Source organism: Cupriavidus sp. FW216-B1, assembly GCF_058789195.1.
The window spans coordinates 184,377-237,936 of record NZ_JBYTEL010000001.1 but is presented as its reverse complement, the minus strand read 5'-3'; the positions used below and the strand labels follow the sequence as shown (position 1 = coordinate 237,936).

47 protein-coding genes and 1 pseudogene (1 of these 48 running past the window's edge) are annotated in these 53,560 nt (G+C 62.3%); 23 read left to right on the top strand and 25 right to left on the bottom strand.

Annotated elements, in window-relative coordinates:
• Nucleotides 1-251: 251 nt before the first annotated feature.
• The 6 genes from AC3WXD_RS00940 to AC3WXD_RS00915 all read left to right on the top strand — a co-directional run bounded on the left by AC3WXD_RS00940 (nucleotide 252) and on the right by AC3WXD_RS00915 (nucleotide 6,967).
• Nucleotides 252-1,514 (top strand): MFS transporter, encoded by a 1,263-nt coding sequence (locus AC3WXD_RS00940; protein WP_020201524.1) that lies wholly within the window; start codon nucleotides 252-254, stop codon nucleotides 1,512-1,514.
• A gap of 49 nt (nucleotides 1,515-1,563) precedes the next feature.
• A complete protein-coding gene (locus tag AC3WXD_RS00935) occupies nucleotides 1,564-2,775 on the top strand; it encodes an alpha-hydroxy acid oxidase (protein WP_059413974.1) in 1,212 nt (403 codons plus the stop codon).
• A 78-nt stretch (nucleotides 2,776-2,853) separates the two neighbouring features.
• A complete protein-coding gene (locus tag AC3WXD_RS00930; protein WP_020201526.1) occupies nucleotides 2,854-3,678 on the top strand; it encodes a phytanoyl-CoA dioxygenase family protein in 825 nt (274 codons plus the stop codon).
• A 47-nt stretch (nucleotides 3,679-3,725) separates the two neighbouring features.
• The gene (locus tag AC3WXD_RS00925) at nucleotides 3,726-4,823 is read left to right on the top strand and encodes a Zn-dependent alcohol dehydrogenase (protein ID WP_231586588.1); all 1,098 of its coding nucleotides are present in this window, start codon (nucleotides 3,726-3,728) and stop codon (nucleotides 4,821-4,823) included.
• Nucleotides 4,820-5,845 (top strand): alpha/beta fold hydrolase, encoded by a 1,026-nt coding sequence (locus tag AC3WXD_RS00920; protein ID WP_492322818.1) that lies wholly within the window; start codon nucleotides 4,820-4,822, stop codon nucleotides 5,843-5,845. The genes AC3WXD_RS00925 and AC3WXD_RS00920 overlap by 4 nt, the downstream gene beginning before the upstream one ends.
• Nucleotides 5,846-5,944: 99 nt before the next feature.
• Nucleotides 5,945-6,967: a GntR family transcriptional regulator gene (locus tag AC3WXD_RS00915; RefSeq protein ID WP_082079922.1), complete on the top strand. Its 1,023-nt coding sequence runs from the start codon at nucleotides 5,945-5,947 to the stop codon at nucleotides 6,965-6,967.
• Nucleotides 6,968-7,019: 52 nt separating this feature from the next.
• Here AC3WXD_RS00915 and AC3WXD_RS00910 read toward each other — a convergent pair whose 3' ends face one another.
• The gene (locus AC3WXD_RS00910; RefSeq protein ID WP_492322817.1) at nucleotides 7,020-8,069 is read right to left on the bottom strand and encodes a porin; all 1,050 of its coding nucleotides are present in this window, start codon (nucleotides 8,067-8,069) and stop codon (nucleotides 7,020-7,022) included.
• A gap of 773 nt (nucleotides 8,070-8,842) precedes the next feature.
• On the opposite strand from AC3WXD_RS00910, the gene AC3WXD_RS00905 reads away from it, so the two are divergent.
• Genes AC3WXD_RS00905 through AC3WXD_RS00885 form a run of 5 tightly spaced genes read left to right on the top strand, consistent with a single transcriptional unit; the run spans nucleotide 8,843 to nucleotide 15,195 of the window.
• On the top strand, nucleotides 8,843-10,048 hold the full coding sequence (locus AC3WXD_RS00905) for a C45 family autoproteolytic acyltransferase/hydrolase (RefSeq protein WP_492322816.1): 1,206 nt from the start codon (nucleotides 8,843-8,845) through the stop codon (nucleotides 10,046-10,048).
• Nucleotides 10,049-10,064: 16 nt separating this feature from the next.
• Complete coding sequence (locus tag AC3WXD_RS00900) at nucleotides 10,065-11,666, top strand: ABC transporter substrate-binding protein (protein ID WP_231586587.1); 1,602 nt, start codon at nucleotides 10,065-10,067, stop codon at nucleotides 11,664-11,666.
• Nucleotides 11,667-11,720: 54 nt separating this feature from the next.
• Nucleotides 11,721-12,677: an ABC transporter permease gene (locus AC3WXD_RS00895; protein ID WP_059413967.1), complete on the top strand. Its 957-nt coding sequence runs from the start codon at nucleotides 11,721-11,723 to the stop codon at nucleotides 12,675-12,677.
• Nucleotides 12,674-13,486, top strand: coding sequence for an ABC transporter permease (locus AC3WXD_RS00890; protein WP_020201534.1), 813 nt, complete (start codon nucleotides 12,674-12,676; stop codon nucleotides 13,484-13,486). The genes AC3WXD_RS00895 and AC3WXD_RS00890 overlap by 4 nt, the downstream gene beginning before the upstream one ends.
• Before the next feature lie 20 nt (nucleotides 13,487-13,506).
• Complete coding sequence (locus tag AC3WXD_RS00885; RefSeq protein WP_492322815.1) at nucleotides 13,507-15,195, top strand: dipeptide ABC transporter ATP-binding protein; 1,689 nt, start codon at nucleotides 13,507-13,509, stop codon at nucleotides 15,193-15,195.
• Nucleotides 15,196-15,280: 85 nt separating this feature from the next.
• On the opposite strand, the gene AC3WXD_RS00880 is transcribed toward AC3WXD_RS00885, so the two are convergent.
• Together AC3WXD_RS00880 and AC3WXD_RS00875 are read right to left on the bottom strand one after the other, a co-directional pair.
• The gene (locus AC3WXD_RS00880; protein ID WP_020201536.1) at nucleotides 15,281-15,856 is read right to left on the bottom strand and encodes a nitrogen fixation protein NifQ; all 576 of its coding nucleotides are present in this window, start codon (nucleotides 15,854-15,856) and stop codon (nucleotides 15,281-15,283) included.
• Nucleotides 15,857-15,976: 120 nt separating this feature from the next.
• Nucleotides 15,977-16,870 (bottom strand): LysR family transcriptional regulator, encoded by an 894-nt coding sequence (locus AC3WXD_RS00875; RefSeq protein ID WP_492322814.1) that lies wholly within the window; start codon nucleotides 16,868-16,870, stop codon nucleotides 15,977-15,979.
• Nucleotides 16,871-16,972: 102 nt separating this feature from the next.
• On the opposite strand from AC3WXD_RS00875, the gene AC3WXD_RS00870 reads away from it, so the two are divergent.
• Nucleotides 16,973-17,779, top strand: a complete 807-nt coding sequence (locus AC3WXD_RS00870; RefSeq protein ID WP_492322813.1) for an NAD(P)H-dependent oxidoreductase — start codon at nucleotides 16,973-16,975, stop codon at nucleotides 17,777-17,779.
• On the opposite strand, the gene AC3WXD_RS00865 is transcribed toward AC3WXD_RS00870, so the two are convergent.
• The 5 genes from AC3WXD_RS00865 to AC3WXD_RS00845 form a co-directional block, all read right to left on the bottom strand.
• Complete coding sequence (locus AC3WXD_RS00865; protein ID WP_492322812.1) at nucleotides 17,776-18,630, bottom strand: EAL domain-containing protein; 855 nt, start codon at nucleotides 18,628-18,630, stop codon at nucleotides 17,776-17,778. The genes AC3WXD_RS00870 and AC3WXD_RS00865 overlap by 4 nt on opposite strands.
• Before the next feature lie 557 nt (nucleotides 18,631-19,187).
• The gene (locus tag AC3WXD_RS00860) at nucleotides 19,188-20,303 is read right to left on the bottom strand and encodes a hypothetical protein (protein ID WP_020201540.1); all 1,116 of its coding nucleotides are present in this window, start codon (nucleotides 20,301-20,303) and stop codon (nucleotides 19,188-19,190) included.
• Between the two features lie 182 nt (nucleotides 20,304-20,485).
• Nucleotides 20,486-22,189, bottom strand: a complete 1,704-nt coding sequence (locus AC3WXD_RS00855; RefSeq protein ID WP_492322811.1) for a hypothetical protein — start codon at nucleotides 22,187-22,189, stop codon at nucleotides 20,486-20,488.
• A gap of 370 nt (nucleotides 22,190-22,559) precedes the next feature.
• Entirely contained in the window at nucleotides 22,560-23,351 is a 792-nt protein-coding gene (locus tag AC3WXD_RS00850) for an XpsR family transcriptional regulator (RefSeq protein WP_231401565.1), read from the bottom strand.
• A gap of 686 nt (nucleotides 23,352-24,037) precedes the next feature.
• Nucleotides 24,038-24,238 carry a hypothetical protein gene (locus AC3WXD_RS00845; protein ID WP_492322810.1) on the bottom strand — a complete coding sequence of 67 codons (201 nt, stop codon included), beginning with the start codon at nucleotides 24,236-24,238 and terminating at the stop codon, nucleotides 24,038-24,040.
• A gap of 505 nt (nucleotides 24,239-24,743) precedes the next feature.
• On the opposite strand from AC3WXD_RS00845, the gene AC3WXD_RS00840 reads away from it, so the two are divergent.
• From AC3WXD_RS00840 to AC3WXD_RS00815, 6 genes are read left to right on the top strand one after another with little or no spacing between them, the layout of a single operon-like run.
• Entirely contained in the window at nucleotides 24,744-26,132 is a 1,389-nt protein-coding gene (locus AC3WXD_RS00840; protein ID WP_029043292.1) for an undecaprenyl-phosphate glucose phosphotransferase, read from the top strand.
• Nucleotides 26,122-26,595, top strand: a complete 474-nt coding sequence (locus AC3WXD_RS00835) for a VanZ family protein (RefSeq protein ID WP_492322809.1) — start codon at nucleotides 26,122-26,124, stop codon at nucleotides 26,593-26,595. Before AC3WXD_RS00840 ends, AC3WXD_RS00835 begins: the two co-directional genes overlap by 11 nt.
• A complete protein-coding gene (locus AC3WXD_RS00830) occupies nucleotides 26,573-28,006 on the top strand; it encodes a UDP-glucose dehydrogenase family protein (RefSeq protein ID WP_492322808.1) in 1,434 nt (477 codons plus the stop codon). The genes AC3WXD_RS00835 and AC3WXD_RS00830 overlap by 23 nt, the downstream gene beginning before the upstream one ends.
• A gap of 4 nt (nucleotides 28,007-28,010) precedes the next feature.
• Nucleotides 28,011-29,264: a glycosyltransferase WbuB gene (locus tag AC3WXD_RS00825; protein WP_492322807.1), complete on the top strand. Its 1,254-nt coding sequence runs from the start codon at nucleotides 28,011-28,013 to the stop codon at nucleotides 29,262-29,264.
• A gap of 46 nt (nucleotides 29,265-29,310) precedes the next feature.
• Entirely contained in the window at nucleotides 29,311-29,868 is a 558-nt protein-coding gene (locus AC3WXD_RS00820; protein WP_059413950.1) for an LbetaH domain-containing protein, read from the top strand.
• A complete protein-coding gene (locus AC3WXD_RS00815) occupies nucleotides 29,858-30,712 on the top strand; it encodes a glycosyltransferase family 2 protein (RefSeq protein WP_492322806.1) in 855 nt (284 codons plus the stop codon). The genes AC3WXD_RS00820 and AC3WXD_RS00815 overlap by 11 nt, the downstream gene beginning before the upstream one ends.
• A gap of 1,411 nt (nucleotides 30,713-32,123) precedes the next feature.
• On the opposite strand, the gene AC3WXD_RS00810 is transcribed toward AC3WXD_RS00815, so the two are convergent.
• The 13 genes from AC3WXD_RS00810 to AC3WXD_RS00750 form a co-directional block, all read right to left on the bottom strand.
• A complete protein-coding gene (locus AC3WXD_RS00810) occupies nucleotides 32,124-32,582 on the bottom strand; it encodes a DapH/DapD/GlmU-related protein (protein WP_231586605.1) in 459 nt (152 codons plus the stop codon).
• A gap of 86 nt (nucleotides 32,583-32,668) precedes the next feature.
• The gene (locus AC3WXD_RS00805) at nucleotides 32,669-33,802 is read right to left on the bottom strand and encodes a glycosyltransferase (RefSeq protein ID WP_082079914.1); all 1,134 of its coding nucleotides are present in this window, start codon (nucleotides 33,800-33,802) and stop codon (nucleotides 32,669-32,671) included.
• 74 nt (nucleotides 33,803-33,876) lie between these two features.
• A complete protein-coding gene (locus AC3WXD_RS00800) occupies nucleotides 33,877-34,749 on the bottom strand; it encodes a glycosyltransferase family 2 protein (RefSeq protein WP_492322805.1) in 873 nt (290 codons plus the stop codon).
• Nucleotides 34,742-35,620, bottom strand: coding sequence for a glycosyltransferase (locus tag AC3WXD_RS00795; protein ID WP_492322804.1), 879 nt, complete (start codon nucleotides 35,618-35,620; stop codon nucleotides 34,742-34,744). The genes AC3WXD_RS00800 and AC3WXD_RS00795 overlap by 8 nt, the downstream gene beginning before the upstream one ends.
• Nucleotides 35,617-37,038 (bottom strand): hypothetical protein, encoded by a 1,422-nt coding sequence (locus tag AC3WXD_RS00790; protein ID WP_492322803.1) that lies wholly within the window; start codon nucleotides 37,036-37,038, stop codon nucleotides 35,617-35,619. Before AC3WXD_RS00790 ends, AC3WXD_RS00795 begins: the two co-directional genes overlap by 4 nt.
• A gap of 1 nt (nucleotide 37,039) precedes the next feature.
• Nucleotides 37,040-38,323 (bottom strand): oligosaccharide flippase family protein, encoded by a 1,284-nt coding sequence (locus tag AC3WXD_RS00785; protein ID WP_492322802.1) that lies wholly within the window; start codon nucleotides 38,321-38,323, stop codon nucleotides 37,040-37,042.
• Between the two features lie 43 nt (nucleotides 38,324-38,366).
• Nucleotides 38,367-39,332, bottom strand: coding sequence for a GDP-L-fucose synthase (gene fcl / locus AC3WXD_RS00780; RefSeq protein WP_492322801.1), 966 nt, complete (start codon nucleotides 39,330-39,332; stop codon nucleotides 38,367-38,369).
• A gap of 5 nt (nucleotides 39,333-39,337) precedes the next feature.
• A complete protein-coding gene (gmd, locus tag AC3WXD_RS00775) occupies nucleotides 39,338-40,468 on the bottom strand; it encodes a GDP-mannose 4,6-dehydratase (protein ID WP_059413943.1) in 1,131 nt (376 codons plus the stop codon).
• 31 nt (nucleotides 40,469-40,499) lie between these two features.
• Nucleotides 40,500-41,954 (bottom strand): mannose-1-phosphate guanylyltransferase/mannose-6-phosphate isomerase, encoded by a 1,455-nt coding sequence (locus AC3WXD_RS00770; RefSeq protein WP_492322800.1) that lies wholly within the window; start codon nucleotides 41,952-41,954, stop codon nucleotides 40,500-40,502.
• 340 nt (nucleotides 41,955-42,294) lie between these two features.
• Nucleotides 42,295-44,553, bottom strand: coding sequence for a polysaccharide biosynthesis tyrosine autokinase (locus AC3WXD_RS00765; protein WP_082079904.1), 2,259 nt, complete (start codon nucleotides 44,551-44,553; stop codon nucleotides 42,295-42,297).
• A 20-nt stretch (nucleotides 44,554-44,573) separates the two neighbouring features.
• Nucleotides 44,574-45,011 (bottom strand): low molecular weight protein-tyrosine-phosphatase, encoded by a 438-nt coding sequence (locus AC3WXD_RS00760; RefSeq protein WP_059413941.1) that lies wholly within the window; start codon nucleotides 45,009-45,011, stop codon nucleotides 44,574-44,576.
• Nucleotides 45,008-46,147, bottom strand: a complete 1,140-nt coding sequence (locus tag AC3WXD_RS00755; protein WP_059414205.1) for a polysaccharide biosynthesis/export family protein — start codon at nucleotides 46,145-46,147, stop codon at nucleotides 45,008-45,010. Before AC3WXD_RS00755 ends, AC3WXD_RS00760 begins: the two co-directional genes overlap by 4 nt.
• Nucleotides 46,148-46,787: 640 nt before the next feature.
• A complete protein-coding gene (locus AC3WXD_RS00750; protein WP_059413939.1) occupies nucleotides 46,788-47,081 on the bottom strand; it encodes a hypothetical protein in 294 nt (97 codons plus the stop codon).
• Between the two features lie 824 nt (nucleotides 47,082-47,905).
• Here AC3WXD_RS00750 and AC3WXD_RS00745 point away from each other — a divergent pair.
• Both AC3WXD_RS00745 and AC3WXD_RS00740 read left to right on the top strand, forming a co-directional pair.
• Nucleotides 47,906-48,247 (top strand): hypothetical protein, encoded by a 342-nt coding sequence (locus AC3WXD_RS00745; RefSeq protein ID WP_020201554.1) that lies wholly within the window; start codon nucleotides 47,906-47,908, stop codon nucleotides 48,245-48,247.
• A gap of 243 nt (nucleotides 48,248-48,490) precedes the next feature.
• Nucleotides 48,491-48,976, top strand: coding sequence for a hypothetical protein (locus tag AC3WXD_RS00740; RefSeq protein WP_454733006.1), 486 nt, complete (start codon nucleotides 48,491-48,493; stop codon nucleotides 48,974-48,976).
• Between the two features lie 69 nt (nucleotides 48,977-49,045).
• On the opposite strand, the gene AC3WXD_RS00735 is transcribed toward AC3WXD_RS00740, so the two are convergent.
• The gene (locus AC3WXD_RS00735; RefSeq protein WP_020201556.1) at nucleotides 49,046-49,393 is read right to left on the bottom strand and encodes a winged helix-turn-helix domain-containing protein; all 348 of its coding nucleotides are present in this window, start codon (nucleotides 49,391-49,393) and stop codon (nucleotides 49,046-49,048) included.
• 122 nt (nucleotides 49,394-49,515) lie between these two features.
• Here AC3WXD_RS00735 and AC3WXD_RS00730 point away from each other — a divergent pair, with 122 nt between their 5' ends.
• Nucleotides 49,516-50,046 carry a hypothetical protein gene (locus tag AC3WXD_RS00730; RefSeq protein WP_454733005.1) on the top strand — a complete coding sequence of 177 codons (531 nt, stop codon included), beginning with the start codon at nucleotides 49,516-49,518 and terminating at the stop codon, nucleotides 50,044-50,046.
• A gap of 41 nt (nucleotides 50,047-50,087) precedes the next feature.
• On the opposite strand, the gene AC3WXD_RS00725 is transcribed toward AC3WXD_RS00730, so the two are convergent.
• On the bottom strand, nucleotides 50,088-50,915 hold the full coding sequence (locus AC3WXD_RS00725; protein ID WP_492322799.1) for a transcriptional regulator: 828 nt from the start codon (nucleotides 50,913-50,915) through the stop codon (nucleotides 50,088-50,090).
• 398 nt (nucleotides 50,916-51,313) lie between these two features.
• On the opposite strand from AC3WXD_RS00725, the gene AC3WXD_RS00720 reads away from it, so the two are divergent.
• Nucleotides 51,314-52,432: a GGDEF domain-containing protein gene (locus AC3WXD_RS00720; RefSeq protein WP_492322798.1), complete on the top strand. Its 1,119-nt coding sequence runs from the start codon at nucleotides 51,314-51,316 to the stop codon at nucleotides 52,430-52,432.
• Nucleotides 52,433-52,495: 63 nt separating this feature from the next.
• On the opposite strand, the pseudogene AC3WXD_RS00715 reads toward AC3WXD_RS00720, so the two are convergent.
• Nucleotides 52,496-52,615, bottom strand: a pseudogene (locus AC3WXD_RS00715) (PIN domain-containing protein); the annotation flags it as partial.
• An 18-nt stretch (nucleotides 52,616-52,633) separates the two neighbouring features.
• On the bottom strand, nucleotides 52,634-53,095 hold the full coding sequence (locus AC3WXD_RS00710) for a CopD family protein (protein ID WP_020201561.1): 462 nt from the start codon (nucleotides 53,093-53,095) through the stop codon (nucleotides 52,634-52,636).
• A 299-nt stretch (nucleotides 53,096-53,394) separates the two neighbouring features.
• Here AC3WXD_RS00710 and AC3WXD_RS00705 point away from each other — a divergent pair, with 299 nt between their 5' ends.
• A protein-coding gene (locus AC3WXD_RS00705) for a sensor domain-containing diguanylate cyclase (RefSeq protein ID WP_454733002.1) crosses the window boundary here: on the top strand, nucleotides 53,395-53,560 show its beginning. It continues 1,808 nt past the right edge of the window; 166 of the gene's 1,974 nt are visible here — the first part of the coding sequence; it begins with the start codon at nucleotides 53,395-53,397; its stop codon lies beyond the right edge, outside the window.

Genomic DNA, 53,560 nt, shown 5'->3' with positions numbered 1-53,560 from the left:
CCCCCCCCCCCCCCCCCCCCCCCCCCCCCCCCCCGCTGCTCCGTCACGTCCGCGCAAACCGCGCAAACCACGGCGCATGGCATCCCCCGGCAGGCATCCGGACACGCACCAAGGGTAATCACTAGCCATCGCCACATTGACATCCCGCGACCCCGTCATTACTCTGAATGCACATTGGATGCAATGTACCAAATAACATCAAGACGCAGGCAGCGCATCTGCCGATAAAGCAGTCAACAAAGGAGACACTCATGGAGACACGCTCGCGCTGGACGCTCATATGGTTGCTGTTCGTGGGCGGGGCGATCAGCTATCTCGACCGCGCGGCGCTGTCGATCACGGCGCCGCTGGTCGCGCAGGAACTGCATCTGGACCCGGCGCAACTGGGCATCGTCTTCAGCAGCTTTTTCGTCGGCTACGCGCTGTTCTGCTTCGTCGGCGGATACGCGGCCGACCGCTTCGGCCCGAAGCGCGTGCTGACCGTGTCGATGCTGGTCTGGTCGCTGTTCTGCGGCCTCACCGCGACCACGGTCGGGCTGGCCAGCCTGCTGGCCGTGCGCGTGGTCTTCGGCATGGGCGAAGGACCGTTCTGCGCCAACATCAACAAGCTCGTCTCGAACTGGTTCCCGCGCGCGCAGCAAGCCAGCGCGATCGGCATCGCCAACTCGGGACAGTCGCTGGGCGCGGCGCTGGCCGGCCCGATCGTCGGCTTCCTCGCGGTCAGCGTCGGCTGGCGCGTGTCGTTCGTGATCATCGCCTCGGTCGGCCTGCTGTGGGTGATAAGCTGGCTGCTGATGGCCAAGGACAACCCCGAAGTCGCGCCCGACGAGCCCGCCACGGCCAGCGCGGAAGCGCCGCGCGAGACCACCCCGGGCACCGTCACGCCGCTGCGCGAGTACCTGCTGCAGCCCGCCATTCTCGCCACCGCGTTCGCGTTCTTCGGCTACGCCTACATCCTCTACTTCTTCCTGTCGTGGTTCCCCAGCTACCTGACGATGGCGCATCACCTGAGCATCCAGAAGATGGCGGTGGTCAGCGTGATTCCGTGGGCGGTGGGCGCCACCGGCCTGATCGCCGGCGGCGTGGTGTGCGACTACCTGTTCCGGCGCACCGGCCGCGCGATCTTCGCGCGCAAGGTCGTGCTGATCACCAGTCTCGGCGCCGGCGCGGCCTGCATCGCGGCCACGGGCACCGTCACGGAACTCACCAGCGCCGTGGCGCTGATGGCGACCGGGGTGTTCTTCATGTACGCCTCGTACAACACCTACTTCGCGATCGTGCTCGATACGGTCGAGAAGGACCGGGTTGGCGCCATCGGCGGCTTCATCCACTTCATCGCCAACCTCGCGGGCATCGTCGCGCCGGCGCTGACGGGCTTCCTGGTGCAGTGGTCGGGCAACTTCAAGAGCGCGTTCCTGCTCACGGGCCTCATTGCCGCGCTCGGCGCGATCCTGGTGGCGGTCTGCGTGCGCACGCCCAAGCGCCAGCCGCGGTTCGAGCCGGGCATCGCATGAGCGCCACCGGGCCCTCGCCTCTTCATTCCAACCTGCCAGCCGTACCGACATGACCCATTTCGCCACCATCGAGGAACTGCGCCAGCGCGCCAAACGCCGCGTGCCCAAGATGTTCTACGACTACGTCGACGCCGGCTCGTGGACTGAATCGACCTACCGCGCGAACGAGGACGACCTCGCGCGGCTCAAGTTCAGGCAGCGCGTGGCCGTCGACTTCAGCCGGCGCAACCTGGCCTCGACGATGGCCGGGCACGCCGTGTCGATGCCCCTCGCGCTGGCGCCGACCGGCATCGCGGGCATGCAGCACGCGGACGGCGAGATTCTCGCCGCGCGCGCGGCCGAGCGCTTCGGCGTGCCGTTCACGCTGTCGACGGTGAGCGTGTGCTCGATCGAGGACGTAGCCGCGCACACCACCAAGCCGTTCTGGTTCCAGCTCTACATGATGAAGGACCGCGTGTTCATCGCGGACCTGATCCGGCGCGCGCAGGTGGCGGGCTGCTCCGCGCTGGTGCTGACGCTCGACCTGCAGATCCAGGGGCGCCGGCACAAGGACCTGCGCAACGGCCTGTCGGCGCCGCCCCGGCTCACGCTGCGCAATCTCGCGCACCTCGCGCGCTATCCGGCGTGGTGCGCCGGCATGCTGCGCACGCCGCGCCGCACGTTCGGCAACATCGTCGGGCACGCGCCGGGCGTGACCGGCATCGCCTCGATGGCCGAGTGGGCGCAGAACCAGTTCGACCCGACGCTCACCTGGAAGGACATCGAGTGGGTGCGCAGCCAGTGGAACGGCAAGCTCATCCTCAAAGGCATCCTCGACCCCGAGGACGCCAGGATCGCGCTGGACTGCGGCGCCGACGCGCTGATCGTGTCGAACCACGGCGGGCGCCAGCTCGACGGTGCGCCGTCGACGATCTCGATGCTGCCGCGCATCGCCGAGGCCGTGCGCGGCGAGATCGAGCTGCACATGGACGGCGGCATCCGCTCGGGGCAGGACGTGCTCAAGGCGCTCGCCTGCGGCGCGCGCGGCGTGTACATCGGCCGCGCGTTCCTGTACGCGCTCGGCGCGCTGGGCGAGGCGGGCGTGACGCGCGCGCTCGAGATCATCCGCGAAGAGCTCGACATGACGATGGCGCTGTGCGGCATCACCGACGTGCGCGAAGCCGACGGCCGCATCCTGCTCGACGGCGGGTTCCGCATGCCGGCCCGCGGCGTGCCGCACGTCACGGTCACGGGCGCGCCGGCGCGCGCGCTGGCGGGCTGACAACCGGTTCATCACCACTGTTTCACTGTTTATCACCACGTCACACAACCCACATAACAATTCACTGGAGAAGATTGCATGTTGAAGTCACTGACTCCGCAACAGGTCGAGCACTTCCAGAAGTTCGGCTACGTCGCGCCGATTCGCGTGATGCCGGTCGAGAAGGCGCTGGAGCTGCGCAAGCGGCTCGAAGATTTTGAGCATTCGGACAGCCCGCTCGTGAAGAAGGCGCTCAACCTCAAGAGCCACCTGCTGTTCCCGTGGCTCAACGAACTGGTCGGCAGCGATGCCGTGGTCAACGCGATCGAGGACCTCTACGGCGAGAACCTGCTTGCCTGGGCCAGCAGCTTCTTCATCAAGAACGCGCACGACCCCGCCTTCGTGTCGTGGCACCAGGACTCCACCTACTGGGGCCTGTCCAAGCCCGACGTGGTGACCGCCTGGGTCGCGCTGTCGGAGAGCAACCGCGCCAACGGCGCGATGCAGGTCATCCCCGGCACGCACCTGCTGGACCAGATACCGCACCGCGACACGTTCTCGGCCAACAACCTGCTCACGCGCGGCCAGGAAATCGCCGTCGAGGTGGATGCGTCGCAGGCGGTGTCGATCGAGCTCGAACCGGGCGAAATGTCGCTGCACCACGTGCGCATCGTGCACGGCTCGCCGCCCAACGACTCGGCCAACCGGCGCATCGGCTACGCGATCCGCTACATCCCGACCTACGTGCGCCAGCTCGAAGGCGAGGACAGCGCCACCCTGGTGCGCGGCACCGACACCTTCAACACGTTCGAGCACGAGCCGAGGCCGACCGCGGAACTGGACCCGGCGTTCGTCGCGCTCCATCAGCAGATCGGCGAGCGCAACTGGAAGATCCTGTACAAGGGCGCGGCCCAGCAGCGCTGAGCGCGGCCGGGCGCAACCGGGCGCAACGATCAACGGAGGGAGACGGTTTGGGATTCAATGCAGCAGTCATGGTCGAAGCGGGCAGCCCGCTTCGGGTCGCATCGCTCGATCTGGCGGCGCTGGAAGACACCGACGTCGTCGTGCGCGTGCGCGCGACGAGCTTGTGCCATACCGACCTGGAAGCGGTGCGCGGCGACCTGCGCACGCCGCTGCCGTTCGTGCCCGGGCACGAGGCGGCGGGCGTGGTCGAATGGATTGGGCGCAGCGTGCGCAGCGTCGCGGTCGGCGACCACGTGGTGACGTCGTGGAACCCGCACTGCAACACCTGCTTCTACTGCCGGCGCCAGCAGCATGTCCTGTGCCAGCCCTACCGCGACCACGCGGCGCAGTCGTTCCATTTCGACGGGCGTCCGCGCCTGGCGTGGGACGGCCAGCCGGTGCATCAACTGATGTATTCGGGCAGCTTCGCCGAGCTGTGCGTGGTCAGCGAGGACTGCGCGATTCCGGTCTCGCGCGACATCCCGTTCGCGCGCGCCTGCCTGATCGGCTGCGGCGTGATGACCGGCTACGGCGCGGTGGCGCACGTCGCGCAGGTGGAGCCGGGCGCGACGGTGACGGTGATCGGCTGCGGCGCGGTCGGGCTGTCGGCCGTGCAGGGCGCGCGCATGGCCGGCGCGGCGCGCATCATCGCCATCGACCGGCAGCCGCAGCGGCTCGAGGTCGCGCGCAAGCTCGGGGCCACGCACGCGCTGGTTGCCGACGACACGCTCGGCGCGCTGCACCTGGAGCTGACCGAAGGCCGCGGCGCGGACCATGTGTTCGAGGCGGCGGGCAACCCGGCCGGGTTCCGCGCCAGCGTCGACCTCGTGCGCCCGGGCGGGCAGGTGGTGTGGCTCGGCAAGCTGCCGGCCGATGCCGAGATGGCGTTCCGCTGGGGCGCGCTGATGGGCGAGAAGCGCATCGTGCGCTCGAGCTACGGCGCGGCGCAGCCGGCGCGCGATTTTCCGGCGCTGGCGCAGGCGTATCTCGACGGCACGCTGAAGCTCGACGAATACGTGACCTCGACGATCACGCTCGGCGAGGTGAACGAGGGGCTCGACCGGCTCGCGGCGGGCAGCGACATCCGCGCCGTGATCGAGCTATGATCCCGCGCCATCCTCCCCTGCAGGACGGATGGATCGACGCGCCGCACCGCGGCGCGGCGCTCGGCCGCTTCCCGCTCGAATCGGGCGAAGCCATCGACGACCTGCGCCTGTCCTACGTCGTGCACGGCGACCTGGACGACAAGTCGAAACCGGTCGTGCTCGGCCTGTGCGCCATCGGCAGCACGCACCACCGGCTGGATTTCCTGATCGGCGCGGGCCGCGCGCTCGATCCCGCGCGCTATACGACCATCGTCGTCGACGCGCTCGGCAACGGCCTGTCCTCGTCGCCGTCGAACTCGGCCACGCAGCCGGGCGAGCGCTTTCCGCGCTTCACGATCCGCGACATGGTGCGCAGCCAGAAGCGGCTGCTCGAGCAGCTCGGCGTCGCGTCGCTGCACGCGGTGGCGGGCGCATCGATGGGTGGCATGCAGGCGCTGCAATGGGGCGTGTCGTATCCGGATGCGATGTCGCGCATCGTCGCGCTGGTGCCGATGGCGAAGACCGCGCCCTGGTCCCAGGCGCTCAACGAGACGGCCCGGCTCGCGCTGCGCGCGGGCGGCGCCGGATCATCGGCGGAGGTCGACTGGACCGCGTGGGTCGCGGTCACGCACATCCTGGCCATGCGCAGCCCCACGCGCTTTGCCGCCGATGTCGCCGATGCCACGCTGGACGGCATGCACGACTGGCTGGCGCGGCGCACGGCATGGTGGCGCCGGCAGCAGGCCGATCCCCTCGACTGGATCTACCAGTCGTGGGCCTACGACGCCCACGACGTCGGCACCACGCCGGGCTTCGGCGGCGACACCGCGCGGGCGCTCGCCGCGATCCGGGCGCGGACCCTGATCGCGGTGCCGCGGCTCGACCTCTACAACCCGGTCGAGGCAGGCATCTGGGCAGCGCAGCACATCGCGGACTGCCAACTCGTCCAGCTGCCCAGCCAGGACGGGCATCTGGCGGCGTCCGAAGCGGACCCGGAGACGGCGGGCCGGATCGACCGGGAAATCGGCATGTTCCTGGCCTGAGCGCATGGCGGTGGCAGCGGCGGCGGCGGTAGCGGCGGCGGCTGTACGCGGCGCAAGTGCGGTAGTATCGTTCAGCCATCGCGTCCACTCTTCCTGCCCATGAGCCAGTTGTCCACCAGCGCCAGTTTCCCGCCCGCCGCATCCAACGATGCGGAGGTTGGCGGATCGATCCAGCATCGCACCTATCAGTTGCTGCGCGAGATGATCGAAAGCGGGCGCATCGCTCCGGGAGAAAAGCTGCTCGAGGCGCAGGTGGCGAGGTCGTTCAGCATCGGCCGCTCGCCCGCGCGCATCGCGCTCGCCATGCTGTGCTCGGACCGTTTGCTCGTCGAGAACGAAGGGCGCGGCTACCGGGTCGCGGGCAAGGCCCGGGGAGAATGCGCGGGCCGCGTCGCCACGCTCGAGCAGGTCGACCTGACCGGCGAGCCGCAGTGGCAGCGCATGTATGCCGCCGTCGAGCGGGAGCTGTGCACGCGCGTGCTGTTCGGCACCGTGCGCATCACCGAGGAACGCCTCGCGGAACACTTCGACGTCAGCCGCACGGTCGCGCGCGACGTGATGGCGCGCATGCACAGCGTCGGCATGCTGTCGAAGGACAAGGGCGGACACTGGATCGCGGAGCGCGTGACGCAGGAGCGCATCGGCCACCTGTTCGAGATGCGCTGCCTGGTCGAGCCCGTGGCGCTGGTGCAGGCGGCCGCGCGCGTGCCGCGCGCCTGGCTCGAAGGCGTGCGGGACAAGCTGGCCGCCCAGATCGCCAGCGGGCAGCGCGAGGCCAAGGACATGGACGAGGCGGAGACGGACCTGCACATCCGCCTGCTGTCGTATTGCCCGAACAAGGAAATGACGGTCGCGCTCGCGCGCACGCACGTACTGTTCGTGCCGACCCGCTACCTGGCCGATCCGTACCTGCAGATTCCCGGGCAACTGATCAACGATGCCTTCACCGAACACCTGCAGATCATCGACGCCCTGCTCTCGGACGACCCGCAGCGCACCGCGAGCCTGCTGTACGAGCACATCAACGAGGCCAGGAAACGCTGGATGCTGCGCTTCGACATCGTCAGCAGGATGAAGCAGCCGCCGCTGCCGTCCTACCTGAGCAAGGTGAAGGACGAGTAGCCGCTCGCCGCGCGCAAGGCGCGGCGGGCCAGGCCCGCCTGCCTGGCGCCGCTCAGAACTTGTGCCGGATGCCCAGCAGCACGCCGGTCTGGCTCTTGCCCGGCACGGTCGAGCCGAAGCCGCCAGTGCCCAGGTTCGAGTCATCCTTGTTGCGCGTGTAGGCCACGTTCAGGTAGACGTCCGTGCGGCGCGAGAACGCATAGCCGCCCGACACGATGAACAGCCACGGATCGGCGCCGGAGGCGCGGAAGTCCTGGTAGTAGGCCGCGCCGGTCAGCGACCACGCCTGCGTGATGTCCCACTGCACGCCCGCCCAGTACAGGTTCGTCGTCTGGTTCAGGGGCGCCGTCATGGTGCGTCCGTAGCGGTAGCCCAGGTAGGTCTTGGTCGGCCCGATGGCGTAGGTGCCGACCAGCGCCGCCTTGCGCGTGCGGTCGCCCTCGCTCGCCACGGTGTCGCCGTCCTGCTCGTCATAGACGGCGGCCACGGCCAGCGGCCCGCTCTCGTAGGCGAGGCTGGCGCCGTATTCGCGGCCGACCGTGAAATGGCCGGGCACCTCGCCATTGGTGCCGGCGGTGCCGTCGGCGCCGAAGCTGTACAGCAGCTTGGCCGTCACCGGGCCGAACTTGCCCGTGTACTTGAGCGAATTGTCCGCGCGCGACTGGAAGACGTCGTCCTGCACGCCGATCGAATAGCGCGTGGAAATGCCCATCGGATCGTACTGGACGCCGATGTCGTACATCGGCGTGTTGTGGCGGCCCAGCGTCAGCGAGCCATAGGCGGTGCTCAGCCCCACCCATGCCTGGCGCCCGAACAGCCGCCCGCTCTGCCCGCTCTTGCCGTCGTCGACGTTGTAGCCGCTCTCCAGCGCAAAGATGGCCCGCATGCCGCCGCCCAGGTCTTCCGCGCCGCGCAGCCCCCAGCGCGAGCCGGACAGGTTGCCCGACTGCATCCGCACCACGCTGTCGCCGGCGCCCTTCTGATGATTGGCGAACTCCACGCCGACGTCGGCCACGCCATACAGCGTCACCGACGACTGCGCGAACGCGCCACTGCCGGGCAGCCCCGCAAGGGCCGCCACCACCAATGCTGTTTTCTTCATGCTTCAGGTTTCCCCTCGTTGTCAAAGTCGAGTGCCGGTCTGGCTCGTGCCGGCGTGTACCAACCCTGTCCAGGCACAAGCGCCACGGCCCCGGCGGAAGCCCGGAGTCATGTGTTTTTTGTGTGACAGGATGTCTTATCGGGTCACGAGGGAATGCAGGCACGAAAGGCCCGTCCTGTGCCATGAACAGCACAAAACCGTGCCCGCCCCCTCGCAATGTCGACAATTTCATCAATTGGCGCCTCCATTGTTTCAGCGGGCGACGCCAATATTAAGTGTCTATTGTGAATCCAAAACACCATAAACAATACATTTAGCGTGCGGGATGCTGCGAAACGCCAGATCGGAGGGGGCGAGGCGCGGCGGCGCGAAGGAAGCAGGCCGGGTCTGCAGTGGCGGGTCCGGACGAAGGTGTCCGGAGGTCGCCGGGCGGCCGCGGACCGGCACGGCGCCGGTGGCAGGATGGCGCTGCGGCGCGGCATAGCGGCAAGCGCGCACGCGCCTGGGGAAAATACCGATGGTCTCGCACCGGGAAAGGGAAATCGCGTCCGCCAGGTGGTTCGCCGAGCGCGCCGGTGGTGCCCGGCCGGCAGCCGGCATGCACCGCCGCGGGGAGCGGGCGTGCCGCCCAAGTATTCGTTGATTTTTTTATATCAACAAAATACACTTAATCGCAGCACAACCCGCAGCACACCGCGGTTACACCATAGCGACAGCGCCCGGACCCGACCACGTTGCCGCGACAATATCCGACTCCGAGAACGCTCCCTCCCATGTCCAGCCATCCCGACGACCATTCCGCCTTCCGTGACACCGTTCCCCACTGCCCGCTGATCGAGGTCAGCGGGCCGCCGCGCGAGCGCGGCCGGCAATACGGCGAACAAGCCGCCGCGCGCATCCGGCGCGGCATCGACCACTATGCGCGGCAGCTGGAGAGCAACAAGCTCGGCTGGCCCGAGCTGCGCAAGATCGTGGCGACCTTCGAGCCCACCATTGCCGCCTTCGACGCGACCTACATCGAGGAAATGAAGGGCATCGCCGAAGGCGCGCAGGTGGAGTACGCCGCCGTGGTCATGCTCAACGCGCGCACCGAGGTGCTCAAGCTGGCCGACCGCATGCGCAACCAGCAGCCGGTGCCGCTGGACCCGGACGGCTGCACCGGCGTGGTGGCGCTGCCCTGCGCCACCGCCAGCGGCCGCGTGATCCACGCGCAGAACTGGGACTGGAAGGCGGAATGCGCCGAATCGTCGGTGGTGCTCAAGGTGCACCGCGAAGACGGCCCCGACTACCTCACCTTCACCGAGGCCGGCGCGCTGGCGCGCTCGGGCATGAACGCGGCCGGCATCTCGATCACCGCCAACTACCTCGAATGCGAACGCGACTACCGCACGCTCGGCGTGCCGCTGGCGCTGATCCGCCGCAAGGTGCTGGAACAGCGGCGCCTGGCCTTCGCCATGCAGTCGGTGTACGTGAGCGCCAAGTCGGCGGCCAACAACATGATGGTGGCCCACGCCGGCGGCGTGGCCATCGATTTCGAATGCGCGCCCGACGAGACCTTCCAGGTGCTGCCCGAGCAGGGCGTGATCGTGCACGCCAACCACTGGCAAAGCCCGGTGGCGCTGTCCAAGCTGCGCGACCTCGGCATCCAGAAGATGCCGGACTCGCTCTACCGCGACGAGCGCGTGCGCCAACTGGTGCTGCCGCACGTCGGCAGTATCACAGTGGACACCATCAAGCGCGCGCTGTTCGACGATTTCGAAACCCCGTATTCGGTGTGCCGCCCGCCGCGCCCGAACACGAGCAACAACCTGTCGGCCACGGTGGCGATGATCGTGATGGAGCCGGAGCTGGGCGTGATGGAGGTGTCGATGCTGCCCGCGCTGCATCCCACCTTCGCCACCTTCACTCTGGACATGGAAATCCAGCAGCCGCGCACGGATGGCGCGGCCCCCGCCCACCGGCGGGCAGTCGCCGCCTGACGCGGCCGGAGGAGAGATGGAGACGAGACGAAAAAACGCCGCGCGGCCGCTGGCCCGGCTGCTGACGGCAACCTTCACCCTGGCGGCGTGCCTGGCCCTGGGCGCGCCCGCGCTGCATGCCCAGCCGGCGCAGGACACGCTGCGCATCCGCCTGAACGCGGACATCCGCTCCACCGATCCCGGCATCAACCGCGATGCCAACACCGACGCGGTGGTTTCGCACATCGTCGAAGGCCTGGTGGCGTTCCGCGAGGACACCACCGTGGGCCCGCTGCTGGCGCAGAGCGTGACCACCTCGCCGGACGGCCTGACCTACACCTTCGCGCTGCGCCCTGGCCTGAGATTCCACAACGGCGCGCCGCTCACGGCCGACGACGTGGTGTTCTCGTGGCACCGCTACATGACGCCGGCCAACAACTGGCGCTGCCTGTCCGAGTTCGACGGGCGCGGCCAGGCCAAGGTGCTGAAGGTGGAAGCGAAAGACCCGCTGACCGTGGTCTACACGCTGGACCGCCCTTCCGCGCTGTTCCTGGAAACGCTGGCGCGGCCCGACTGCGGCGGCGCCGGCGTCTACCACCGCAGCTCCGTCGGCCCCGACGGCAAGTGGCGCGAGCCGGTCGGCACCGGCCCGTTCAAGCTCGCCGAGTGGAAGCGCGGCCAGTACATCGACCTGGTGCGCAACCCCGACTACGCGGCCCTGCCCGGCAAGCGCGACGGCAACACCGGCAACAAGACCGCCGAGGTGGCCAGGGTGCGCTTCGTGGTCATCCCCGACGTGGCCGCCTCCAAGGCCGCGCTGCTGTCCGGCGGCGTGGACCTGATCTTCGACGTGGAGGACAACGACCTGCCCGAATACCGCAGGCACCCCGAGCTGGTGATGCAGAGCATGCCCACCATGAGCCTGAACGGCCTGCTGTTCCAGACCCGCGACCCGCTGCTCAAGGACGTGCGCATCCGCCGCGCGCTGGCCCTCACGCTCGACGTGCCGGAGATGGTGGACGCCCTCACCGAGGGCACGGCGCAGCCGAACCGCTCGGTGATCCCGCGCGCCAGCCCGTTCTACGGCCGCGCGCAGTCCGGCATGCCGGGGCGCGACATCGCCGCCGCGCGCAAGCTGCTGGCCGAGGCCGGCTACCGCGGCCAGACCATCAAGATCCTGGCCACCAAGCGCTACAACTCGCTGTTCGACATGGCCGTGCTGACGCAGGCGATGGCCAGCGAAGCCGGCCTCAAGGTGGACGTGGAAGTGCTCGACTGGGCCACCATGCTCGACCGCTACAACCGCGGCGACTACCAGGCGATGGCCTTCACGTACTCCGCGCGGCTCGACGCCTCGCTCTCCTACGAGATGATCATCGGCCCCAAGGACCGCCAGCCGCGCAAGGTGTGGGACACGCCCGAGGCCATCCGCCTGCTGGGCAACAGCATGAACACCACGGACCGCGCGCAGCGCCAGGCCATGTTCGACAGCCTCGACGCGCGCCTGCTCGAAGACGTGCCGGCGGTGTTCTTCTACTCGGAGATGCGCACCAGCGCCGCGCGCGACTACGTGAAGGGCTACAAGGGCTGGCCGATGGGCCAGCCGCGCGCCTGGGGCGTGTCGCTGGCCAGGCGCTAGCGCCGCTCCCGCCCCGCATGCACCACAGCCAGATGAACATAACCGGAGCCTCCCTTGTCTTCGTCCTTCCTGCTGTACCTGCTTAGACGCGCGCTGTGGACGGTGCCGACGCTGCTGCTGGTGGCGGTGCTGGTCTTCGTGCTGATGCGGCTGATCCCCGGCGACCCGGCCCAGCTCATCCTCGGCGACGCCGGCACCGCCGAGCAGCTCGCCGACCTGCGCGCCCAGTTCGGCCTCGACAAACCCATCCTGGTGCAGTTCGGCCTGTGGCTGTCGCACATGGCCAGCGGCGACTTCGGCCACTCGCTGAGCAGCGGCGAGGCGGTGCTGCCGCTGCTGCTCGAGCGCTTCCAGGTCAGCGCCGCCATCGTGCTGGTGGCGGTGGGCGCGGCCACCCTGCTGGCGGTGCCGGCCGGGCTGTTCGCCGCGTGGAAGCAGAACTCGCTGACCGATACGGTGATCGTCGCCGGCGCCACCTTCTTCCTGTCGATCCCGAGCTTCTGGCTGGGCCTGCTGTTGCTGCTGTTCGTCGGCCTCAAGCTGGGCTGGGTGCCGGTGGTGGGCTACGTCACCTTCAGCCAGGACTGGCGCGCCGCGGCCAGCTACCTGGTGCTGCCGGTCATCACGCTGACGCTGATCGAGATGGGCGTGCTCACGCGCATGGCCCGCTCCAGCGCGATCGAGACGCTGCGGCTGGAATACGTGACCCACGCGCGCGCCAAGGGCCTGTCTGAGCTGCGCGTGCTGCTGCGCCACGTGCTGCCCAACGCCTTCGCGCCCACCTGGACCCTGATCGGGCTGGTGCTGGGCAACCTGCTCGGCGGCATCGCCGTGCTGGAAACCGTGTTCACGCTGCCCGGCCTCGGCCGGCTGCTGGTGGACGCCATCTTCGCGCGCGACTATCCCGTGGTGCAGGGCTGCCTGCTGTTCACCGCGGGCATCTACGTGCTGGTCAACCTTGTCGTGGACCTCTTCTACCCTCTCTTCGATCCGCGAGTGGCGACATCATGAAACTACGCACCAACGCGCTGATAGGCGGCCTGCTGGTGGCCACGGTGACGGCGATGGCGCTGCTCTCCGTGATCTGGACGCCCTACAACCCGCTGCGCCTGAACCTGCGCATGCGGCTCAAGCCGCCCGGCAGCCTGCACTGGCTCGGCACCGACGAATTCGGCCGCGACATCCTCTCGCGCCTGCTGGCCGGCGCCGGCGCCAGCCTGCTGGTGGCCGCGCTGACCGTGCTGGTGGCGCTGCTGCTCGGCACGCTGCTCGGCCTGATCGCCGGCTACTTCCGCGGCAGGATCGACCGCGTGATGATGGTCTTCAACGACGCCCTGCTCGCCTTCCCCGGCATCCTGCTCGCGCTCGGCATCATGGTCGTCACCGGCGCCAACAAGTACGGCATCGTGCTGGCGCTGGGCCTGGCCTACACCCCCACCGTGGTGCGGCTGGTGCGCGGCACCGTGCTGTCGCTGCGCGAGAAGGAATACGTGGAAGCCTCGCGCGTGATCGGCAACAGCGAGCTCGTCACCATGCTGCGCCACATCCTGCCCAACTGCGCCGCGCCGCTGATGGTGCTCGGCACCTCGATGTTCGGCTGGGTGGTGCTGGCCGAAAGCGCGCTGAGCTTCCTCGGCCTCGGCGTGCCGCCGCCCGCGCCCACCTGGGGCAACATGCTGTCGTCGGGCCGCCCCTACATCGAATCCGCCGCCTGGCTGGGCATCGCGCCCGGCGTGTGCATCGCGCTGACGCTGCTCGGCATCAACCTGCTGGGCGACGCGCTGCGCGACTGGCTCGACCCCCGCATGGAGCCACGATGAATTCCAGGATGAACGCCCGCATGCCCGCGGTCCCCCAATCGCCCCCCGCCGGCCAGGGCGCCCCGCTGCTGAGCGTGCGCGGCCTGACGCTGCGCAGCGCCGCCGGCACGCCCATCCTCAACGGCATCTCCTTCGACATCGCGCAGGGCGAGGTGCTCGCGCTGGTCGGCGAATCCGGCAGCGGCAAGACGATGGCCGGGCGCGCCGTGATGCGCCTGCTGCCGTCGCAGGTGCGCCAGACCGGCGGCACCATCACGCTGGCCGGCCACGACGTCGCCACGCTGCCCGACCGCGGCATGCGCTCGCTGCGCGGGCAGGTCGCGGGCATGGTGTTCCAGGAGCCGATGGTCTCGCTCAACCCGGCCATGACGGTCGGCGCGCAACTGTGCGAAGGCCTGATGCTGCACGAGAAGATCCCCGCGCAGGCCGCGCGCGAGCGCGCCGTGGCCATGCTCGCGCGCGTGCAGATCGCCGACCCCGAAGGCTGCATGGCGTCCTACCCGCACGTGTTCTCGGGCGGCATGCGCCAGCGCATCATGCTGGCCTGCGTCATGCTGCTCAAGCCGCGCCTGCTGATCGCCGACGAGCCGACCACCGCGCTCGATGCCCTGAGCCAGCGCGAGGTCATGCAGATCATGGCCGACCTCACGCGCACCAGCGGCACCGCCGTGCTGCTGGTCACGCACGACCTGCAGCTGGTCGCGCACTATGCCGATTCGGTGCTGGTGCTCAAGCGCGGCGACCAGGTCGAGTCCGGCCGCGCCGGCGAGGTGCTGCGCAACCCGCGCGAAGCCTATACCCGCAGCCTGATCGCCGCGCTGCCGCGGCGCGACGACAGCCGCCCCGCCGTGGCCGACGCGCCGCCGGTGATCGAGGCGCGCAACGTTGCCGTGGCCTACCCCGGCGCGCACCGGCTGTTCTCGCGCCAGGCGGACAAGCTCGCCGTCGACGGCGTCTCGCTGGCGATCCGGCCCGGCGAAGTGGTGGCCGTGGTCGGCGGCTCCGGCTCGGGCAAGACCACGCTCGGGCGCGCGCTGATCGGCCTGCTGCCGCTCGCCGGCGGCGAGATCCGGTTCCGCGGGCAACCGGTCGGCAGCGGCGGCCGGCAAGACCGGCGCGACTTCCGGCTGGCCTGCCAGATGGTGTTCCAGGACCCGTACTCGTCGCTCGACCCGCGCCAGCGCATCGGCGACATCGTGGCCGAGCCGCTCAACCACGGCGAGCCGCTCACGCGCGCCCAGCGCCGCGCGCGCGTGGACGCCATGCTGGCCGAAGTCGGGCTCGACGGACTGGGCGAGCGCTATCCGCACGCGCTCTCCGGCGGCCAGCGCCAGCGCGTGGCCATCGCCCGCGCGCTGATCCGCCGGCCCGCGCTGGTGGTCGCGGACGAACCCGTGTCCGCGCTCGACATGACGATCCAGAAACAGGTGCTGACCTTGTTCCGGCAACTGCAGGCGCAGCACGGCTTTGCCTGCTTCTTCGTCTCGCACAACCTCGCCGCGGTGTCCGAGGTGGCGGACCGCATCGTCGTGATGCACCAGGGCAGGATCGTCGAGCAAGGCAGCGTGGCCGACATCTTCGACCGGCCGCAGCACGACTACACGCGGGCGCTGCTGGAAGCCGCTTATGTCGCGCCGGGGCAGCGGGCGCCGCTGTCGGTGGCGGAGGATGGCGCGGGGTCGCTGGCGCTGGGGGCTGCGGCTTCGTGAAGCGCCGGCACTGCTGCCGGTGCGCTCCCCTCTCCCACTTGTGGGAGAGGGGCCGGGGGAGAGGGCAGGCGCCCAGACCCCGCCGCTAGCGCCAGAGCACCGCCACCGTCTCCGCCCCATGACAAGCCACGTAATTGTCGCAGGCGGCACAGGACGGTTCAGGACAGGGATGCAGATCCAGCCGCCGGCACAACTCGTGGTAGAAGAATTTCTTCCACTTCATCTCCGCGGTGTTGGCCGCATAAAGCGCGGGAAAGTATTCCTGCAGCAGGCGCGAGACATCGTGCCGGCCGGACAGGCCCATGTCCTGCCACAGGTGCGAGCCGCCGAAGCAGCCGCTGGCCAGCGCGTGGGCGGCCCAGCGCATCGCCGGGCGGCTGGCGTCGCCCGAGGCGATCAGCATGTCCACCAGGTCGGGAAACTCGCAGGGCAGCGCGGCCGCGTCGACGGGGGCGGACTCGGGTGCCCATCCCGCCGCCCGGGCGCCCGGAAAGCACTGCTCCAGCATGCGCCAGAACTCCGCCTCGTCCAGCCCGAGCCATTGCGCGAAACGGGGCAGCCGGCCCGCGTCGGCGCTCTCCAGCACGCCCGCCAGCGCGCGCGCCGCGGGCTCGCCGGGAGACAGCGAAAACGCATCGAGGATCAGCAACGACTGGTTCACGGCACGGCCTTGTGAAGACGGGCGCCGCGACTGGCTGGCGGCGCCCGGTTTCCGAAATATAGCGTTGTATATAACGGTAGTCAAACCGGCGCCGCCCCGCTCCACCCGGCCCTGCCCCGCTCACACCGCGCCCGCGATGTATTCGCGCAGCCACCGGTGCGCGGGATCGCGGTGGCTGCGCTCGTGCCAGAGCATGGCCATCTCGTAGCCCGGCACCGCGAGGGGCGGCTCCACCACCTGCAGCGCACCAACGCCGTGCACGAGGCGCGCGGGCAGCATCGCCACGAGGTCGGTCGTCGCCAGCACCGACATCATGAAAAGGAAGTGCGGCACGGACAGCACCACCCGGCGCGTCAGGCCCGCCCGCGCGAGCGCGTCATCGGTGACGCCGCGGAATCCCCCGCCGTCCGGCGACACGATCACGTGGTCGAGCGCGCAGAACTGCGCCAGCGTCGGCCGCCGCTTCAGGCGCGGATGGCCGGCGCGACCCGCCAGCACGTAGCGCTCCGTGAACAGGGTGCGGTGGCGCAGGCCCGGCGACGCCTCGTCGCCGACGTGGAAGGCAAGGTCGATCTCGCCCTGCTCCGCCTGCTTCGCGATGCGCGGCGGCATCAGTTCGAGCACCGCCAGCCGGACGCCGGGCGCCGCCGCGCGCAAGCCGTTCAGCGCCGGCAGCAGGACGGTCGACTCGCCGTAATCGGAGGCCACCACGCGCCACGTCTGGCTGGCCGTGGCCGGGTCGAACGGGCTGGCGGGCGCGACCGCGCTTTCCAGCGCCGCGAGCGCCTCGCGCAGCGGTTCGCGCAGCGCCTCGGCGCGGGCCGTGGGCCGCATCCCGCGCGGCCCGGGCAGCAGCAGCGGGTCGCCGAGGATCTCCCGCAGCCGGGCCAGGTGGACGCTGACCGAGGGCTGGGAAAGATGCAGGCGCTGCGCCGCGCGTGTCACGTTGTGCTCGGCAAGCAGGACGTCCAGCGTCACCAGCAGGTTGAGGTCCAGCCGTCGCAGATTATTCATGGCAATACCTGGCATATGGATTATTCATTTCCAATATACCCGGCGCGGGCCTACCTTGCTGTTCTCGCCACCACCCGGCTCATCGCAACCCGAGGCCCAGCCATGCACGTACTTCTCGTCTACGCCCATCCCGAGCCCCGCTCACTGAACGGCTCGCTCAGGGACTTCACGGTCAGGCATCTCCGGGAGGCCGGCCACGAGGTTCAGGTCTCGGACCTCTATGCCATGAAGTGGAAAGCCGCGCTCGACGCGGACGACAACACGGACCACCAGCCCGGCGCGCGCTTCGACCCCGCCCTCGACTCCGGGCATGCATTCGAGCACGGCACGCAGAGCGCGGACATCGCGCGCGAACAGGACAAGCTGCGCTGGGCCGATGCCGTCATCCTGCAGTTCCCGCTGTGGTGGTTCTCGATGCCGGCGATCCTCAAGGGCTGGGTGGAGCGCGTCTACGCCTATGGCTTCGGCTACGGCGTGGGCGAACACTCCGACGCCCGCTGGGGCGACCGCTACGGCGAAGGCTCGCTGGCCGGCAAGCGCGCGATGCTGGTGGTCACGGCCGGCGGCTGGGAGTCGCACTACGGCCCGCGCGGCATCAACGGCCCGATCGACGACCTGCTGTTCCCGATCCAGCACGGCATCCTGTACTACCCCGGCTTCGACGTGCTGCCGCCGTTCGTGGTCTACCGGACCGGCCGGGTCGACGAAGCGCGCTTCGCGGGCATCCGCGATGCGCTCGGCCAGCGCCTCGACGGCCTCGGGACAACCGCGCCGATCCCGTTCCGCGCGCAGAATGCCAGCGCCTACGACATCCCGGCGCTCACGCTGCGGTCCGGCATCGCGCCGGGCCGGACCGGCTTCGCCGCGCACGTCGACGCGCGCGGCAGCCAGGACCGGCGCCCGGGCTAGAGCGCCAGCTCCCCCAGCCGCTCGAGCGGCACCGGCGCCGAGATGGCAAAGCCCTGCAGCAGGTCGGCGCCGAGCGACCTTGCCAGCGCCATGTCGTCGTCGCTCTCCACGCCTTCGGCCACGGTCTGCAGCTCCAGCGAGCGCGCCAGCTCCATCGACAGCGAGAGCAGCCGGCGCGCGCGCTCGGCATGGCGGGCCCGGTGCAGCATGGTCTTGTCGATCTTGACCTGCTTGAACGGCAGCAGGCCGAGCGCCTGCAGCGAGGCATAACCCGCGCCGAAGTCATCCTGCGAGATCACCATGCCACGGTTCGAGAGCGCGTTGAGGTTCTCCAGCAGGCGCGCCTCGCCCTCGCACCCGAGGCGCGTCTGCTCGGTGAGCTCGAGCACCACCCGCGCAATGTCGAGGCCGTGCGACATGCTCGCGCGCAGCAGCACCGGAATGAAATCCACCGCCGCCGCCGTGCGCGGGTTGACGTTGAGCGAGAAGCGGCCGTGGTAGCGCGGAAAGCGCGCCTGCACGCGCGCGCAGGCGCACAGGAAGTGGTCCATGAGCAGGGTCTCCACGCCGTGGCCCGCCATGCTCTCCACGAACTTGTCCGGCGCGTGCTCGCAGCCCTTGTCCGACCAGCGCGCCAGCACCTCCAGCCCGACGATGCCGCCGTGCCGCGCGCTGATCTGCGGCTGGAACACCGGATAGATATGCCCCAGCTCGATCGCGCCGACCAGCTCGGCGCGGCTCAGCACGAGCAGGTCGTCGGTCTGCAGGTTGCGCTCCACCACCTCCGCGCCCGGCGGCGCGAGCTCGGGCGCGCCCAACCGCTGCCCCAGTTGCGCGATGCGTTCGGCCAAGGCGTCGCGCGGGCCCTCCTCCGGCCCCGTGACGGACGCGTCCGGCCTGTCCGGCCCCGGACAGGCGCCAGCCTGGCCACTGATTAACGCGAAGTGCAATTCAAGCTCCCGGAAGCCATACCTGTCCGCTCTACCCTGACCACGATTCATTGTTCTTGGTGTTCTGATCGTTCTCGTTTTTCTGCGCACCCGTCTCGTTCTTCTTTTGTTCTTGTTCTGTTCGCCACGTGCGCCCGCGCTTGCCGCCTTGCCGCTTTCGCGCACGGCAACCCTGCGCACAGCGATGCGCGCAGGCGATGCAATGAGCGATGCGGCATGCCGGTGCGCCAGTACCTCATTCTTTCAGTACCGGAGCGCTTCCGGGCGTTTCGGATTCCCCTCCGAAGCAGGTCCACCCCCCAAGGCAGGGTACTGACGCGGTGCAACATCAACCACAATTCACCTTGGCAAGACTGACCCCTTGCTAAACACTCAAGGGGTGCAGGGGCGCCCTGCACCTGCACCCCTCTTTTTCGCCGGCAGCCACGCCGGCGCGCAACCGCCGCCCGCCGGCACCATCAGAATCCCGAGAAGCGGATGCCGATCGAGCCGTAGCCGTAATAGCGGTCGAGCTTGCCGGCGGTCGCCGCGTTGTAGAGAAACGGGATGGTCCCCACGAAGTTGTGCAGCGATGCCTGCCCGCGCAGGAACACCTCCACGTTCTTCACCACCGCGTACGACAGCTCCAGCCCCAGCGTATGGTTCGAACGGATCGGCGAAGTGCCGTAGGCCTGCGCGCGGCTGTCGACGTTGCTGCGCAGCAGGTACTGGAACTGGTAGCCCAGCCGCGCGGCGAAATCCTTGTACTTCCAGCGGTAGGCGCCGCCCAGGTTCAGGTAGCCCGCCACGTAGTTGAAATCGTCGTTGATGTTGAGCCCGTACTGGCTCGCGTCCGTGGAGAACGATGCCGACTGCAGGTTGACGTTGCCCGTGCGGCAAGGCGCGGCCAGCGAACCGTTGGCGATGTTGTCCGAGCCGATGGCGACGTTGAAATTGCAGCCTCCCTGCTGCAGGCGCGTGTTGATGCCGCCGATGGTCACGCGGCTCGCGCCCAGGCCGAGGAAGCCGGTCAACTGGCTGCGCTCGGTCAGCTCGCCCGAGAAGATCACGTCGGCCTGCGCCTGGATGTCGTTGGCGTCGTTGACGGTCACGCCGTTGAAGGTGGCACTGCGCACCCTCAGCGCGGCGGAGCGGTCCAGCGTGCCCGAGCGGTCGCCCCACAGCGAGAAGCGCATCATGACGCGGTCGCGCGCGCCGGGCTCGGCCAGCGGGTCGTAGTGCAGCGCCACCATCCAGGTGTCGATCTGGTTGTTGTCGGGGCCGTAGTCGATGCCGCGCCGCCAGTACGTGGCCGAGGCCGACCAGCGCGGCGAGAACTTGTAGCCCAGCATCAACCGCCCGCCGCGGTAGTCGCCGGCGTTGTCCGGCAGGCTGTTGCCGCCCTGGTTGAAGACGTCCATCGAGCGGTTGACCATGTCGAAGCTGGCTTCCACGCGCACGGAGGTGAACTCGCCCGTGGCGGGCTCGGCCTGCATGAACACGTCGTCGGGCGCGGCGCTGGCCGCGCCCGCGCACGACAAGCCCACCATCAGGGCACCGGCCTTGCCGAGCCGGCGCGAGCGAAACAACAGCATAGGAGACTCCGAGGCCGTGGGCTGGCCTCATGCACGGCATGCGCCGCGGCCCTGACCAGCGGGAACCGGCGCACTGCACGCAAAAAAGAAGCCGGCCACCCGCCGCGCTGGCCTGCCGGCGCGCGCGGCGGATGACCGGGCATGCCTTCCCCGTGCGGGCGGAAGGCCCGGCTGCGCGCCGGTCAGGGGTTCAGCGTGACCGCGGTCTTGATGGCGTTGCCGCTCACCGTGGCCGTGCCGGTCTGCACCGACTGCACCTGCGCCTTCTGCGCGGTACCGCTGACCAGGGTGCCCACGCTCACCTCCTTGCCGCCCTGGCCGGTCACCGCGAACGTCACCGGGAAGGTGGCGGTCGCCTTCGGCGTGAGCGCGTCGATCTGCGCCTGGCTCAGCGCGCCGGCGCTCTTGAGCTTGCCGAGGAAGGTGGTGAACGGCAGGCTCAGCGAGCCGCCGTTGGCGCTGCTGAACAGGTTGTCGGCGACGGCGTTGGTCAGGCTGACGTTGGCCGAGGTCGCGCCCGAGATGCTGAACGAGTAGGTCGTGTTGACCGGCACCTGCACGGCGGTCAGCGCCGAGCCGCTGAAGGTCAGCGAGACCTTCTCGATGATCACGTTGACCGTGTTGCCGTTGTAGGTGTAGCTCAGCCCCGCGCGCACGTCCGCGGCGCCGCCGGCGAACGGGTCGCCGTCCTTCGACACCGCTACCGTGATGGCGCCGAGCGTGCCGCCCGTCACCGTCACCGCGTCGCTGACCGGGAAGGTCTGGCCGTTGATGGTCACGCTCGCCAGCTGGATGAAGTTGGCCGGCTTGACGGCATTGGCCACGTTGTCGATGGCGCCACTGTCCACCGCGCCGCTGCCCAGGCCGGTGGCCGCGCTCTGGATTGCCGCGCTGTTGCCGGCCGCGACCGCCGTGCCCAGCGCCGTCAGGCCCGCGGTCTTGGCCGGGTCGGTCAACGTGGCCGCCGGCACCGCCGACACCAGCGCGCTCGTGGTGGTGGACTTGGCACTGTCCACCACGCCATTGACCGCGCCGCTCGCTTGCAGCGCGGCCAGCGTGGCCGCCGGAGTGGTGCCCAGCACGATGTTGCCCAGCGACGCGCTCACGTTCGCCACCTGGGTCGCCACCACCGGGCCGGCCAGCGCGGCCACGTTGGCCGCCACCGTGTCGATGTTCGCCTGCAGGCTTGCCGGCAGGCCCGCCTTGGCGTTCTGCACGGCCGAGCTCACCACCGACGTCACCAGCGTGCTGCTGGTCAGGTCAACCGGGCCCGACGCCGCGCCGACCGCGCTGGCCACCGCCTTGGCCGCCGCCGCCGCGGCATCGGCCGCGCTCAGCGTGCCGCCCTTGGCCACGCCGGTCAGCGTCTTGGTGACCTGTTCCACCAGTTGCTGCACCACCACGGCCGCCTTGAGCACGGCCGCGTCCTGCATCGGGTCGAGCGAGGTCAGGTCCTTGCCGGCAAGGCCCAGCTTGGTGGCCAGCGCCTCGGCCTGCCCGGCGCCGAGTTGCGCCAGCAACGTGGTCAGCGGCGTGAGCATCGGCGTCACGCCTGCCTTGTAGGGCAAGGCCGGCGACTGCAGCACGCCGGTGAACGGCTGGCCGGTGCCGATGTCGGTGCCGCCGGATCCCTTCAGCGCGCTCGAGGTGCAGCCCGCGGGGAAGGTGAAGTCGCCCGTCGCGTTGGTGATCGCGGTCTGGTTGCTGCAGTCGAGGAAGGTCACGGTGGCGCCCGACACGTAGAAGTCGACTGCCTTGCCGCTGACAGTGACCGACGGTGTCGACGGTGTCGACGGCGAATCCGAGCCGCCCCCGCAAGCAACCAGCGTCGCTGCCGCGGCCGCCATGATGCCGAGGGTAAAGATATTCCTGATATTGGTTTGCACTCTTCTCGCTCCTGAGATCGTTACGTCGATACGTGGTCTGTGGGTCAATGCGCCTGGTCATCGCCGCACACTGTCACCTGCGCCCTGCGCCACCGGGTCCTGCCGCGCATCGCGCGGCCTTGCTGCCCCCTGCAAGCGGACCTGGCAACAACGCTTTGGTGCAGTGCACTGCCGCGTCCTGCCAGCACACTAGATAAACAATCCCTACTTCCGTGTCACCCCTACTTGGCGGGGGAAAGCCCGCGGCGGCACGCCGCCAACCGCTCTCGCGCAGCGTTTTGCGGCCGCGCGGATGCCCCCTTGCAGGTTGTCTTTTTTACAATGGCCGCATGCAAGAACTACAACGGCCACTGCATTGCTACAGCTGCACCTACACCGTCTGCACAGCGCGCAGCGCGGGAAAATCGGCCGGCGCGAGCCAGCCCGCCAGGTATCGGCCCATCGCTTCGAGCAACACGTCGGAAGTCAGCCCCGATGCGCCGGCCAGCGCCGGGCAGACGATCCACGTGGTGCCGTCGCGCCTGAGCACCCGCAGCGTCTTGGCGAGATCGGCGGGCTGCAGGATGTAGTCGGATGCGTGCGCGTCGTCCAGCGAGAACGCGTGCACGAAATCGTCGAGATGGCGCTCGCCCAGGCACACCACCACCTTCGGCCGCCAGCGCCGGCGGATGTCGTCGATGAACGCAAAGCGCCTGCCGCCGCGGCACAGGTCGAGATAGCGCTGCTTGGGCACCAGCGCCGGCTGGCCGCGGAACGCCTTGGACCACGGCGTCTGCCCGATCAGGTGAGCCGGCAGCGGGAACAGGCTGAGCTTGAATTCCGCGCCGCGCGGCGCGTAGAGATAGTGGTCGAAGTAGTGCTTCCAGTCGCATTCGCTCAGCGAGCTGCCGAAGGTGCGCGCACGCGCCGCCGCCATGATCCGGGCGATCTTCTGGTGCGACTGCCAGCGCTCCATGCTCTGGCGGTGCTTGCCACGGTATGCGTCATCCCATGACACGGGATGCTCGCGCGGCACCAGCGGCGCCACCAGCGACTCGACCCACGGATGAGGCGTGCTGTCGCAAAACCACACAGCCGCCGCAGGATTCCCGCCTTCCATACCCACGTAGGATGCGAAATACGCATCCAGCTGCTCTCGCGAAAATACCGTCTTCTGTTCTATTTCCATTGCCTCTACCGCTTGGTGGAGTTGAAGATGCCCACACGCAGAGGCAATACTCACCTGTACGACGTGAAGGGCAAGGAGACGCCCCGAATGCATCGGCAAATCTCTAATAGAACCTGGAGACAATCCGCTGACCGGGAAGCAGAGCCGCGCCGGCGATCCGGCACCTCCCATCCCGCTTCGTACCGGGGGAGCAGCCAGCCCGACGCAATGCCTGCCCCGACGGATTTGACCTTCCTGCAACCAATCTGGACCAGTCTTTCCCCATGGAAAACCTCTCCGGCGCCAATACCATACGACCCGCGTGCCGCCAGATGCCGCCCCAAGGAAACCTGATCGCGTTTGCGCGAAACACTAACTAGGCGGACCGAGATTTTGCGCGAGAATCTTTCGATGCGCGCCCCCCTTTGGAGGGATTCGTTGTACTCATTTATCCCTTCTTGAGCAGGGTAACAACCAGCGCGGACCTTGCGTGCATGCGCATGCGGGGAAAGGCAATCGCCTAAAAGGATGAGGCCGCCGACACCAGCGCGCGCAGGCGAATTTCGCTACAGTCACGCCCGCGCGCGAGCCCCTCCGGCAGCCCGCGCGGCAACGCCGCGGGCAAGATACCGCGCTGGCGCGAACGCGTCGGCCACGTCATGGACCTGGAGGTGACGCACGACAAACCTGACGGTTCCCTTTCACGACGCCATCGACCGCCACCTGCCCGGCGACATGCTCTTCACCGACTGCCGCCGCAGCGCAGCCTCGCGCGCATCTCCATCGATGCCATGCGGCACCACGTGCCGCAAAGACGCAAGATAAGCGTCGAGCCGCTTACGGGTGGAGCGGGTGAATGCGTGCCAGATCATCGTGCTGATGAATGCCGTGGCAGCCGCCACGGGCCACCATCGCCGGGGCGCCTGCGCGCAATGCCGGCATGCGCGGCGCAGCCCGCTCCCGCCGCGGCGCTCGACTGTGCGTCTCAAAAAATCGCGGCCGGCGCGCACACGCGCCGCCGATCCCCACGCGTTCCCTTCTCATGCAGGGTACCGGTAGGTTTCGCTGCACCGCATTATCCGCACCAATGCAGAGACAGAAGCATGCCGCCGCGGCCAGCGCCGCCGGCCAGGCACGAAGCGTTGCAACTCCAATGGGCAGTCTGCAAAGGACGCCGCAGGTGGCTCAGGTCAGCCACCGCGCCACACCCGCCATGGAGTGACTGCCGCGGAAGCAGTCCAGCACGACTTTGCCTCTGTCTCGCCGCGGCCACGCCGCGGCACTGTGCATGGCACCGGCACGACCGGCTGCCACACAAGGTCAATTTCCAGCGGGGGGAAAAGCACGGCGCATGCGGGCGCCTGCTACGCGAACACTTCGGGGGGAATCATGGGAGTCTATCGCGACATGTTTGCCAGGCATCACGATCAGTTGGCACTGATGGTGCGCCTGTTCGATGTAGGTGCCATCTGGATCGCCGGCTACGTCGCCGCCGAACTCCGCTTCCCGGCCGATCCCGGGGCGGCGGCACCGATTCACCAGTTCATCCAGTACTTCGGCTGCGCGGTCGCGTTCATCGTGCTGCCCGGCTTCGACCTCTACGCCTCATGGCGCGGACGCAGCTTCGCCGCGCTGGCCACGCGCCTGGTTGCCGCGTGGACCCTGGTCTGGCTCATCAGCCTGCTGCTGTGCTACTTCATGCATCAGATCGATGCCCTGTCGCGCCTGTGGATGATCTACTGGTACGCGCTCTCGCTGGCCGGCCTGTTCCTCCTCCACCTCGCCACCCGCTCCATGCTCAGCATGGTGCGCGGTGCCGGCATCAACCACAAGCGCGTACTGATCGTCGGCTACGGCCGCACCGGCCAGGAGATGTATCAGCGCGCCACCGCCAGCCACCGCACCGGCTACAAGGTCAGCGGCATCTACGCGCCCGAGGGCGAAACCACGCCCGAAGGCCGCCCGCGCATCAAGGACAGTGCGGAGATCGCCGAGTTCTCGCGCGCGCACGGCATCGACGAGATCTGGCTCACGCTGCCCCTCTCCGAATCCCGCCGCATGCAGGAGATCGCCTTCTCCCTGCGCAACGACTTCATCGACATCAAGTGGATGCCCAGCGTGCTGGACTTCGACCTGCTCAACCACAACGTCGGCAACTTCCTCGGCATGCCCGCGGTGGAAATGAACCGCCCGCCCTCGCTCGGCGTGCGCGGCGCCGTCAAGGCCGTGTTCGACCGCACCTTCGCCGCCCTCGTCCTGCTCGCCCTCTCGCCGCTGTTCGCCGTGATCGGCATCCTGATCAAGCGCGGCTCGCCCGGCCCCGTCTTCTTCAAGCAGGAACGCCTCGGCATGGACGGCCGCGTGATCCACGTCTACAAGTTCCGCAGCATGAAGATGCACGCCGAGCACGGCACCGTCACCCAGGCCACCAAGGGCGACAACCGCATCACGCCCATCGGCGCGTTCCTGCGCCGCACCAGCCTGGACGAGCTGCCGCAGTTCATCAACGTGCTGCGCGGCGAGATGAGCGTGGTGGGACCGCGGCCGCATGCGATGGCCCACAACAACATCTACAAGGAACAGCTCGACTTCTACATGCTGCGGCATCGCGTGAAACCCGGCATCACCGGGTGGGCGCAGATCAATGGCTATCGCGGCGAGACCGATACGCTGGACAAGATGGCCAAGCGGGTCGAGCACGACATCTTCTACATCCGCAACTGGTCGTTCTGGATGGACCTGCGGATCATCTTCTGGACGGCGTTCAAGGGGTGGACTGGGCAGAATGCGTATTGAACCGTCGCGCCCGGGCAGCAACGCCGCGACGCTGTTCTCGCCCAAGGGCAGGCTCTGGCTCGCGGCCGCCGCCGTGTTCTACCTGACCATGCTGGTGGTGGGCAACCTCCCCGGCAAGGCACAGGCGCTCAACCAGGAATTCGGCGACAAGGTCATGCACCTGAGCGCCTATGCCTGCCTGGGCGCCGCCATCCATCTCGCTGTCTCCCGGCACAAGGCCGTCATCACGCTGGCGGGCATTGCCGTGCTGGGCGGCCTCGATGAAGTCATCCAATCGTTCTTTCCGTACCGCTCGTCCGACCTGGCAGACCTGCTCACGGACCTGACGGCTGCCGTACTCGCCATCGCCCTGCTTTCGCTGGCTCATACGCTGGCAAACGCCTGGGCACGCAAAGACACAAATAACCCGGATCGCTCTTCACCTCCCTCGACACGCGCTCATGAAAATCACCATCATCGGTAGTGGCTACGTAGGCCTGGTCACCGGCACCTGCCTGGCGGAACTCGGCAACGACGTCCTGTGCCTGGATCTCGACGCCACCAAGATCGAGATGCTCAACGCCGGCGAAGTGCCCATCTACGAACCCGGCCTGAAGGAGCTCATCGAACGCAACCATGCCGCCGGCCGCCTGCGCTTCACCAGCGACATCGAAGCCAGCGTCAGTTTCGGCGATATCCAGTTCATTGCCGTGGGCACCCCGCCGGACGAAGATGGCTCCGCCGACCTGCGCTATGTGCTGGCGGCCGCCCGCAATATCGGCCGCTACATGACCACCCCCAAGATCGTGGTCGACAAATCCACCGTGCCCGTGGGCACCGGCACCCAGGTCAGCGAATGCATTGCCGCCCAGTTGCAGGAGCGCGGGTTGCCCGCGCTGGACTTCGCCATCGTGTCCAACCCCGAATTCCTCAAGGAAGGCGCAGCAATCGAAGACTTCATGCGCCCGGACCGCATCGTCATCGGCACCGATGCCGGCCCCGCCGGCCAGAAGGCACGTGACGCCATGCGCGCGCTATACGCCCCCTTCACCCGCAACCACGACCGCATCCTCAACATGGACATCGCGTCGGCCGAGTTCACCAAGTACGCTGCCAACGCCATGCTGGCCACCCGCATCTCGTTCATGAACGAACTGGCCAACCTCGCGGACGTGGTCGGTGCCGATATCGAACTGGTGCGCCAGGGTATCGGCTCCGACCCCCGCATCGGCTACAGCTTTCTCTACGCCGGCACCGGCTACGGCGGCTCCTGCTTCCCCAAGGACGTACAGGCCCTCGAGCACACCGCCGCCGAGCACGGACAGACCCCGCGCATCCTGGCCGCGGTGGAAGCCGTCAACCACGACCAGAAACGCATCCTGGTGCAGAAGATCATCGGGCACTACGGCGAAGACCTCAGCGGCCTGACTTTCGCCCTCTGGGGCCTGGCCTTCAAGCCCAACACCGACGACATGCGCGCCGCGCCGAGCCGCGTGATCATCAAGGAACTGCTGGCGCGCGGCGCCAGCGTGCGGGCCTTTGACCCGGTGGCGATGGAAGAGGCCAGGCACGCGATCCATGCGGATCTGGCCAACGAAGGCACCGCGGCTGCCCGCATCCACTTCGCTGTCGATCAGGCCGCCGCCCTGCAGGGCGCCAATGCGTTGATCGTGGTGACGGAGTGGAAATCGTTCCGCTCGCCGGACTTTACCGCCATTGCCGCCGCGCTGCGCGAGCCGGTGATTTTTGACGGGCGGAATCTCTATGAGCCGGCGGAGCTCAGCCAGCTGGGATTTACGTACTACGGCATTGGACGGAAAGCAGCCTCTGCCCTGCTCGCTGCCGGGCGCCGACAGGACACTGCCACGGCGGCCAGCAACTATCGCCAGGCCTAGGCCCATGAAGATCCTGATGTACTGCCTCAACTATGCTCCCGAGCTGACGGGCATAGGCAAATACACCGCCGAACAGGCCGAATGGCTCGTCTCGCAGGGTCATGAGGTACGTGTCATTACCGCACCGCCGTACTATCCCGAGTGGAAAGTCTCCGAAGGTTACAAAGCCTGCTCCTACAAGCGGGAAATGCGCAACGGCGTTACCGTTCTGCGCGCCCCGTTGTGGGTACCAGCCAAGCCTTCGGGGCTCAAGCGCCTCCTCCACCTGGCCACGTTCGCCGTCAGCAGCATGCCTGTGCTGTTCGCGCAGGCGCACTGGAAACCCGATGTCGTCTTTGTCGTCGAACCCCCCCTGTTCTGCTCCCCTGCAACCCTCCTTTTTGCCAAGCTGTTCGGAAGCAAGACATGGTTGCATATTCAGGACTTTGAAGTCGACGCCGCATTCGCGCTCGGCATACTAAAGAACGAACGAGCCAAGCGCATCGTTGAACGCATTGAGAACCGACTGCTGCGCTGGTTTGACAGAGTATCCACAATCTCTCAAGCCATGATGCGACTTGCGGAAGCAAAGGGCGTCGACCGTAGCCGGCTTGTTCATTTCCCCAACTGGGTAGACGTGGAGACCATCCACCCAGAAGTCAACGATCATGCGATTCGGGATGAACTGAACATTCCGGCCGACGCCGTGGTCGCGCTCTACTCCGGAAACATGGGCCACAAGCAGGGCCTGGAAATCCTTGGCAGGGCAGCCAACCTGCTGCAGGACTCGCAGAACATCCATTTCGTCTTTTGCGGGAGTGGCCCCGGCAAGGCAGCGCTGGAAGAAACTTGCGCGCGGCTGAATCGCGCGCATTTTCTCCCTCTGCAGTCCATCGAGCGCCTGCCATCACTCCTGGCAAGCGCAGATATTCATCTCCTGCCTCAACGCGCAGATGCAGCCGATCTCGTCATGCCATCCAAGCTGACGGGAATGCTTGCGAGTGGGCGCCCCATTGTCGCCACGGCAGCCGATGGCACCGAGGTGGCCGACGTAGTCAGCGGTCGTGGCATCACGGTCAGCCCGGGAGATGCCTCGGCGGTAGCCGACGCCGTGTTTTCCCTGGCCGGCAACGAAGCCCTCCGGACAGCGCTTGGCACAGCCGCGCGCCAGTATGCGGAGACAACTCTGGCCCTGGACAGTCTGCTGACGCGTTTTACGACTCACGTCGCAGACGTCCTTCGCGAGAATCCTGCCGGCGAACGCCCCCGCAGCGCATAAACAGCCAAAGGACAACATGCACGCACAGGCTCCAAGTCCCCCGACGATGATCATCGAGGGAAACGACCCGACAGTCGAGCCCTCCTTCACCCTGCGGAACAGAATCGCCCGGCAATTGTGGAACTGGGTATGGCTCTTTCTGTTCCGCCCAAGCCCTCGCCCCTTGCACATCTGGCGTGCCTTCCTGCTCCGCTTGTTCGGCGCACGGCTGGGCGCTCACGTGCACGTCTATCCGGCCGTCAAGATCTGGGCCCCCTGGAATCTGGAGATCGGCAGCAACGTCGGCATTGCGGACGGGGTGACGCTTTACAACATGAATCAGTTGACGATTGGCGACTACAGCGTGATATCGCAAGGTGTCCATCTCTGTGGCGGCTCACACGACTACAACTCCTCGAATTTTCAGCTCATCGCAGAACCCATCACGGTGGGCTGCCGGGTCTGGATCTGCGCTGAAGCGTTCATCTCACATGGCGTGACCCTACCCGAAGGCGCCGTCATTGCGGCACGGTCCGTTGTCAGCAAGAACCTGGAATTTCCCTGGACGGTCTATGCCGGCGTACCGGCAAAACCCATCGGCAAGAGAACGCAGCATGAAAAATGAAAGCCCCGGTATCTCTATCCTCATCCTGACCAAGAACGAGGAACAGGACCTTCCCGGCTGCCTGGAAAGCGTGGCCTGGTCGGACGACATCCATGTATACGACTCCGTCAGCACCGATGCAACGGTGGAGATCGCCAACGCCTTCGGGGCCAAAGTCACCCAACGCCCATTCGATAACTGGGCAAGTCATCAGAACTGGGGACTGGCCAACATCAAGTTCAAGCATCCGTGGGTGTTCTATATCGATGCGGATGAGCGGATGACACCCGAGCTGGTCCAGAGCGCCCGACAGGCTATCGAATCAGCCAAACACGAGGTAGCCTTTAGCATCCAGCGCCGGGATTTCTTCATGGGGACATGGCTGAAGCATGTACAAACCTCGCCATACTATCTTCGGCTGTTCCGCCCCGAGAAGATGCGCTACGAACGGCTGGTGAATCCCATCTCCATCCCCGATGGGCCGACCGCCCGCATCACCGGATATCTCGACCACTTCCCCTTCAGCAAGGGAATGCAGCATTGGGTGGCAAGGCATAACAGCTATAGCGATTTGGAAGCCAAGCAGATCATCGAAAACCGGCGTGGCCAGACAGAGTTCAGTGTGCTGAAAGCCTTGATGAGCCGCGATTTTCACGAAAGACGATTCCACCAGAAAGAAATTTTTTATCGCATCCCGATGCGACCATTGGTGAAATTCTTTGTGCTTTACATCGGCAAGCGTGGATTCCTGGATGGAAAGGCAGGGTTCACCTATGCAACGCTGCAGTCGATCTATGAGTATCTGATCACTTTGAAGACAGATCAACTGAGTAAGCAGCACAACATAGCCGGGACACGTAATTAGTAACGTGCACCTATGCTTACATTGATGGCTGTGTGCATGCACATCCAATTATTGGCAGAATCCCATCCACCGAGATACGGGGAAGGGCCCTATTAGCCAGACCAAATATCATAAACCCTCACAAAATCAAAAAATAAAATTTGAGGCACTTGAAGGCGCACTAGGATTTTCTGCACTATACACTTTACTACACCACCCCAATCCATTCTCCCCCACCAAATTCGAAATCCTCACAAGATTCGGACAGGAAGCAGTTATTCTGTTTTTCTGGTTTCCGGGTTCTTAATCTTTTACTCACATTCGAATCTGCGCCACTCCCAATCTGCCGGTGACTTTATCGTGCACCGCGAATTTATCCGATATCTACAATTGCATTAGCATTGGGATTAATTGCCAGTGTAGTAGTTGGTGACACTACGTGCCTGAGTGCAGAGGGTGTATTAGGTAATCTCGCAATGTTGCAGGATATTGCGACTATCAAGAGTGAGACTTAGGTGGCACCACTTTGCTCGGACTCACCACTATGGCCACTATCGTATGAGTGGTGGTTTTATATAGCATTCACGGCCTTGTATTTTTAGAAAAATAATCTCACACATCGAAATAGGTGCACAATCGTTTTCACCTTCCCCACATCAGGATGGATATTTTTCCTAATAAAACCAGAGCAGCCTTTTCTCTTTTCCTCCTATTTTTTCATCTGGTGGACAGGTCTCGAACTAGCAAGAGATTTACCCGAAACTAAGTCAATATCAATAAAAGGCTAAACGTTCCCCTTTCCTCTTCTTTCTACAAATATACTGATCTGGGCGACTCCAGCCATCCGGGCGATAGCCGCAGGGCATCATCTCTCTGTCGGCGTGGAATCAACACCACAATTACGCCACTTTTCCGCCGGATTATTTTTTGTTATTACTTTAATAGCAACGAAAAACATTAATAGCATACCACGGAAAATTTATGCGCCACTCATCTACCTGGCACCTATTTCCTACGGACTATATGTTTCACACCAACCAATAATAACAATAGTATACTCCGCAGCTCTCCCTCGCCCAGCAGAAATCACCTTTTCAATTATTGGAGCCTTGAGCTGCGCCTACATTCTCGAGATTATCTTTCAGCCAGTTATCAAGAGGCTCGACTTTTCATGGGAGGTTACACGCCAGCCGCCATACAATACAAGATAAGTCGAAATAGTGAGTGCCGTATCTATCCCTCACGGTACGTTAGCCAAATCAGACTATCTCCATGCAAGGCTGAAATCAGTACATAGTGGTATGTGATAAGCTTCGTAACTCGATGACTCTAGCCTCGCCATCTCACGATCGCGAAAATTCAACTCGACTCAGTCAACAACACACGACACCTCCGGGAACTGTGCTGCCTTGTTCTCTAATGCCAATTGCGCTTAATCAAGGACAGCGATCCGATCTGCATACCTACCGCCACGTGATGGAGATTCCAGGAAATTCCGATGTGCAATCATATCCTCCTCCTTATCAAATCTGGGACGCATAAATCTAGCGGGGACCCCACCTACTATCGCGTAAGGAGGCACATCTCTCGTTACGACTGAACCCGCTGCAACAATGGATCCATCGCCCAACGACACGCCGGAGATAATTATCGCCCCCGCGCCAATCCATACGTCTTGACCAATTTCGGTCTTTCGATAAGGAGGCCTACCTGAAAATACCACAGGTACACCAGGTATATCAAAAACATGATCGTTACCAACCACTCTAACTGCCGGACCGATTATAGTGTAATTTCCAAGCGTCACCCCCGGACCGATCAAGCATCCTGGCCCAACATAGCAATAGCTACCGGCACGCAAATCCCGCGAAATATCAGAATCGCCGCCCATTAAAAATGTATAATGCGTTTTAAAAAGGCCCTTCCTAAGTCGCCAATAAAATGAACGAAGAAGCCGAAATGCAGATCTAGCAAGTTTCACCATACAAGTGCACTCACATCATTTCCTTCTTTTGCCGGTAATCCATGAAAGGCACGCTCTATTACGTCCACCTGAGATCTCGGATTATAAATCTCATCCACGACCCGGAAACAACATTCTCGTGTTAACTTCCGGTTCAAGAATATAGATCTGAATCTCACGAGCGCAGAATTTATTCCAGCCGCCGACTGACTCTCATATAGAATACCCGTGACCCCATCAATGACTGCCTCATATTCCGGCATCTGCTCATCCGGTTTTCCGAGTGTTATAACAGGTGTACCGTATGTCATACTGTGTATAGCTGTTAACCCGACCTTCCCTGGAGACACAACGACATCTGCTGAGAAAATTCGACCCGCCACGACTTCTTCGTCGTATATTGCCCCCCGAAATGTCGCATGAATTCCGAGATCGGCTGCAAGATCTTTTAATTTGAGCTCCGCCGGCCCCGCCCCAACAAATTCGAGTCTTATTTTTTCCCTCTCTTCGTCACTGAAAAGGGCAATTGCACGAATCAATAAATCGTATTTACACAACTCAGTCAGGCGAGATACACAAAGTATGTGAAACACATCACCACACAAATTCACTTGTGCCCCCAACAGTCGCTCCCGGATTACTAATTGCGCGCCGTAATCCAGCGAATTAAATCCAACGTGAACGTGCGTCGGGTCAAAACCCAGCGCAACTGCATTTTTCTTTGCCCCATACCCGTAAACATAACTTGCATTTGCCAATTTAAAATATATCTTTCTTATTCTGTTCTTGATATTAACCTGGCCATGCAGAAATCCGTGCCCCCAGAATATTACACGCGATCCTCGTAATCTAGCGATACAAGCCGCCAACCAAGTACTAGCGAAATTAGGGTTTGCCAAAAATATCACTACATCAAATCGCTCTTTAAAAACATATGAGCAGAGTCCTCTTTGATATATCATTCTACCAAGTCGCAATGATGGAAACTCAACTGCCGTACCGAGATTTTCCACACTCAACCTTGGAATGCCCTCCAGTGAATCCCAGTCGCTGCTGATAAATGTTACATCTTTATATCGAGCCGACAACTCCTCAAACACCCCCTTTCTGTAGTGAGGAAAATAATGGTATACAACTGCAATTTTCATTCATAACCTCACACAGTCACAAGACGGATTAACGGAATACCCAATACCCTAACAACTACACACTATATTTCGATTCAACTACGCATCGGTAGTTGCCGAAATTTCCGATATTGAGAAATGGACATCGGCGAACGCTCAAGCAACCGCCTTAATGCCATCCCCAGGCCACTTAGCCAACCCTCCGCAGAGGCGGCAATTAGAGTAGGCTCTCTGAAGTTTTTGAAAATAGAAATAGGGCCAACCCCCATCGCCCTGGCTAAGCCAAACCAAATCGGATAGTTGAGAAAATTGAATAGAACAGTGTTACGAACGAGAAATTTGGTGTTTCTCACCACATTTCGTGCCACGGGGCTCCTGAGATGATCGACAATCAGCCACGGGTACATCATCACACAATATCCATTTCTCCACGCCCTTTGGCTAAAATCTCGCTCCTCACACATGTGCATAAAATACTCTCTATACCCACCCAGCGCGAGAAAGGTAGCACAACGGAGCACATGGCCGCAGCCTGTGTACATTTGAACTTGATATAACTCCAGCCGGTCACTTGGATTGCAGCCGAAATTAACATCAACATTATTCAATTGTAGAGCAGCAACTCTATGATCGGCATAAAAAACCCTCTCGATATCTGAGAAATCAGGCTTATCTCTAAAACAAGAGTCATCATCAAGACTTATGAAGAATGGCGTCTCAGATAAGGAAACCATCAAATTTCTATTAGCTATCAGACCTCGCCCATTTTTATTTTTTATAACCCTCATTCTAGAAAATTTTTTATTCACCTCATCATCAAATATTTCAATATCAGATGCATCATCAATCAAGATTACTGGAATATCACAAAGACCAAGATCGATTAATTTTTTAAGAGTATAATTTAAGTCTTCTCTGCGATTTTTTGTGGTTATTCCTATTGTAAAATTCTCCATACCTTCACACATTTCTAGCTCCTCCGATCCACTCATTCATCAGCCACTTATGAAAGCGACGGCGATTAAAATCGCGGTGCACCAGTCGCATGAATTTATCACCCATATCTGTTACCCTGGGAAGAATTAAATCATATAAAATATATTCAGAAAATAATCGCTTTCGCGCAACGGCAGCATCAGTATCTGTTATTGATTTTTCTTCAAAAATTCTCTTTCTCGTTTGATGTCGATCCATCCAGACTACTGAGCGGTCAACCGTTTGTGAAACCTGCTCGCCGTGCATGCGAAATGCACCAAGCGGCTCAGAAAGCCAAAGATGAGGCCTCCCATTCCACAGCCGAAGAAAGAAGTCCTCGTCAACAGTAAGCGGTTTCTCAATGTCTAGCGGAAGTGCGTTATGCGTGATCTCTCGACGCCAGTATGCGCAGTCGGACTGAAAGCGCCCCTTGAAAAAGAGCGATCGCTCGTACGATATCCATCGGCACTTTCCCGTGCGTACAATGTGGTGCGTATCAAAAGCCCATCCATCACTAATTAGCAGATCTATCTGCGGATTTCTATTGAACGCTTCCGCGACATGATCGAGGGCATTTGGCATAAATATATCGTCGGCGGCGTGCCAGTGACAAATGTCCCCAGTTGCAATTCTCAATCCCTTTGTTACGGCATCGCCTTGTCCCTGATCTGGCTCACTTATAAAAATATCAACAATATCTCTATTAGCCTCGACGATTTCACTTATATTATCAGTACTAAGTCCATCGACAATTATGAGTTCTAGATTCTGGTAGTTTTGCCTTCTCAGGGTTCCGAGACAATCAGGCAAGAATCTAGCCATATTGTATGTAGGGATAATTATGGATATTTTCGGGATTTTCATTTCTCATCCTCGACTTTCAAATTCACACGAAAATGTGAGGGTGTCGCCATACAAAAACCAAGCATGAGCCAATTCCAATATGCAACGGGGGCTTGTGACGACTGGACATGCAACAAGAAGAAATGGCCGTATGTCAAAAAGATACCGACGCAAACAAGGGAACCACCCATTACAATTTTATCTAGCTGATCCCCTCCTCCCCCTCTCCGTCCTCCTTTAGCCACCCTTGACAGAATTATCGCGATCATCAGAACGTAGGAAATAATCCCAATAAAGCCCGTTTGCTGCAGTGTCCAGAGTAACTCAGAGTCGACATATATTAGGTCAAGTCCACTACCCATTGCCTCGGAAATAACTCGACCGTATCCTAACCCGATCAGATAATTCTCTGGCGCATTAGCAACCCTATCGAGTATCAACGGCATCCGAGGATCTCTATTCTTGGCCTCATCGATTGTTTCACTTCCGGATGAGAAGAGATCGAATCGATTACCAAGCCACTCCCCAACATCTCCCGTTTGATTTGATATTCCATTCCCACCAAACAAGAGAGCCGCCCCGACAATTAATGTAACCGAAAAAAATATCCCCGCCGAATGACTTCTAATCTTGTTCTTCTTATTTCTTACCCCTAGAATCAAACTAATAATGAGTCCAATCAATGTACCAACAAGACCCTGCCGGCTACCCACCAGCACATTTGCCGCCAAGCCAAATATTATAAATAGCACGGCCAATAAGGCTCCAAACCTCTGCCGATTTGTAACCGATATGATGACGGCGGCCATACCTGCCGTCCATGCACCAATTGCGCCGCGATACAGCCCCATAAAGCCGTGCCCAAATCCACCGATCCATTCAGTAAAATCGTAATTCGCGTATTCATTCCAAAGATCTAGATTTAGATTCAGGAAGAACTGCAAAATCCCAATTCCGCATACCGAAGTAATAGTTATAGCCTGAACACAAACGACCGATTTTATTTTTTCCGGATGATCAACCGCATACTTAGAAGCAGCAACAAAGATAAATACATATGAAATTCCACGAAATAAACCAAGCAAGATCCATCGTCCATCACCATTTCCATCGCGCATTGTCGTGACAATAGATGCGACCAATGGAATAATAACCAACGTAATTACAACCATTCCATATGTTACTCGACCGCCACTTAGCGTGGAAATATCAAATCGGCCTTTAGCTAAGACCACCAACAGAACCAACAATCCGATTAGATCGGAAAAATATATGAAGCCGGCCGAACTCATCCCCACAACAAATATAGGAACCGGGCAAACAAGTAGCGCAGAAAATAGGCCGACCAATGGAGATAATTTATATATCACTCTCCCAATAGTAATCGCCCCAATGGTTATCAGAAACTGAATCAGCGCCACAGTTTCTATGACATTCATATCATTTTTTCCTCAACAGACGATAGCCATCAAACATCTGAAACAGGAATTGCATCGCTGCGGCAAAAAGATAAGCAATAGCCAATCCAAATGCACCCGCCTTGGCAACCAGAAAAGTTGCGGATCCAATTAGACTTGCAGACCACAAGACATCGTATCCGTAACTTCTCCACATCTCACCGGTAGCCATTACATACCGCGACATGACGTTACACATAGATGTAATTACCGCAGAAATCGCCATTACGGAAATTACTCGGCCTGTATCTTTAAACTCCCCGCCATACATGATAGCTATATCTTGCCTAAAAAAAAGAAGCCCTCCGAACGCAATAATAGATACAGAGAAACTTGTCAAAATACCAATATAAAGAACACGTTTGGCATTCCCTGTCTCCTCACCTACCATTGAGTTCGATATTATTGGCACTAGGGCCGCACCAATGGCAGATGGCAAGAACAGAATCGCCCCTCTCCATTGATTTGCAACATTTATGGCGGCTATTTCATATGCTCCGCCATTTGACCAACCAAGCATCGCCAAGCTGAACCAAGTGACTCCAGTATTCGTAAGGCTCCCGAGCAATGTTGGAATAGCAAATCTCTTTACCAAACCTTTCTCGATCCCCTTAATACTCGTCGTTAGCCTGAACCCATCATCAACATATATTTTATAAGCCAGCCAGATTGTGATTACTGACACCACAGTTGTTGCGAATGAAAAACCTACTAGGGCACCTTCTAATCCGTAATATCTTGTGGCAGGGATACAGATTACAAATGCCAATGCGGCAGTCAAGAAACTGACAAAAGCATTTACTTTATATTTCTCCAGACCTGACAGCAGCCCAGTAGCAAGAGCCATAACACCAGAGAAGAAAACGGCCACCGAACCGATTTCAAATCCGTGGGTAGCCTGTCTATTGCCAAATACATACCCGGCCAGGAGCCCGGCCCCGAAATACATTCCAACAGATATAATGATGACAAAAATTATGCCAATGACACAAAAGAATGACACCACCCGTGAACACTTAATCCTATCAACAATTCGGTATTGAGAGCAAAATTTGGTTATCGATGGACCAGCACCAAAACCACCAAGCACAGAGAATAGCAGGACGGTGGACTGAATCAGGCCAAACATCCCAAAGCTTTCCCGTCCCAGTTGGCGCGCGACCAAAACATTCGTAATGATGCTCACTGCTCGCGACGCAATTGCACCAAGAGTCCCCCAGCTAATGGCATGGAGAACCCTGCTTATTAAGTTATGTGATGTAGGCACAAGCGACCCTTAACAACACGACAACAACATAGATCAATCAACCTTAATTTCGTCTATTTGACTCAATAAGAAAGCTCTTATACGTCTCAGCTAAGCCATCCCTCAATTTCGTTGGCGCCACCCAGTCAAACCTATTTATACGATCAATATTTAGTAGCTTCTGTGGAGGTCCATCTGGCTTATTTATATCGAAGGAGATTTCGCCACCATACCCAACGGTTTCCCGTATGAGCTCCGCCAACTCCTTGATGCTTATATCCTGCCCCACTCCAACATTCAGATGGGAACACGTGACTTCCGTGTTTTTTTCATAAATTTCTTTCTCAACCTCCATAACTCGAACACATGCATCGGCCATGTCATCTACATAGAGAAATTCCCGGCGAGGTTGACCCGTCCCCCAAATTTCGACGGACGTTTTATTCTCCAATTTTGCCTCATGAAACCGTCGGATAAGTGCAGGGATGACGTGGCTATTATTCGGATGGTAGTTGTCTCCGGGACCATAAAGATTGGTAGGCATGACACTACGAAAATCCGTCCCATATTGTCGATTATAACTTTCACATAGCTTAATTCCTGCTATCTTTGCGATTGCGTATGGCTCGTTTGTCGGCTCCAATTCTCCCGTCAGCAAAACATCTTCACTCATTGGTTGCAATGCCAACTTTGGATAAATACAACTGCTACCCAGAAAAAGAAGCCGTTGAATTCCAGTACGCCATGCTTCATGGACGATGTTGGCCTCTATCATTATGTTCTGATAGATAAAATCAGCAGGGTAGGTATTATTGGCATGAATTCCACCCACTTTCGCCGCCGCAAGATAAACCTGATCGATCATTTCCTCATGAAAAAAATCTCGAACTGCGTGTTGATCTGTGAGGTCAAGATCTGAACGATCACGAGTAATAATTTCGGCATTCGATATCGCTTTCAGGTGTCGAACTATTGCACCTCCAACCATACCGCGATGACCGGCAACGTAAATCCTTGGATTCCTGCTCATTTCATTCACTCCACGCTTACGGTGACATCAAATCCATGCTGTTTCAGCAAAGCATGACGACACGCTTGGTCTAGGTCACTTGCCACCATTTCGGAGATCATCTCATCAAGCTGTATCTCGGGTTCCCATCCGAGTTTTTCTTTTGCCTTTGTGGCGTCACCTAGGAGCGTCTCCACTTCGGCGGGACGGAAATATCGCGGGTCTACTTTAACAATGACATCTCCAACCGCTAGCGCGGGAGCCTTGTCACCGTCGATAGCATCCACTAGTGCAACCTCATCAACGCCTTCCCCCTCGAAGCGCAACGTAATACCCAATTGCTTGGCGCTCTTGCCTATGAACTCCCGGACGCTCACCTGCTTGCCCGTGGCGATGACGAAGTCCTCCGGCTGCTCCTGTTGCAGCATCAGCCATTGCATGCGCACGTAGTCATGCGCATGCCCCCAGTCCCGCAGCGAATCCATGTTGCCCATGTACAGGCAGTTCTCCAGGCCCTGGGCAATATTGGCCAGTCCACGCGTGACCTTGCGGGTCACGAAGGTCTCGCCGCGACGTGGGCTTTCATGGTTGAACAGAATGCCGTTGCAGGCATACATGCCGTAAGACTCCCGATAGTTCACAGTAATCCAGTAGGCATAGAGTTTCGCGGCGGCATATGGGCTGCGCGGATAGAACGGCGTGGTTTCCTTCTGCGGAATTTCCTGCACCAAGCCATATAGCTCGGAGGTAGACGCCTGGTAAAAGCGCGTCTTCTTTTCCAGGCCGAGAATGCGGATTGCTTCGAGCAGCCGCAACGTGCCGAGCGCATCCACGTCTGCCGTGTATTCCGGCGATTCAAAGCTCACTGCCACATGGCTTTGCGCACCCAAGTTGTAGATCTCGTCCGGCTGCGTCTGCTGCACGATGCGGATCAGGTTGCTGCTGTCGCTCAGGTCTCCGTAGTGCAGCACAAAATTCCGGTGGCTGACGTGCGGATCCTGATAGACGTGATCTACGCGCGAGGTATTGAACGAGCTGGCGCGGCGCTTGATACCGTGAACAATGTATCCCTTTTCCAGCAGGAACTCGGCTAGATAAGACCCATCCTGGCCTGTAATGCCGGTGATGAGTGCGGTCTTTTGGTTCGTCTTGGTCATGGTAAGAATTCAGTTCCGTAGTTCGGGTCGATCAGGCCAATTCGGTCTTAGAGTCGGCAGCGGGAGCGCGGCCATACACGTCGTCAAAGCGGACGATATCGTCCTCGCCCAGATAGCTGCCGCTCTGCACCTCGATCAGCTCAAGGGGCACGCTGCCGGGGTTTTCCAGCCGGTGGACGGTGCCCAGTGGGATGTAGCTGGACTGGTTTTCGCTGAGCAGGAACGTCTCGCTTCCACATGTCACTCGGGCCGTGCCCTTGACTACAATCCAATGTTCGGCGCGGTGGTAGTGCATCTGCATGGAGAGCTTCGCGCCGGGTTTCACCGTAATGCGCTTGACCTGGTAGCGCTGCCCTTCGTCAACCGAGTCATAGCTGCCCCACGGGCGATAGACCTTCCTGTGGTCGGCAGCCTCGCTGCGACCTTGCCTGCGCACCATGTCCACGAGGGTCTTGACGTCCTGGCACTGGTCCTTGTGCACCACCAGCACGGCGTCCGGCGTCTCGATCACCATCACGTCCTCCACGCCCGCCACGGCAACCAGGCGATGGGAGGCATGGACCAGGCAATCCCTGGCGTTGTGCGTCAGCACGTCGCCCACGATGACATTGCCGTCTTCCTGCTTGGCGCCAAGTTCCCAGACGGCATCCCATGCGCCGACGTCGCTCCATTCGGTGGCAAACGGCACCATCTGCGCACGGCTGGTGTGCTCCATGACGGCGTAGTCGATGGAGTTGCTCGGGCAACGCGCGAAGGCCGCTTCGTCGAGGCGAAAGAAATCGAGATCCTTCCGCCCGAGGTTCACGGATTCCTGCACCGCGCGAAGGATTTCCGGCGAGAAAGACTCCAGTTCAGCCAGGAATGCCGACGCCCGGAACAGGAAGATGCCGCTGTTCCAGAAATAACTGCCCTCGGCCAGGAACTCGCTGGCGCGGGCCTGCGACGGCTTCTCCTCGAAGCGGGCAACGTCGTAACTCCACTGCGTGCAGCTTCCGCCGGCCTTGATGTATCCATATCCCGTGGCGGGGGCCGTTGGCGCGATGCCGAAGGTGACGAGCGCCCCGTCCTGCGCGGCCATCACGCCTTGCTTCACGATGTCCGCGAACGCGGATGCATCGCGGATCAAGTGGTCCGACGGAAGCACCAGCATCAGGGGATCCTGCCCTGCGGCGAGAGCGTACAGCGCCGCCGCGGCCGCGGCCGGCGCCGTGTTCCGCGCATGCGGCTCGAGGATGAAAGCGGCGTCGCTGCTCCCGATCTCCCTGGCCTGCTCGGCCACCATGAAGCGATGTGCGTGGCTGGTGACGAGCAGCGGTGCTCCGACCCCGTGAATCTCCCTGATGCGCAGCAATGTGTCCTGCAGCAACGAACGGTTGCCCAGCAGGTTGAGAAATTGCTTTGGATAGCCCTCGCGCGACAACGGCCAGAGGCGGGTTCCCGAACCACCGCACAAGACAACGGGAATGATCACAGCAGGCTCTTCCATCTGACTTCTCCTTGTGCCAATTCAACCTTCAGTCAGCCCATTTCTCGTCAGCACGACGAGACAGGGCACGCCGCCAGGCGGCGGCGGCTTACCCCTGCAATTGGAGAAATCCCCTGAATGCCCGATTGCGTTGCCACAATCGTCCTACTTCACGGGTGGCCGATGGGAAGGTGATAGTCAGACGCGTCCACGACTCTGTGCTTACTACCCCATCAAGCAAGATTCACCAGCCTCATTGAGCTGGCTGATATTTGGCCGATCGGTTGCCGGCTTAGCCGCCGGTATATTTATCCGGCGTTGACCCTATCCCTACTTGTTAAAATATCGCTTCTGATAGAATTTATTTTCCTCCGGCCGTGATCTGTGGCGGCGTGGATTCCGGTGCATAACCATAGTAGGCATACCGGTACCGTCCGTACTTCGAGCCATAACCGTATCGATACGCGTTCGGATCTAGGCCGTTGAAGACCACACCGTTGACATCAGCGTTAGCTTGCCGCAGTTGTTTAGCGGATTCCGCTACCTCGCCAATAGTTGTTTTTTCGAAACGGGTCACGAGAAACACGGTTCCGCAGCGTGATGCCAGTACCGCCGTATCCGAGACAGCCAGTACCGGCGGGGTATCGATTAGCACCAGGTCATATCGCTCACCGACTTCCTGGAGAAGCTTCGCCATGCGCTCGTTTAGCAACAGTTCGGCCGGATTTGGTGGCAGGCTGCCTGTACTCAGGAAATCCAGATTCTCGAACACGCCGTAATGCACCGCCTCGTTGAAGCTGACATTGCCTATCAACACGTCCGAAAGACCGTTATTGCGATCCTTCCCGAAATATTGATTAAGATGGCCCTTACGCATATCGGCATCGACCAGCAGAACGCGTTTTCCTCCCGTTGCCATCACGACAGCGAGATTAGCTGAAATAAAGGACTTTCCGACCCCCGGCGTAGGCCCCGTCAGTAGCACACGATTGTTGTCCGCATCAAGCATGGCGAACTGCAATGCAGTGCGAAGACTGCGTAGGCTCTCTATCGAGGGCTCATTGGGATTACGATCTGCCAACACAAATTTTCCACGCTTGCGCTGGCGAATTTCTTCAGTGAGGAATGTTTGGGCTACCGACAAAGGCACGGTTGCGTAGACACTTAGGCCCGTATGCTGCTCAATATCCTGTGAATCTGTGATACCACCATACAAAGCATTGCGCACGAACGTAGCGATGATGCCTATCAATAGGCCAAGGATAGCGGCCATCATGACAATCAAGCCCTTCTTAGGTTTTATGGGTTCCTCCGGGACCGGCGCGTTGTCCAGCATTCGAACATTGCCAACTTTGCCTGCCTTGACGAGTTTCAGCTGCTGCATGTTGTTCAGCAGTCCTACATAGAGATCATTGTTGACCTGCACATCACGCATCAAGCGCATAGTATCTTGCTCGACATTGGGAAATGTCTTCATGTGTGCAGTCATTTCATCCACTTTTGCACTCATTACTGCGATCTGCTTATCAATCGCCTGCACCCCCGGATGTGTTGCAGTAAAACGTGTCAACAGTTCTGTACGCTTCTGCTTTAGTTCTAGCAGACTAGTCTCCGCCGTCACGCTTTCCTGCAAGAATGCCTTCCCTTCTTCACTGAGATTAAACGTATTACGCTTGTTACGCATTTCGTTATACTTTACCTCAGCTCGCTCTAACTCAGCCTTAAGTTGCGGCAGCATATCTCCGAGGAATACCAGCGACTTCTCAGCCTCAGCAGCCTTTCTCTTGATATTTTGCGCAACATACTCGCCACCGATTTCATTCAGGATGCTAGCGGTAAGTCTAGGGTCGGTACCGTCCAATGAAGCACCAATAATACCGCTTTGCTTACCTTTCTCAGCAATCCTTAATTGATCCTGAAGATTCTCAATCGTCTGCAACTGTGAGTTCCGCACAAGGTTGAATACAATCCCTGGCTTGGCCTTTATGTCAGTTACAAGTAGTGTAATGCTGCCTACGTTCTGATTTACCTTCACCGGCCTACCGACGTGCCCTTCAATGGGCTCATCCAAGCTGGATTGCTCAAGACGATAGCGACCGTCGCCTAGTGTTATCAATTTGAATTTTTCGCCCTCAAGAGACTCTGGCACATCAAATTGCTCAACACCGATCGCCTCCTTAGCCCAGGCAAAACCACCAAGCCCAAAGAGTCCCGGCTCAGACAAACCCTTGGCTCTGCTGGCAATCCATGCGCCCACGAAGGGTAGATAATTTGGCTTTGCGGAAATATAGAGGTGCAAGTTATCGACTGCTTTTCCCACAACCATGCGAGACCGGATTATCTCAATCTCGGCTGTCGCTAACGCTTTGACATCAAACAGGCTAGACACGTCCCCCAACAGACTATTAGCGCTATTGGGGCTATCTTCGACCTGCACCAAGATATCTGCTTGGTAGACTGGCCGCGCAAGAAATGCATAAGCCACTCCCAATGCCAATACGATTCCGGCAATGGACACAATCAGCCAACGACTAGCCAGCAGCACGTCCAGATAGTGAACGAGATCAATCTCGTCTTCCGGAGGCCCGGCCATAACGACAGGAGGAGGGTTCTGGTTCATAGGCTCTACTACTAATTCTGTTAACGAAGCGCCCGGATGCGCGGCACCCAGGCTTCCACGCCGCGCTGAATCAGTTGCAGCGCATTCTCGAAGGCGGTGCGAGCGTCGCGGTACGGATCGGGTATGTCAAATTTGGCGAGCTCGCCCATGCGAAACACTCGCCCTGTGGTGGCCGGATGTAGTCGCTGGATGTCTTGCCGCTGCTCGTTGTCCATCACCAGGATCAGATCCGCTGCGGTGGCGATGGGCCGACCGAGTTGCTGGGCACGATGGGCCGAGATATCGATGTTCATTTCTTGCATCAGCTCGATAGCGAACGGATCCGCAGGCTGGCCGGTTAATGCACCGAGGCCAGCGGAGACAACATTGATATCAGGCAACGCTTGCTTCAGGAGCCCTTCCGCCATAGGGCTCCTGCAAATATTTCCAATGCACACGACGAGTACGGTATTGATCATTTCGCGACGTTCGCAGCACCAGTTACGAAATTGCCGCTCGGCAACAACTGGTTGATCACGCGGCTCCAGCGGACTACGCCGGCAGCATCGACATAGACGACGTCCTTCGGCTTGAGTTCGAAGGACTCAGCCAGTGCCAACGAGACCGGCGATTTACCGTCAAGATGGAATATCTCTGCGTCACCATCCGCGCTCTTGCGAATGACATAGAGCTCCCGGGCATCCGCGGAGACGGGATTGACGCCGCCGGCCTCGCCGATAGCTTCATTGAGCGTCAGGCGACCATTGCGCGGCAGGATGCTCATGGGGCGAACGACTTCCCCAGTCACGAAGACCTTGCTGTCCTCGCGTTGTTCCACGCGAACGATGTCGCCATTGCGCAGCAGGATACGGGCAGGGTCAGTCCCTTGCTGGAGTAGCGCTGGCAAATTGACGTAGTAGTTCTTCCCATTGCGCGAGATGCGAATACGGCTGTTATCGCCTGTCAGCACATTGATTCCGCCTGCCCGATTCAACGCCTCGACCAAGGTCATGGGTACATCGTCGATGTTCTGCGGGCCAGGTGTCTTGACCTCGCCGTCCAGGTAGACGCGTTTGCTGCGAAAGGCGAGCACGCGCGCGGTCACCTGTGGCATGGCGACATACGGCTTGAGTTGTGCTGTCAACTGAGCCCTAATTTCGTCGGGTGTCTTGCCGACCACTTCGACCTTACCAGCATAGGGAAACTGTATAGTTCCACTGGGGCTGACCACATAACCAGGCACGTTAGCCGCCCCGCTATAGTTGGGGATGTCGTAGGCAGTGCCGATAGAATACGTCTGGGTAGGAAATACGAGTTCGGGGTGGTCCCACACCACGATGGAGAGAATGTCGCCCACGCCCACGGTATATGGCGCGACCTCGGCAAAGAGCTCGTCCACTCCTGCATTGACCGGCTTGGCCGCCGCCTTCAGCGCCTTCACCAGCGCCGGCGTGATCAACGTGACTTTGGGCACCGACTCTGGATCGTCGGGATCGAGGGGGCGCTGCGGATCGAAGCGCATGCCTGGCGCAAGTGCGCAGGATGCCAGCAACGGGATCATTCCCAGCCACAGTACTGCTCTGCCAACGGGCAGCTTGCTTGGAAGCTTGAACACGACTTGATGATTTCCTTGATACCCGAAATTTCCGCGCTGCCCTGCCGTCTCCAGGTGGGCCTTGCTGCGGTGAATCCGCTTGTCCGTCATGGCACTCGTTGGTGTCTTTCCGTCTTGTTTGCGCTGCCGGCGGATATGGACCTTGCGGCGGTGGTTTCGCGACATCTCCTGCTGTCTCTCTTGCAGTGCACCACCGCAGGAGGACCGGCGAAGTGTATGGCCGCTCGGGGTCAATCTTCAAGGCAATACTGGCGTTTTTACCGGGTTTTCTATCCCTACTGAAGGGTGGACCCAACAAAGGTGGGGATGCCCCCGGAAGGGGTATTGCGGAAGAATTCGAACCCTAGTGAAGCTGGATAATTGCGTCGATATTCAGGATATTTAATTCACCATTTATTGATTAATTTTCCTGATATTTTCGGATCTTTTCTTGTTTTCCTGCGTACCAATTCGTCGATGCTTTTTTGATTATTGTTCTTCGGAATCCGGGTACCCTACGAAGGAAGGGAAAGGCTGGGCGGTGAGGCGAGGCAGGCGAAGGCCTGCGGAGTCTTGACGGGACTGACTTCGTGGGGACGCTGCCCCTCTCCCCCGACCCCTCTCCCGCAAGCGGGAGAGGGGAGACAACAGGCGCCGGCTGTTAGTCGGAGGGGTGCCGGTCTCCGGTGTCATGCCGTGCGGCGAGCTCGCTCAGGACGAGTGTTTCGTGGGCGAGGCCGGCGGCCAGGGAGAGCAGATGGTCCTGGATGGCTGGCGCCGGGTCGCTCGCGATGCCGGCGGCGGCGTTGTCGCGGGTGACAGTCAGTAGCGCGTGGAGCTGCGCGGCTTTTTCTCCGGCAAGGCTGAGAGGATCTTCGCACGGAGAATGGGCGGTGACGAACACGTCCCTGCCGGTGTGTTCGGCGGTGATGCCGTAGCGGGTGTGCTTATGCATGTAGCACGCTCCCTTGCATCGCGAAGACGCACCAAGAGATGAACATGGATTGCGGCAGTGTCGCTGCCCCGAAGTGGACAGGTGAGAACAGAAGCATTGGATTGCCTCCTTTGTGAGCGAATTCAACACCGCTCCCCGCTGTCAATCGGGGTGGGCGGGCGCAAGACGGGGTTGACAGACCGACACAAAGGAACCGGCGAGCCCGAGGGCTCCCCCACCGAGGCCCGCCCAATGGGCGCGCGAAGGCAGACGGACAAAAAAACCGCCGGAGGCGGTTGTCCGCCCTTTGTGCACGGGCTGTCAAACCCGATCGCTGTGATTGCAGCGATGACCAAGCTTATCTCGGCCCCTGCCCGACGGTAATGTCCCGTTGTCTCATTCGAGCGAATGAAGACGACACGCAGCGCAACATTGTAGCCTCATGCCCGGCCCCCCATGTCTCGCGCCGATTTCCCGGGCTTCCGATCTGGTATCGCAAAGCAAAAAAAAGAGGGTGTAGGCGCGGGGAGTGCCTACACCCTATCGGGAATTAGCAAGGGGTCACACTTGCCGGGTTGGATTATTGATGGACGCATGGTTCCACGCTTACCCTGCTTCGGTGGGAGCCACGCTTTGGTGGGGAAAGAAACACGATGTCCGCGCCACCACAGGCGCGGCGGCTTCATCAGCCCGCTTGCCCGCGTTTGCGCGATGCCCCCCAAGGCAGGGTACCGGCGCGCCGCCGCACGAACCAGAATCAGAGCGCGGGCGAAATGATTTCAGGCAGCCGGGCCTGGCGGCGGTATGCCGCCGGCTGGCCTGGCCGATGTTCGAGAGGCGGGACGATGCGCAAGGCGATGACGATTGGCGAAGCGGCTGCGCCGGATGCGCTGGCTTCCGGCGAGGTTTGGGTCGAGGCGCACCTGACCCCGTCGGGCTGGACCTATGGCAGCTACAAGGACCAGGATGCGCATCCGGTGCTGATTCCGCCGCCGCGTGAGTCGCTGCTGACGGTGCGGCGGCATTTCGTGGTGGCTGGCACGGCGGCGCCGCGCCGGCTGAGCGAGATCCGCACCACGCGCGCGAATTCGGCCCGCGAGATTGCGCGCCTGCTGGAAGCCTTCGGCGAGCCGCATTTCAATGTGCGGTCGCAACAAGTGCCGCGCGTGCCCAGCCTCGGGCTTTGACGCCGGTGGCCGCGGCCGGGCGGCCGTCCGCCCGAATATCTCTCCAAATATCCCTCCGAATATCCCTCCATTCATCCTTTTGGCCCCTCCCCTGAGGGCGCATACCGGGTAAAAGCCCGATTGCCGGCATGGCCGCCCGGCCTCAAAATACGGAAATACCATCCTACCGGGCACCTGCGCTGCCCATTTGCCCCTGCGCGCCGGCCTGGCGGTACCCAGACGAAACGAGACCTAGTAAAAACAATGAAAGTTTCGACCACCAATGTCCTCAACGTCCTGGAGCAAGACGAAATCGACGCCGTGCGCGAGCTGACCCGCCGTATCTCGCAGCCGCGCGGCTTCGTGGTGCTACGCGCGGCCTTCATGCTGTCGGCGGTGGTGGCGGTGCTGTGCTTCGCGGCGAGCAGCTTCCACCTCGAGGATTTCCAGAACGTGGGGATCGGCGCCGCGGTGCTGGGCGCGGTGCTGTTCGTCGTCGGGCGCGTGGTGTTCGGCAACCGCGACGAGGTTGCCGTGCCGGCCGCCGAGCTGAAGGCACTGCGCGCGCGCTTGCGCCCGGAGATGTTCGCCAGACTGGAGGAGGTGGCGGGCCGCCTGACGCACGACGGCCCCGGCGATGGCGTGATCCGCGTGCGCACGCTGTGGCTGTTCTTGTCGGAATCGGTGGCCAGCGAGACCTTGCGGCGCCGCGACGCGCGCGGCCCGGCCAGGGAATCGCAGAAGGGCTGACGGCACTGCGTGCATCTGGCGCCGGGGCGCCGCGCGCATTGCGCGCCCGCGGCGTTCAGGGATTTTCGTTCAGGGACTTTTCGTCGCGTTGACCAGGCATTCGGACAGCCTGTCGAAATGGCGCAACGCTTCGGGCGTCAGCCCGAGTTGCTTGCGGCGGGCGTCCTCGGTGTCCGTCAGCATGATCCAGCCTTTCTCGCGCATGGACTTCAGACGGGCGTGCAGGGTGGCGGGCGATCCCAGTTCGCTGCGGGCCATCATGTCCCTGACCGACAGGCGCTGCTGCGCCTGGCTGGTACGCGCGATCAGTTCGAGAATCCGTTCTTCGAGGGGGTCGAGCGCCGGCAGCGAGGGCAAGCCCCGCACTGCTTCGGCCAACTGGAGAAAACGCAGGTAGATGTCTGCCGGCCGCGTCACGACGGCATCCTGCGGGAAACGGAGCGCGGTATCCGGCGCGCGGGATCGACTATCATCAGGCCCTTTTTTTATATGCCCTGATGCATTTTACGGCAATGCCCCATGTTCGCCTCCAGTTAAGTATGGCCTTCGTCACAATTGTTTTCTTTGTTTTGGCGATGGCACTAAATGAGTGGCTTTTCCAGCATTTGGAATTTGTGCCTGGAATTAATTGGATTTATTTACCGGCGGGCGTCCGGCTGCTATGCACGCTTTTGTTCGGCGCGGCGGGAGCGGCGGGGCTGCTGATTGCCTCGTTGCTGGTCAATGCCTTTTATCTTTTTCCGGACGATCCCGCGCGCGCGGTCATCGGCGCCATCCTGGCGAGCGCGGCGCCGTACCTGGTCTACCGGCTTGCCCGGCATGCGTTCGGCCTGCGGACGTCGCTGACCAACCTGACGCCGGCGCGGCTGCTGGCGTTCGTGCTGGCATATGCGGTGACGAATCCGCTGCTGCACCACATCTGGTTCGCGCTGCGCGGCAATCGCGCGGCACTGGCGCATGGCTTCCTGGCGATGTTCGTCGGCGACCTGTCCGGCACGCTGATCGTGATCTACGCGATGAAGGCCTTGCTGCGCCTGTGGCCGGCGCGTGCCGCGGGTACGCGAACGTAGCGCAACAAGGGCGCGCCTTGCGCCCGGCCGGTTCCCGCGCCTTACATGAAACCGGCGACGAACCTGCCCAAGGCGGCCTGCAGGACGTCGGAGTTGAGCCCGGAGGCGCCGCTCAGCGGCGGGCACACCAGCAAGGTGGTGGGCCCGTCCACGTAGACCTGGATCGGCTTGCCCTGGTCCGCGGGCTGCAGGACGTGCTGCGTCGGGCAAGTTCCGCCGAAGCCGAAGGCCCGCAGGAAGTCATCGGTGTTGCGCGTGCCCAGGCAGACGATCACCTTGGGCTGCCGCTGCCGGCGCAGCGCGCCGATGGCGCGAAAGCGCATGCCGTCGCGGCAGAGTTCGAGGTAGCGTTCCTGCGGGTTGAGCGCCGGCTGGTTGCCGTAGACGCGGGTCCAGTTCCTGGCGCCGGCCTCGCCGGTGGGCAGCGGGAACAGGGTGAGCTTGAACTCCCGGCCCGCGGGGCCGTAGAGATGCTGCTCGAAGTATTCCTTGGCCTCGCACGGCGCCATGCCGCCCGCGGCGTTGCGCACCGCGGCGGCGATGCGCGCGATCTTCTGCTGCGTGGCCGAGCGCGCGAGCAGCTCGCGCTGCCGCAGGCGGAACGCCGCGTCCCACACCAGCGGCGCCGCCACCGGCAGCAGCATGCTGGCCGGCGCAACGGGCTCGCTGTTGGAGCGGACATCGCAAAACCAGAGGCTGGCCGCGGGATTGCCTTCCATGCCCGCGCAGGACCCCAGGTAGGTATCCAGGCAATGGCGCGAGACCGTCACCGCCACGCTGTCCTGCGCCGCTTCGCGCTGCTCGTCCTCCGGCGCGGTGCGCGCCCGGCTGGCGGAAACCCTCGCCTCCCGCCATGCGGATGACTGCATCCACGCCCCCGTTCCGGACCATGCCGGCAGTCCATTTCCCCTGTCGCTCATGCCGCTCCCCAGCAATTGCCCGCACCGTGTGTGTCAGGGCGCCCAGCGCGCGTGGCCCGCTGCGATGGTCGTTTTTGATATAAAAATTATAACAATACGAGCGAGCAGCCATGCGGCATTTCCCTTCCCCTCGCAAGGGGGAGATGACAAAGCGCGCGAGTACGGCTCCTGGCTGCCGCGGACCCCATGCGGCGCGGCAAACGGGAAGACCGCCGGCGCCGCGCGCGGTGGCAACGCGATGCCATTGCGGCGGGTCTTTGGTAGCATAGGCTCCTGCCCCTGCCTGGGATACGCCGCCCACGATGCTTCAGCTTGATCTCAAGACAACGGTCTTCCTTGCATCGATCATGTCGGCCTTGATGTCGGTGGTGCTGCTGTCGGCGTACCGCAGTTTCCCGCGCGGCATCCGCGGCATCGGGGAGTGGGTGGCCGGCTCGCTGGTGCTGGTGGTGGCGCCGATGCTGTTCTGGCTGCGCGACATAGCGCCGGACTGGGTCTCGATCGTGCTGGGCAACGGCCTGCTGCTCGCCGCGGTGGCGCTGTGGACGCTGGGCACGCAGGCCTTCTACGGCCGCCCGCAGGCGCGCGCGCCGGCGGCCGTCGTGGTCGTGCTGGCCACGCTGGCGCTGACGTGGTTCGTCTACGGGCACGAGAGCTACGATGCGCGCGTCACCATCGTGACCCTGGTCATGGGCCTGTTCTTCGGCACGCAGGCGCTGCTGGTGCTGCGCCACGGCGGGCGCGATTTCAGCGCGCGCTTCTTCGGCTTCCTGCTGACAGTGCAGACGCTGGTGGTGCTGGCGCGTTGCGTGGCGAGCCTGTTCTCGGGGCTGGCCGGGCAGAAGCTGTTCGCGTCCGACGACCTGATCCAGGCCATCTACCTGGGTTCCTACACGCTGATGGACCTCGGTCTGTCAGTCGCCTTCATGCTGGTCATCACGCGGCGCCTGCACGTGGAGCTCGACATTCTCTCCAGGACCGATCCGCTCACGCAACTGCTCAACCGCCGCGCGCTCTATGACGCCGGCCAGCGCGAGCTGGAACACATGGCCGGGCATGGCGGCGAGATGGCGCTGCTGCTGATCGACCTGGACCACTTCAAGCACATCAACGACAGCATGGGCCACGCCGAGGGCGACCGCGTACTGACCGATTTCTCCGCCATGCTCAAGCGCGAGTTGCCGGCCGGCGCGTATCCCGGCCGCTTCGGCGGAGAGGAGTTCCTGGTGCTGCTGCCGCGCACCACCCCGGCGGCGGCGCTGGCGCTGGCCGAGCGCCTGCGGGCAACGTCGTCGCGCTTCTTCGGCAAGCGCGTGGCCGACCTGACCATCAGCATCGGCGTAGCGAGCGTGGACAAGGCCGAACGCCGCCTCGACGGCGCCGTCGGGCGGGCCGACCTCGCGCTGTACCGCGCCAAGAGCGCGGGCCGCAACCGGGTGGAGTCGGTGATGGAGGCGGCGGCCTGACAAACGCCGGAAAGCGCGGGCAGGCTCGCGATGGCTTGCCGCGCCCCCGCGGACTGCCTCCGTTCAGGCGATCCAGTTCTCGAGCCGCAGCCCGCCGATGCGGGAGAACTCCGTGGTGTTGTCCGTGACCAGCACGGCATCCAGCGCCATCGCGTGCGCGGCGATCAGCATGTCGTTGGCGCCAGCGCGAAAGGCCGCCCGTCAGCGCAGCCACTGCCCCAGCGTCGCCACCGCGATGGTGAGCCCGCCCAGCAGCAGGTTCACCCCCACCGCCCGGCGGATGCGGCCCAGCGCGGCGCCGGCGGCCGGCCAGTCCTGCGCGTCCACGGCGCGGCGCAGCGCGCCGTAGGGGCCGGCGAACACGTAGACGAAGATCGCGATCATGAGCAGGCCGGTGCCGAGCATCAGGTGCCAGTGCGGCGGCGCGGCGGCCATGCCCGCCCGGGCGATCATGATGGCGCCGCTGCCGGCGATGACGGCCACCGCCACCCACACCCAGCCGAGGAAGGTGGCGAACACGGCGCGCCACAGGCGCAGCCGCTGGGGCGGCTCCAGCAGCGCGCCGGCGGCCGGGCGCAGGCAGACGTAGGCGAAGAACATGCCGCCCACCCACAGGGTGACGCCGGCAATGTGGAGGAAGCGCAGGACGGGTTCGAGGCTCATGGGCGGCGGCTTGGTGGGGTGGACGGGACGGCCCGGCAAGACGCGCCGGGCGGCACGGTCGGGGCACTGTTGGAAGAATGCCGCATTCTAGCCCCGCGCGTGGCCCGGGTGGGCAGGTTGCATCACCGGGAACCGGCCTCGCGCGGCCTTATCGCAACGCGCCGCTGCGGCATGCCCGGGCCGGTGCACCGCTTCTGCTAACCTGTGAACCGGGTCAGTCGCTCGCGGCGGAGGACGGGCAGCCCGGCGGAGTCGCGCCGGGCAGCATGGCTGGTCCGCACACCAATAACAAGATAATCATGCGGCACTCCTTAAAGTATCGGGTAGCCATTGCGACGGCTGTCGTGGTGACGCTCATTGTCCTGGCGCGCGCGCTCTTCGCGCAGTACTACGCCTTCCAGGGCCTCACGGAACTGCGCCAGAGCCAGCAGGACACCCTGGTCAGGATGGTCGCCGGACAGCTCG

Bases quoted from the DNA above. Each gene is read 5' to 3' on its own strand.
- AC3WXD_RS00875 (WP_492322814.1), bottom strand. From the start codon at position 16,870: ATGAATAATCTGCGACGGCTGGACCTCAACCTGCTGGTGACGCTGGAC.
- AC3WXD_RS00840 (WP_029043292.1), top strand. From the start codon at position 24,744: ATGTTTGCCAGGCATCACGATCAGTTGGCACTGATGGTGCGCCTGTTC.
- fcl (WP_492322801.1), bottom strand. From the start codon at position 39,332: ATGAGCAGGAATCCAAGGATTTACGTTGCCGGTCATCGCGGTATGGTT.
- AC3WXD_RS00825 (WP_492322807.1), top strand. From the start codon at position 28,011: ATGAAGATCCTGATGTACTGCCTCAACTATGCTCCCGAGCTGACGGGC.
- AC3WXD_RS00890 (WP_020201534.1), top strand. From the start codon at position 12,674: ATGAAACTACGCACCAACGCGCTGATAGGCGGCCTGCTGGTGGCCACG.
- AC3WXD_RS00820 (WP_059413950.1), top strand. From the start codon at position 29,311: ATGATCATCGAGGGAAACGACCCGACAGTCGAGCCCTCCTTCACCCTG.
- AC3WXD_RS00740 (WP_454733006.1), top strand. From the start codon at position 48,491: ATGAAAGTTTCGACCACCAATGTCCTCAACGTCCTGGAGCAAGACGAA.
- AC3WXD_RS00860 (WP_020201540.1), bottom strand. From the start codon at position 20,303: ATGCTGTTGTTTCGCTCGCGCCGGCTCGGCAAGGCCGGTGCCCTGATG.
- AC3WXD_RS00730 (WP_454733005.1), top strand. From the start codon at position 49,516: ATGGCCTTCGTCACAATTGTTTTCTTTGTTTTGGCGATGGCACTAAAT.
- AC3WXD_RS00765 (WP_082079904.1), bottom strand. From the start codon at position 44,553: ATGAACCAGAACCCTCCTCCTGTCGTTATGGCCGGGCCTCCGGAAGAC.
- AC3WXD_RS00815 (WP_492322806.1), top strand. From the start codon at position 29,858: ATGAAAAATGAAAGCCCCGGTATCTCTATCCTCATCCTGACCAAGAAC.
- AC3WXD_RS00790 (WP_492322803.1), bottom strand. From the start codon at position 37,038: ATGAATGTCATAGAAACTGTGGCGCTGATTCAGTTTCTGATAACCATT.
- AC3WXD_RS00885 (WP_492322815.1), top strand. From the start codon at position 13,507: ATGCCCGCGGTCCCCCAATCGCCCCCCGCCGGCCAGGGCGCCCCGCTG.
- AC3WXD_RS00760 (WP_059413941.1), bottom strand. From the start codon at position 45,011: ATGATCAATACCGTACTCGTCGTGTGCATTGGAAATATTTGCAGGAGC.
- AC3WXD_RS00910 (WP_492322817.1), bottom strand. From the start codon at position 8,069: ATGAAGAAAACAGCATTGGTGGTGGCGGCCCTTGCGGGGCTGCCCGGC.
- gmd (WP_059413943.1), bottom strand. From the start codon at position 40,468: ATGACCAAGACGAACCAAAAGACCGCACTCATCACCGGCATTACAGGC.
- AC3WXD_RS00915 (WP_082079922.1), top strand. From the start codon at position 5,945: ATGAGCCAGTTGTCCACCAGCGCCAGTTTCCCGCCCGCCGCATCCAAC.
- AC3WXD_RS00905 (WP_492322816.1), top strand. From the start codon at position 8,843: ATGTCCAGCCATCCCGACGACCATTCCGCCTTCCGTGACACCGTTCCC.
- AC3WXD_RS00725 (WP_492322799.1), bottom strand. From the start codon at position 50,915: ATGCAGTCATCCGCATGGCGGGAGGCGAGGGTTTCCGCCAGCCGGGCG.
- AC3WXD_RS00940 (WP_020201524.1), top strand. From the start codon at position 252: ATGGAGACACGCTCGCGCTGGACGCTCATATGGTTGCTGTTCGTGGGC.
- AC3WXD_RS00805 (WP_082079914.1), bottom strand. From the start codon at position 33,802: ATGAAAATTGCAGTTGTATACCATTATTTTCCTCACTACAGAAAGGGG.
- AC3WXD_RS00935 (WP_059413974.1), top strand. From the start codon at position 1,564: ATGACCCATTTCGCCACCATCGAGGAACTGCGCCAGCGCGCCAAACGC.
- AC3WXD_RS00750 (WP_059413939.1), bottom strand. From the start codon at position 47,081: ATGCATAAGCACACCCGCTACGGCATCACCGCCGAACACACCGGCAGG.
- AC3WXD_RS00810 (WP_231586605.1), bottom strand. From the start codon at position 32,582: ATGGGCGGCGATTCTGATATTTCGCGGGATTTGCGTGCCGGTAGCTAT.
- AC3WXD_RS00710 (WP_020201561.1), bottom strand. From the start codon at position 53,095: ATGAGCCTCGAACCCGTCCTGCGCTTCCTCCACATTGCCGGCGTCACC.
- AC3WXD_RS00745 (WP_020201554.1), top strand. From the start codon at position 47,906: ATGCGCAAGGCGATGACGATTGGCGAAGCGGCTGCGCCGGATGCGCTG.
- AC3WXD_RS00930 (WP_020201526.1), top strand. From the start codon at position 2,854: ATGTTGAAGTCACTGACTCCGCAACAGGTCGAGCACTTCCAGAAGTTC.
- AC3WXD_RS00830 (WP_492322808.1), top strand. From the start codon at position 26,573: ATGAAAATCACCATCATCGGTAGTGGCTACGTAGGCCTGGTCACCGGC.
- AC3WXD_RS00795 (WP_492322804.1), bottom strand. From the start codon at position 35,620: ATGAAAATCCCGAAAATATCCATAATTATCCCTACATACAATATGGCT.
- AC3WXD_RS00770 (WP_492322800.1), bottom strand. From the start codon at position 41,954: ATGGAAGAGCCTGCTGTGATCATTCCCGTTGTCTTGTGCGGTGGTTCG.
- AC3WXD_RS00720 (WP_492322798.1), top strand. From the start codon at position 51,314: ATGTCGGCCTTGATGTCGGTGGTGCTGCTGTCGGCGTACCGCAGTTTC.
- AC3WXD_RS00900 (WP_231586587.1), top strand. From the start codon at position 10,065: ATGGAGACGAGACGAAAAAACGCCGCGCGGCCGCTGGCCCGGCTGCTG.
- AC3WXD_RS00920 (WP_492322818.1), top strand. From the start codon at position 4,820: ATGATCCCGCGCCATCCTCCCCTGCAGGACGGATGGATCGACGCGCCG.
- AC3WXD_RS00835 (WP_492322809.1), top strand. From the start codon at position 26,122: ATGCGTATTGAACCGTCGCGCCCGGGCAGCAACGCCGCGACGCTGTTC.
- AC3WXD_RS00800 (WP_492322805.1), bottom strand. From the start codon at position 34,749: ATGTGTGAAGGTATGGAGAATTTTACAATAGGAATAACCACAAAAAAT.
- AC3WXD_RS00870 (WP_492322813.1), top strand. From the start codon at position 16,973: ATGCACGTACTTCTCGTCTACGCCCATCCCGAGCCCCGCTCACTGAAC.